The organism is Undibacterium sp. Ji50W (genome assembly GCF_049340445.1).
Taxonomy (GTDB): Bacteria; Pseudomonadota; Gammaproteobacteria; order Burkholderiales; family Burkholderiaceae_D; genus Undibacterium.
Map to the genome: position 1 here is coordinate 229,982 of NZ_JBMPOX010000002.1, position 57,671 is coordinate 287,652.

Annotated in this window: 48 protein-coding genes (1 of these 48 cut by a window edge); 32 read left to right on the forward strand and 16 right to left on the reverse strand. The window is 52.1% G+C overall.

The window, feature by feature from the left end; translation table 11 throughout:
• The 3 genes in view from ACO0K9_RS06285 to ACO0K9_RS06295 are tightly spaced (at most 27 nt apart) and all read left to right on the forward strand, a layout consistent with a single transcriptional unit that may run on beyond the window.
• On the forward strand, positions 1-352 hold the end of the coding sequence (locus ACO0K9_RS06285) for a D-amino acid dehydrogenase (RefSeq protein ID WP_422982920.1). Its footprint begins 941 nt before the window's first position; only the last 352 of its 1,293 coding nucleotides appear in the window; its start codon lies off the left edge, out of view; the stop codon is at positions 350-352.
• Positions 349-951: a hypothetical protein gene (locus tag ACO0K9_RS06290; protein WP_422982922.1), complete on the forward strand. Its 603-nt coding sequence runs from the start codon at positions 349-351 to the stop codon at positions 949-951. The genes ACO0K9_RS06285 and ACO0K9_RS06290 overlap by 4 nt, the downstream gene beginning before the upstream one ends.
• 27 nt (positions 952-978) lie before the next feature.
• Positions 979-2,538 (forward strand): sigma-54-dependent transcriptional regulator, encoded by a 1,560-nt coding sequence (locus ACO0K9_RS06295; RefSeq protein ID WP_422982924.1) that lies wholly within the window; start codon positions 979-981, stop codon positions 2,536-2,538.
• Positions 2,539-2,540: 2 nt separating this feature from the next.
• On the opposite strand, the gene ACO0K9_RS06300 is transcribed toward ACO0K9_RS06295, so the two are convergent.
• The 7 genes from ACO0K9_RS06300 to ispB form a co-directional block, all read right to left on the reverse strand.
• Positions 2,541-2,717, reverse strand: a complete 177-nt coding sequence (locus tag ACO0K9_RS06300; protein WP_422982926.1) for a DNA gyrase inhibitor YacG — start codon at positions 2,715-2,717, stop codon at positions 2,541-2,543.
• A 2-nt stretch (positions 2,718-2,719) separates the two neighbouring features.
• Entirely contained in the window at positions 2,720-3,475 is a 756-nt protein-coding gene (gene zapD, locus ACO0K9_RS06305) for a cell division protein ZapD (RefSeq protein ID WP_422982928.1), read from the reverse strand.
• A gap of 138 nt (positions 3,476-3,613) precedes the next feature.
• Positions 3,614-4,228, reverse strand: coding sequence for a dephospho-CoA kinase (coaE, locus tag ACO0K9_RS06310; RefSeq protein WP_422982930.1), 615 nt, complete (start codon positions 4,226-4,228; stop codon positions 3,614-3,616).
• Positions 4,228-5,091 carry a prepilin peptidase gene (locus ACO0K9_RS06315; protein WP_422982932.1) on the reverse strand — a complete coding sequence of 288 codons (864 nt, stop codon included), beginning with the start codon at positions 5,089-5,091 and terminating at the stop codon, positions 4,228-4,230. Before ACO0K9_RS06315 ends, coaE begins: the two co-directional genes overlap by 1 nt.
• A complete protein-coding gene (locus tag ACO0K9_RS06320) occupies positions 5,091-6,323 on the reverse strand; it encodes a type II secretion system F family protein (protein WP_422982934.1) in 1,233 nt (410 codons plus the stop codon). Before ACO0K9_RS06320 ends, ACO0K9_RS06315 begins: the two co-directional genes overlap by 1 nt.
• A 15-nt stretch (positions 6,324-6,338) precedes the next feature.
• Positions 6,339-8,066 (reverse strand): type IV-A pilus assembly ATPase PilB, encoded by a 1,728-nt coding sequence (gene pilB / locus ACO0K9_RS06325; RefSeq protein ID WP_422982936.1) that lies wholly within the window; start codon positions 8,064-8,066, stop codon positions 6,339-6,341.
• Positions 8,067-8,401: 335 nt separating this feature from the next.
• Positions 8,402-9,454 (reverse strand): octaprenyl diphosphate synthase, encoded by a 1,053-nt coding sequence (gene ispB / locus ACO0K9_RS06330; RefSeq protein ID WP_422982938.1) that lies wholly within the window; start codon positions 9,452-9,454, stop codon positions 8,402-8,404.
• Positions 9,455-9,657: 203 nt separating this feature from the next.
• Between ispB and rplU the strand changes: the two genes are divergently transcribed.
• The 4 genes from rplU to proB all read left to right on the forward strand — a co-directional run bounded on the left by rplU (position 9,658) and on the right by proB (position 12,885).
• Positions 9,658-9,969 carry a 50S ribosomal protein L21 gene (rplU, locus tag ACO0K9_RS06335; RefSeq protein WP_186946995.1) on the forward strand — a complete coding sequence of 104 codons (312 nt, stop codon included), beginning with the start codon at positions 9,658-9,660 and terminating at the stop codon, positions 9,967-9,969.
• Between the two features lie 43 nt (positions 9,970-10,012).
• A complete protein-coding gene (gene rpmA, locus ACO0K9_RS06340; RefSeq protein ID WP_186946996.1) occupies positions 10,013-10,270 on the forward strand; it encodes a 50S ribosomal protein L27 in 258 nt (85 codons plus the stop codon).
• A gap of 149 nt (positions 10,271-10,419) precedes the next feature.
• Positions 10,420-11,532, forward strand: a complete 1,113-nt coding sequence (gene obgE, locus ACO0K9_RS06345; protein WP_422982940.1) for a GTPase ObgE — start codon at positions 10,420-10,422, stop codon at positions 11,530-11,532.
• A gap of 234 nt (positions 11,533-11,766) precedes the next feature.
• On the forward strand, positions 11,767-12,885 hold the full coding sequence (proB, locus tag ACO0K9_RS06350; protein ID WP_422982942.1) for a glutamate 5-kinase: 1,119 nt from the start codon (positions 11,767-11,769) through the stop codon (positions 12,883-12,885).
• Positions 12,886-12,933: 48 nt separating this feature from the next.
• Here the strand turns inward: proB and ACO0K9_RS06355 are convergent, their stop codons facing one another.
• Both ACO0K9_RS06355 and ACO0K9_RS06360 read right to left on the reverse strand, forming a co-directional pair.
• Positions 12,934-13,446, reverse strand: coding sequence for a CNP1-like family protein (locus ACO0K9_RS06355; protein WP_422982944.1), 513 nt, complete (start codon positions 13,444-13,446; stop codon positions 12,934-12,936).
• 3 nt (positions 13,447-13,449) lie between these two features.
• Positions 13,450-14,022: an RNA pyrophosphohydrolase gene (locus ACO0K9_RS06360; RefSeq protein ID WP_422982946.1), complete on the reverse strand. Its 573-nt coding sequence runs from the start codon at positions 14,020-14,022 to the stop codon at positions 13,450-13,452.
• Between the two features lie 224 nt (positions 14,023-14,246).
• Between ACO0K9_RS06360 and ACO0K9_RS06365 the strand changes: the two genes are divergently transcribed.
• The 4 genes from ACO0K9_RS06365 (at position 14,247) to ACO0K9_RS06380 (ending at position 18,475) form a co-directional block, all read left to right on the forward strand.
• On the forward strand, positions 14,247-15,983 hold the full coding sequence (locus tag ACO0K9_RS06365) for a proline--tRNA ligase (protein ID WP_422982948.1): 1,737 nt from the start codon (positions 14,247-14,249) through the stop codon (positions 15,981-15,983).
• Positions 15,984-16,084: 101 nt separating this feature from the next.
• Positions 16,085-16,711, forward strand: coding sequence for a lytic transglycosylase domain-containing protein (locus tag ACO0K9_RS06370; RefSeq protein ID WP_422982950.1), 627 nt, complete (start codon positions 16,085-16,087; stop codon positions 16,709-16,711).
• A 193-nt stretch (positions 16,712-16,904) separates the two neighbouring features.
• Entirely contained in the window at positions 16,905-17,594 is a 690-nt protein-coding gene (locus ACO0K9_RS06375) for a hypothetical protein (RefSeq protein ID WP_422982952.1), read from the forward strand.
• A gap of 230 nt (positions 17,595-17,824) precedes the next feature.
• Complete coding sequence (locus ACO0K9_RS06380) at positions 17,825-18,475, forward strand: hypothetical protein (RefSeq protein WP_422982954.1); 651 nt, start codon at positions 17,825-17,827, stop codon at positions 18,473-18,475.
• Positions 18,476-18,667: 192 nt separating this feature from the next.
• Here the strand turns inward: ACO0K9_RS06380 and ACO0K9_RS06385 are convergent, their stop codons facing one another.
• Positions 18,668-19,072: an SWIB/MDM2 domain-containing protein gene (locus ACO0K9_RS06385; RefSeq protein WP_422982956.1), complete on the reverse strand. Its 405-nt coding sequence runs from the start codon at positions 19,070-19,072 to the stop codon at positions 18,668-18,670.
• 260 nt (positions 19,073-19,332) lie between these two features.
• Positions 19,333-20,700 carry a signal recognition particle protein gene (gene ffh / locus ACO0K9_RS06390; RefSeq protein ID WP_422982958.1) on the reverse strand — a complete coding sequence of 456 codons (1,368 nt, stop codon included), beginning with the start codon at positions 20,698-20,700 and terminating at the stop codon, positions 19,333-19,335.
• 616 nt (positions 20,701-21,316) lie between these two features.
• Here ffh and ACO0K9_RS06395 point away from each other — a divergent pair.
• From ACO0K9_RS06395 to ACO0K9_RS06460, 14 genes are all read left to right on the forward strand, one after another.
• Positions 21,317-22,477 (forward strand): ABC transporter substrate-binding protein, encoded by a 1,161-nt coding sequence (locus ACO0K9_RS06395; protein WP_422982960.1) that lies wholly within the window; start codon positions 21,317-21,319, stop codon positions 22,475-22,477.
• Positions 22,478-22,709: 232 nt separating this feature from the next.
• Positions 22,710-23,681, forward strand: coding sequence for an ABC transporter substrate-binding protein (locus ACO0K9_RS06400; RefSeq protein ID WP_422982962.1), 972 nt, complete (start codon positions 22,710-22,712; stop codon positions 23,679-23,681).
• A gap of 79 nt (positions 23,682-23,760) precedes the next feature.
• Entirely contained in the window at positions 23,761-24,579 is an 819-nt protein-coding gene (locus ACO0K9_RS06405; RefSeq protein WP_422982964.1) for an ABC transporter permease, read from the forward strand.
• 1 nt (position 24,580) lies between these two features.
• Complete coding sequence (locus tag ACO0K9_RS06410) at positions 24,581-25,378, forward strand: ABC transporter ATP-binding protein (protein ID WP_422982966.1); 798 nt, start codon at positions 24,581-24,583, stop codon at positions 25,376-25,378.
• Positions 25,379-25,472: 94 nt separating this feature from the next.
• Positions 25,473-27,275 carry an ATP-binding protein gene (locus tag ACO0K9_RS06415; RefSeq protein WP_422982968.1) on the forward strand — a complete coding sequence of 601 codons (1,803 nt, stop codon included), beginning with the start codon at positions 25,473-25,475 and terminating at the stop codon, positions 27,273-27,275.
• Between the two features lie 71 nt (positions 27,276-27,346).
• Positions 27,347-28,690 carry a sigma-54-dependent transcriptional regulator gene (locus ACO0K9_RS06420; protein ID WP_422982970.1) on the forward strand — a complete coding sequence of 448 codons (1,344 nt, stop codon included), beginning with the start codon at positions 27,347-27,349 and terminating at the stop codon, positions 28,688-28,690.
• A gap of 210 nt (positions 28,691-28,900) precedes the next feature.
• The gene (locus ACO0K9_RS06425; protein WP_422982972.1) at positions 28,901-29,710 is read left to right on the forward strand and encodes a cytochrome C assembly family protein; all 810 of its coding nucleotides are present in this window, start codon (positions 28,901-28,903) and stop codon (positions 29,708-29,710) included.
• Positions 29,707-29,964: a PP0621 family protein gene (locus ACO0K9_RS06430; RefSeq protein WP_422982974.1), complete on the forward strand. Its 258-nt coding sequence runs from the start codon at positions 29,707-29,709 to the stop codon at positions 29,962-29,964. The genes ACO0K9_RS06425 and ACO0K9_RS06430 overlap by 4 nt, the downstream gene beginning before the upstream one ends.
• Positions 29,965-29,984: 20 nt before the next feature.
• On the forward strand, positions 29,985-31,742 hold the full coding sequence (locus ACO0K9_RS06435; protein ID WP_422982976.1) for a sensor histidine kinase: 1,758 nt from the start codon (positions 29,985-29,987) through the stop codon (positions 31,740-31,742).
• Entirely contained in the window at positions 31,739-33,184 is a 1,446-nt protein-coding gene (locus ACO0K9_RS06440; protein ID WP_422982978.1) for a sigma-54-dependent transcriptional regulator, read from the forward strand. Before ACO0K9_RS06435 ends, ACO0K9_RS06440 begins: the two co-directional genes overlap by 4 nt.
• A gap of 513 nt (positions 33,185-33,697) precedes the next feature.
• Positions 33,698-36,613 carry a ribonucleoside-diphosphate reductase subunit alpha gene (locus ACO0K9_RS06445; RefSeq protein WP_422982980.1) on the forward strand — a complete coding sequence of 972 codons (2,916 nt, stop codon included), beginning with the start codon at positions 33,698-33,700 and terminating at the stop codon, positions 36,611-36,613.
• A gap of 136 nt (positions 36,614-36,749) precedes the next feature.
• Positions 36,750-37,919: a ribonucleotide-diphosphate reductase subunit beta gene (locus ACO0K9_RS06450; protein WP_422982982.1), complete on the forward strand. Its 1,170-nt coding sequence runs from the start codon at positions 36,750-36,752 to the stop codon at positions 37,917-37,919.
• A 643-nt stretch (positions 37,920-38,562) separates the two neighbouring features.
• Complete coding sequence (locus ACO0K9_RS06455) at positions 38,563-39,420, forward strand: hypothetical protein (protein ID WP_422982984.1); 858 nt, start codon at positions 38,563-38,565, stop codon at positions 39,418-39,420.
• An 89-nt stretch (positions 39,421-39,509) separates the two neighbouring features.
• Entirely contained in the window at positions 39,510-40,061 is a 552-nt protein-coding gene (locus ACO0K9_RS06460) for a YggT family protein (protein WP_422982986.1), read from the forward strand.
• A gap of 43 nt (positions 40,062-40,104) precedes the next feature.
• Here the strand turns inward: ACO0K9_RS06460 and ACO0K9_RS06465 are convergent, their stop codons facing one another.
• Positions 40,105-41,109 carry a LacI family DNA-binding transcriptional regulator gene (locus ACO0K9_RS06465; RefSeq protein ID WP_422982988.1) on the reverse strand — a complete coding sequence of 335 codons (1,005 nt, stop codon included), beginning with the start codon at positions 41,107-41,109 and terminating at the stop codon, positions 40,105-40,107.
• 103 nt (positions 41,110-41,212) lie between these two features.
• On the opposite strand from ACO0K9_RS06465, the gene ACO0K9_RS06470 reads away from it, so the two are divergent.
• Entirely contained in the window at positions 41,213-42,490 is a 1,278-nt protein-coding gene (locus ACO0K9_RS06470) for an amidohydrolase family protein (RefSeq protein ID WP_422982990.1), read from the forward strand.
• Between the two features lie 88 nt (positions 42,491-42,578).
• Here ACO0K9_RS06470 and hemL read toward each other — a convergent pair whose 3' ends face one another.
• Both hemL and thiD read right to left on the reverse strand, forming a co-directional pair.
• Complete coding sequence (gene hemL, locus ACO0K9_RS06475; protein WP_422982992.1) at positions 42,579-43,859, reverse strand: glutamate-1-semialdehyde 2,1-aminomutase; 1,281 nt, start codon at positions 43,857-43,859, stop codon at positions 42,579-42,581.
• 67 nt (positions 43,860-43,926) lie between these two features.
• Positions 43,927-44,742 (reverse strand): bifunctional hydroxymethylpyrimidine kinase/phosphomethylpyrimidine kinase, encoded by an 816-nt coding sequence (gene thiD, locus ACO0K9_RS06480; protein ID WP_422982994.1) that lies wholly within the window; start codon positions 44,740-44,742, stop codon positions 43,927-43,929.
• 169 nt (positions 44,743-44,911) lie between these two features.
• Between thiD and ACO0K9_RS06485 the strand changes: the two genes are divergently transcribed.
• The 6 genes from ACO0K9_RS06485 to ACO0K9_RS06510 all read left to right on the forward strand — a co-directional run bounded on the left by ACO0K9_RS06485 (position 44,912) and on the right by ACO0K9_RS06510 (position 55,657).
• Positions 44,912-45,064 carry a rubredoxin gene (locus tag ACO0K9_RS06485; RefSeq protein WP_422983175.1) on the forward strand — a complete coding sequence of 51 codons (153 nt, stop codon included), beginning with the start codon at positions 44,912-44,914 and terminating at the stop codon, positions 45,062-45,064.
• A 127-nt stretch (positions 45,065-45,191) separates the two neighbouring features.
• Positions 45,192-45,584 (forward strand): response regulator, encoded by a 393-nt coding sequence (locus ACO0K9_RS06490; RefSeq protein WP_422982996.1) that lies wholly within the window; start codon positions 45,192-45,194, stop codon positions 45,582-45,584.
• A 37-nt stretch (positions 45,585-45,621) separates the two neighbouring features.
• Positions 45,622-45,987 (forward strand): response regulator transcription factor, encoded by a 366-nt coding sequence (locus ACO0K9_RS06495; RefSeq protein ID WP_186947024.1) that lies wholly within the window; start codon positions 45,622-45,624, stop codon positions 45,985-45,987.
• A gap of 58 nt (positions 45,988-46,045) precedes the next feature.
• A complete protein-coding gene (locus tag ACO0K9_RS06500; RefSeq protein WP_422982999.1) occupies positions 46,046-46,630 on the forward strand; it encodes a chemotaxis protein CheW in 585 nt (194 codons plus the stop codon).
• A 60-nt stretch (positions 46,631-46,690) separates the two neighbouring features.
• Positions 46,691-49,018 carry a methyl-accepting chemotaxis protein gene (locus ACO0K9_RS06505; protein WP_422983001.1) on the forward strand — a complete coding sequence of 776 codons (2,328 nt, stop codon included), beginning with the start codon at positions 46,691-46,693 and terminating at the stop codon, positions 49,016-49,018.
• 90 nt (positions 49,019-49,108) lie between these two features.
• On the forward strand, positions 49,109-55,657 hold the full coding sequence (locus tag ACO0K9_RS06510) for an Hpt domain-containing protein (RefSeq protein WP_422983003.1): 6,549 nt from the start codon (positions 49,109-49,111) through the stop codon (positions 55,655-55,657).
• Positions 55,658-55,712: 55 nt separating this feature from the next.
• Here the strand turns inward: ACO0K9_RS06510 and ACO0K9_RS06515 are convergent, their stop codons facing one another.
• Entirely contained in the window at positions 55,713-56,012 is a 300-nt protein-coding gene (locus ACO0K9_RS06515; protein ID WP_422983005.1) for a hypothetical protein, read from the reverse strand.
• A 147-nt stretch (positions 56,013-56,159) separates the two neighbouring features.
• Positions 56,160-57,650: a cryptochrome/photolyase family protein gene (locus tag ACO0K9_RS06520; protein ID WP_422983007.1), complete on the reverse strand. Its 1,491-nt coding sequence runs from the start codon at positions 57,648-57,650 to the stop codon at positions 56,160-56,162.
• Positions 57,651-57,671 lie beyond the last annotated feature (21 nt).

Below are 57,671 nucleotides of genomic sequence, written 5' to 3' on the forward strand. Positions count from 1 at the left end.
CGCAGAAATCACAGGCTATAACCTCGATCTGCGTGCTGAGCGTCGCGCCACGCTGGAGCATTCCGTGACTGACCTGTTCCCCGGTGGCGGTGATGTTGCCAAGGCAGAATTCTGGACTGGCCTGCGCCCCATGACACCGGACGGTACCCCGGTGATAGGGCCGACACCGTATCGCAATCTGTATCTGAACACCGGACACGGCACTTTGGGCTGGACCATGGCCTGCGGTTCCGGGCAGTTTATTGCAGACCTCGTTTCCGGCAAACGACCTGCCATTTCGACCGAAGGCTTGTTCATGGATCGTTATGGCAGCGCGAATCGCCCTATTGTTGTTACCAAGGAGTTGGCATGAATCAATTTGAAGAATTACTTTCATCGACCCAGGTTTTTTCTGATGCCAACCTGAATGCGCGTTTTTATACGGCGATAGAATTGCTGGCGCAAATCATGATGGTGATGCCGCGTACCGCGAATATCACCACACTGGCCCAGGCTACCGGCAAAACCCCGCGCCTGATACGTTCCATCCTGGCGACATTGAGCAAGGATGACCTGGTCAGCCGCGATGCCAAGGAAAAAGATGCCTGGCATTGTCGGGATTGCAATGGCATCATTACCCTGGCCGATGTGTACCGCTGTTTTGTCATGGCAGAAGAAAAGGCGGCTGCCAAGGCAGTAGAAAAACAGGCGCAGGACCAGAATCAGGGGCAGGAGCAGGGGCGGGCACAACAGTTCCAGGATGCGGAAATGCAGCAGGAAAGACGCACTACCCGTACTTCCAGCCAGCAAAGTGTGGATCTGCTGATGATGCAAGTTAAAATGACACTCAACCGTGCAGTCTTGCAGCAACTGGAACAATTTGACCTGGGACGCCTGCGCGGCCTGGCATCAAACAGCGCATTCCGTCGCCAGCATGCGCGTCCACGTGGATATATTCCAGAACCCTTTTAAACCGGTACCGAGCCCCATTCATCCAGCATGCGCATCAATATCCAGTTCAAGGACCGTGTCGGTATTGCCCATGAAATCCTGGCGGTGCTGGCGCGCCGTGGCCTGAATGTGGTGGCGGTGGAAGTGGACCCGCCGCATATTTATATCGACAGTCCGGAATTGCTGGATTTCATGCTGCCGTCCCTGCAGGCTGATTGCCAGCAGGTACGTGGTGTCGGTGACATCAAGGTGCTGGATGTCTTGCCCGGCATACGGCGTCGCCTGAATCTCGATACCATGATGGCTGTCATGGAAGACCCGGTACTGGCCATCGATGCCAGTGGTCACATCGTGATTGCGAATGGTGCCGCTGCCACGGCAGTCCGCATGACAGAAACCGAGCTGTGCCAGCGCAAACTGGATCAAGTGCTGGACGAGGCAGGTATCCTGGAAGAACTGCTGACCAGCGGTTTTCGCCTGCCCAGCCGTGAAGTCATACTCACCGGTGAACCTTATTTCATGGATGTCACACCGGTATCCGAACCCCAGGGCTTAGATATGGCCCAGCATGGCCGCTCAGTCGGTGCCGTGCTGACTTTTCATGCACCGACCCGCATTGGTGGTCGCCTGCATGCCTTGCAACATTCTGAAGGCAGCGGCTTTCATTTCATTATCGGTGAATCCGAGCAGATACGTGCCTTGAAGACCCGTGCCGCCAGGGTAGCGGTAGTTGATGCCCCCTTGCTGATCACTGGCGAGACCGGCACCGGCAAGGAATTGCTGGCGCAGGCCTGCCATGGTGTCAGTGGCCGTAGTAATGCCCCTTTCCTGGAACTGAATTGTGCTGCCTTGCCAGAAAGTCTGGCAGAAAGTGAATTGTTTGGGTATACCTCGGGCGCCTTTACCGGTGCCCAGCGTGGTGGTAAACCCGGCCTGTTTGAAATGGCGGATGGCGGCACCGTGTTCCTGGATGAAATTGGCGAAATGTCGTTATATTTGCAAGCCAAATTGCTGCGTTTTCTTAATGATGGCAAATTCCGTCGCATAGGCAGTGACAAGGAAGTCCGCGTGAATGTGCGCATCATCAGCGCGACCCACCGTAACTTGCGCAAGATGGTGCAGGAAGCTAGTTTCCGTGAAGACCTGTTTTACCGCCTGAATGTATTGCATCTGGAAATGCCAGCCCTGCGCGAGCGGCCTGACGATATTTTGCCCCTGGCCAGGCATTTTATCGAACGTGCCTGTACCCAGGCACAAAAGCCCGTTTGCCGGCTCAACTCGGCTGCCTGTGCCGCCCTGGTGTCTAACCACTGGCCAGGTAATGTCAGGCAATTGCAGAATGTCGTGTTCAGGGCGATTACCATGTCGGATCAGCGTGTGCTGGATGCGGCCGACCTCGATTGGGCAGAAGGCAGCATTACTGCCGATGTGGTGAAAACCGATGTGACCGAGAGTTGGGAAGATTCGGTGAATGCATTTGAGCGCAATTTGCTGGAGTCGATGTATCCGCAATACCCATCCAGCCGTAAGCTGGCTATGCGCCTGGCAACCTCGCATTCCATGATCGCCACCAAGTTACGCAAATACGGTATCCCGCAAAAGCGCTGACCTTATTCGGCCAGCTCAGGGTCTTCGGGCAGATTGACGGCAGGTATCGTATATTTCTCTTCCGCCCAGGCACCCAGATCGATTTGTTTGCAGCGTTCAGAACAAAATGGACGCCAGCGGTTCGCTTCTATCCATTCCACCTTGTTTTTGCAGGTGGGACAGTCAACAAAAGTGGCCATAGTTACAAATTACAGAGAGTCAGGTCAAATGGAATATCGTTTTCAAAAGCCTTGGGCTTCATGTCGCCATCTTGCGACATATAACGTATCCACAGCATATATTTATTGGCAGAAATTTCAGGGATAGCCCCCAGTTCCTGAGCGACGCTGACGCGCAACAACTGGTACACCTTGCCCTGTAACATTTGCTGGTAACTGCCGGCCTGGGCAATCACTTTTGCAGTGGAGCCAGATTCGCGCAACAGACGCAGGACCACATTGATGGCAGCAAACAAGGGTGCAATCGGGGCAAACCAGGCACTGATGTCGGCATAGCGTTTTTCGGCGGAATTTTTTTGCCATGCATGGTAGCTGGGCAAATCGAACTCGCAGGCACCACCCGGGATAATAGTGCGCCCACGTATGCTCATCAGCCATTCATTGTCGCGCACGTTCTGGCCCGTCTTGCCAGTGCTGCCCGCCAGGGCGGTGCTGGCACGGTCGACATCATCCAGTATCTGGTCGAGCATGTCGGCCTGTACATTCGGATTGGATCTGAAACTGATGAGTGTGTGTTTCTGTCTGTCGAGTTCTTGCAAGAGATCGGATTTCAGGTCAGCGCGACCGGCGACTTCCAGCATTTCGAAAATGGTGGCTAGGGCGACGTGATGCTGCATGGGATCAGACTGATGTAGGAAAAATGTAAATTTTTCATATAAGTCTTCCAGCCGCAATAACGTGCGAATACGCTCGTTAAAAGGGTATTCGTAAACAATCAAAATAGTTTCCCTGTCAAAATTAGTGCGAATCCAAGCTGCACATGATTTTGAACCATACTGTGTGAAATTACAAACATCGTGTGCAGATTCTTTCAAAAAAATTTTATGCATCAACGTGTATTACTTCACACAGTACACCTATTTTTTCATCTCTGCATACGCCATGTATTGTTGATGCAGTTGTACTACCTGCGTACGGATAATTTCCAGCGGCCCCTGGTTAGTGATGACATCGTCCGCCGCCGCCAGTCTTTGCTGCCGGCTGGCTTGATTATGCATGATGGCCAGCACCTGTTCCCGGTTCAGGCTGTTGCGTGACATGACGCGCTGGATTTGTGTTTCTTCGTCACAATCAACTACCAGGACGCGATCCACCCGGTTTTTCCAGTTACCCGATTCCACCAGCAGGGGTACGACAAAAATCAGGTAACTGCCGGTGGCAGTACTGGCAGCTTTCTCGGTTTCCTGGCGGATGAGTGGATGCAGTATGTTTTCCAGCTTGTGTTTCTGCGCCGGGTCAGAAAATACCAATTCGCGCATCGCCGACCTGTCCATGGCACCATCCGCAGTCAGCAGGTCATAGCCAAATTGCTTCAGAATGGCCGGTATGGCGAGCCCGCCAGGTACGGTGAGCTGATGGGCTATGACATCGGTATCAATCAGGGCCGCACCCAGTTCACCGAGGATATTGGCAATGGTGGTTTTTCCACTGCCTATGCCACCGGTCAGACCAAGCGCAAAGCGGGCAGGCATTACATGATGCCTAGATAATAGTCGATGATCTGATGTCCCCAGACCAGGGCAATCAGGCCTGCTCCAGCGAGGTAAGGGCCAAACGGGATTTGTGATTCCCAACCCAGCTTGCTCAGTATCATCTGGGTAATACCGATAAAGGCACCCACAAATGAAGAAAATAATATGATGACCGGCAACATGCTCCAGCCCATCCAGGCCCCAAAGGCTGCCAGCAGTTTGAAGTCACCGCCGCCAAAGCCATCACGCTTTCTCAGCAGTTTATAGATTTCATTGACTATCCACAGGGCCAGATAGCCGGCAGCAGCGCCAATCACGGCATCTTTGAGTGAAGCGAAATAGCCATTGATATTCAGTAGCAAACCTATCCACATCAAGCTCAGGGTCAGGTCGTCTGGCAGCAACTGGGTGTCAATATCGATGAAGGTCAGGGCGACCAGTATCCAGACGAAAACCACCGCCGCCATGCCATTCACACCACTGCCAAAATGCCAGACCATTCCTGCCGACAACAGGGCGGTGAATAGTTCTATTAGCGGGTAGCGTGGTGAAATGCGGGCCTTGCATCCCTTGCATTTGCCACCCAGCACCAGATAGCTGACCACCGGGATGTTTTCCAGGGCGCTGATCTTGTGTCCGCAGTGTGGGCAGGCCGAACGTGGCACGACCAGATTGTAGCTATCGGTATGGGGTTTGGGCTGATCGCGGGTTTCGGCGAAATAATTGTCTTCAAACCTTTGCATCATCTTCGGCAAGCGATGGATGACGACGTTCAGGAAACTCCCGATCAGCAGGCCGAGCAGGCCAAAAAACAGCGTGCTCAGCCAAAACCCAGGGGCGGCAAACAAAAGCAATTCCAGCATCAGACCACCGAACCCAGTTTGAAAATAGGCAAGTACATCGCGACCACCAGGCCGCCAATGACCACGCCCAGAATGGCCATGATCATCGGTTCCATCAGACTGGACAGGGAGGCAACGGCTTCATCCACTTCATCTTCATAAAAATCGGCAACCTTGCTCAGCATGGAATCCAGCGCACCCGATTCTTCACCAATCGCCACCATTTGCGTGACCATATTCGGGAAAACATTCGAGTTTTGCATGGCGACGGTCAGGCTGACACCCGTACTGACTTCAGTCTGGATTTTGATGGTAGCATCCAGGTAAACGGCATTACCGGCGGCACCGCCAACAGAATCCAGCGATTCAACCAGCGGCACACCGGCGGCAAACATGGTGGCCAGCGTACGTGTCCAGCGCGCAATCGTGGCTTTGCGAATCACATCGCCAAAGATAGGGGCCTGCAACAGCAACCTGTCCATGGTCTGCTGCATTTTCAAAGAGCGTTTCCAGGATTGCATAAAGAAGTACACGCTACCAAATAAACCACCAAAGATCAGATACCAGTATTTGACAAAGAAATCGGAAATCGCCATGACAAACAGGGTAGGTGCCGGCAAATCCGCACCAAAGCTTTTGAATACCTCTTTAAATGCCGGTACCACCCAGATCATGATGATGGCGGTCACAATGAAGGCAATCCCCAGAATGGCGATAGGGTAAGTCAGGGCAGATTTGATTTTGGCCTTGATGGCCAGGGTTTTTTCCTTGTAGATGGCAAGGCGATTCAGCAACTCTTCCAGAATACCGGCCTGTTCACCGGCACCGACCAGGTTACAGAACAGCGGGTCAAAATACAGGGGAAACTTACGGAAAGCCTGGTTCAGGCTGGTACCGGTCTCGACGTCGCCACGGATATCCTGCAACAACTTGGAGACTGAGGGATTGGAGTGGCCTTTGGATACGATATCAAAAGACTGCAGCAAAGGCACACCAGCTTTCATCATGGTTGCCAACTGTCGTGTGAACAGGGAGATGTCTTTTTCAGTGATTTTTTTGCCGGTACTATAGCTTTTCTTTTTCAGCTTGGTAACCAGGATACCCTGGCGGCGCAAGGTGGCGTTGACGATGGCTTCGCCGCCGGCGCGTAATTCACCCCGTACGGTTTTACCAAACTTGTCTTTTCCTTCCCACGCATACAAATGTTCTTTGACTTGTGATGATCTGACGGACTTTGCCGGATTAGTTGCCATATGACTGTTCTCTTATTATTCGTTGGTACATCCGAGCACTTCTTCTAGACTGGTCAGACCCTGCCTTACTTTCAACAGTCCTGACTGACGCAAATTCCTGATGCCTTCGCGTTGGGCTTGTTCTTCAATTTCCATTGCACTGCCACTGGCCAAAATGATGCGTTCTATCGATTCGGAGATAGGCATCAACTGGTAAATACCGACGCGACCCTTGTAACCACCACCACTGCAGCGATCACAGCCAACCGGGCCATAGGGTTTCCAGGTGCCGTCCAGATCGTCATCCTTGAAACCGGCCTGCAGCAAGACTTCATCCAGTACATCGACTGGTTTTTTGCAGGTGCAGAGGCGGCGCGCCAGCCTTTGCGCGGTGATCAGGATGACCGAAGACGCGATATTGAACGGGGCTACGCCCATATTCATCAGACGTGTCAGGGTAGCTGGCGCATCATTGGTATGCAGGGTGGAAAATACCATGTGACCGGTTTGCGCCGCCTTGATGGCAATATCGGCAGTTTCCAGATCACGAATCTCACCCACCATGATGACGTCAGGATCCTGACGCAGGAAAGACTTCAGCGCAACCGCAAAGGTAAGGCCAGCTTTGTCATTGACGTTGACCTGATTAACCCCTGGCAAGTTGATCTCGGCCGGATCTTCGGCGGTCGAGATGTTGATGCCGGGTTTATTGATGACATTAAGGCAGGTATACAACGACACCGTTTTACCAGAACCAGTTGGGCCAGTGACCAGCACCATGCCATAGGGACGCTGAATCGCATCCATCAGGATGGCTTTGTGATCCGGATCGTAGCCCAGGGCGTCAATACCCATCTGCGCCTGGGAACCATCCAGAATACGCATAACGATCTTTTCGCCAAACAGGGTGGGCAGTGTGCTCACACGAAAATCGATGGACTTGATGGCGGACAACTGCAGTTTCATGCGGCCATCTTGCGGGATCCGTTTTTCAGAAATATCCAGCTTGGAGATAACCTTGATACGTGAAGCCAGTTTTTCCTTGATGGCCAGCGGCGGTTGGGCAATTTCCTTCAGTTCGCCATCAACGCGGAAGCGGATGCGATAGAATTTTTCAAAGGGTTCAAAATGCAAATCGGAAGCGCCCATGTTGATCGCATCAATCAGCATCTTTTGCAGGAATTTAACGACCGGGGCATCATCAATTTCTATTGCCTGGTTGTCAGCGGCAGCCTGAGTAAGGTCGTCTTCCTTGAATTCGAGTTCAAAGTCATCGCCGGCGATGTCAATCAGGGTTTGTTCTGAGGTTTTACCCAGTCTTTCCAGCAGTTTGACCAAGGCATCATGCTGCACAATGATGATGTCAACGCCCAGTCCGGTCTGAAACTTGACCTGATCCAGTGCCGAGTTATTGGTCGGGTCAGAAAGCGCGAGCGATACCTTGTTGCCTTTTTTTGCGATCGCAATCATGCGCTGTGCCTGCATGAGCTTGGGGTCTACCAGCTTTTCTGGTATCAGTGACTCATTGACCAGCGATAAATCCAGCAATGGATAACCAAACACATCCGAGCAAAATGTCGCCAGGTTGCGTGCATTGATAAACCCACTTTGCAGCAAGCCATCAATGAAGGTAGTTTTGTCGAGCTGGGCCTTTTTGCTGACGACGTCAACCTGGGCCGCAGTCAATAAATTGGCCTGCGTCAGTGCGCGCGCCAAACCTGAGGTCGGGGGGAGAGTGGCTGAATTTGGTTGGACTGCGGACATAGGGTCTTTTGAGTAAAATTTACCAATACAATCAGTTGCCTTAGGATAATGCAACTAAGCCCGTTATTTGTAAAGGCGTTCAGGGGAAAACCCGGTATCTAAGCAGCAAATACGCGGCAAAACGATCTAGATTGTAACTTTCGTAGCATGTTGCCTGCTGTTCGTTACACTCGTGTTACAAATTCTGCTCAGTTGTCAACTGCGGTATCAACTGCGTTGTCAGCTACCTTATCAGCCCAGTCCTTGGTTCTACTGCACACCTCACATCTTTTCCAAGTCATCCCCCGAATTCACGGTATTTTGCAGAATTGCGTATGACGAAGGTGCCTGCAAAATTAATGGTTGCGACCCACAGCAAAAGCGCACAACTGCACCATGGCCTGTTTGTACTTGCTTTCTGGCAGGGTGGCGATGGCAGTGGCAGCGCGATCGGCTGCTTTTACCGCTTCATTCTGAGTATAGGCCAAGGCACCGGAACTGGTAATGGCACTCAGGATGGCATCAAATTGAGATTCGTCGCCATGTTCTATGCAGGCCCGCACCAGTTCTTGTTCGGCAGCATTGCCATTCTTCATCAGGTAAATCAGGGGCAGGGTAGGCTTGCCTTCGCGCAAATCATCGCCCACATTCTTGCCTATGTCCTCAGCATTGCCGGAATAATCCAGTACGTCATCTATCAATTGAAATGCAGTACCCAGTGAACGTCCGTATTCGCCGGCGGCTTCAATTTCCTGCTCACCGGCACCAGCAATCAGGGCACCGATCTGGGCGGCGGCTTCGAACAGCTTGGCTGTTTTGGAGCGTATTACCTGCAAGTAGCGTTCTTCCGTCACGTCTGGGTCATGCATATTCAACAACTGCAAGACTTCGCCTTCGGCAATCACATTGGTGGCATCTGCCAATATTTGCATGATTTGCATGTTATTGATCGATACCATCATCTGGAAGGCGCGTGAGTACAGAAAGTCGCCGACCAGCACCGATGCGGCATTACCAAACAAGGCATTCGCTGTCTTGCGCCCGCGCCGCAGCGAGGATTCATCCACCACGTCATCATGCAGCAGGGTGGCGGTGTGGATAAATTCGACTATCGCCGCCAGCTCGTGATGATGCTTGCCCTGATACTGGTAGGCATTTGCCACCAGCAAGACCAGTACCGGTCGTATCCTTTTTCCGCCTGCGCTGATGATGTATTCGGCAATCTGATTCACCAGAGGTACTTCAGAATGCAGTTTGTTGCGTATGACCTGGTTGACTTCCGACATGTCAGAAGCAATAAGGTCGGTGATGGGATTGGGGTTGTTTGTGGCAGACAAGGGGGAACCTGCAAAAAATCCAGAATGGCCAAGATTATACGACGCCATGCCATTGTTTTGCTTGAATTGCACCAGAGCTTCCGGCTTTATTATACTTTCTGGTCATTAACGCCCCGGCTTTTTGCTGCGGCGAGGCCTGCGCTGCTGAAAAAATATGCAAATAGTCTTTGACGCTTATTCGGGAATTATGTACAATTTGTGGTTTTCCCGATTTCCCAGATGGTTTCTCAGTCCGGCGGGAGAAAATTCCTAATTTTTATTCGATGAGGTTTCACATGTACGCGGTCATAAAAACCGGAGGCAAGCAATACAAAGTTGTCGCTGGTGAAAAACTTAAAGTAGAACAGATACCTGCAGACATTGGCTCCGAAATCACCATAGATCAAGTGCTCGCATTGGGCGCTGGCGAGACCATTAAATTTGGTGCTCCACTGGTCACAGGTGCTACGGTGCTGGCTAAGGTTATAGATCACGGTCGTCACGACAAAGTGCGCATTTTCAAAATGCGTCGTCGTAAGCATTATCAGAAACGTCAAGGCCATCGCCAAAACTACACTGAATTGCAAATCGTATCTATCAACGGCTAATCCGTAGATAAGTTAATTTACCTGAACTTAAGGAGCTAATTAAATGGCACACAAAAAAGGCGGCGGCACCACGCGCAACGGCCGTGACTCAGAATCGAAACGCCTGGGCGTTAAAGTTTACGGCGGCCAAGCTATCAATGCTGGCGGTATCATCATTCGTCAACGCGGTACACGTGTACACGCTGGTGAAAATGTTGGTATGGGCAAAGATCACACTTTGTTCGCTCTGGTTAATGGCAAAGTACAATTCGCGATCAAAGGTGCAGCACGTCACCAGTTCGCCATTGTCGTTCCAGCGTAATGCATTGAAGTAATTCAAAGCAGGGCGCAAGCCGGTATGTAGAAAAGGCTCTGCCATTGGTGGAGCCTTTTTAGTTTCAAGAAATCCTGTATAAATCGGTTGCTACAAGTGGTAGCAAAGATTTATACAAGCTTTTTTAGGTGGTAAAAATGAAATTTATTGATGAAGCCAGGATAGAAGTGATCGCCGGCGATGGTGGCAATGGCGTTGCATCCTTCTGTCGTGAAAAATTCCGTCCTTTTGGTGGCCCGGATGGTGGCGATGGTGGTCGTGGTGGCAGTATCTGGGCAGTGGCAGATCGTAATATCAACACCCTGGTTGATTATCGTTATTCCAAATTGCATAAAGCCAAAGACGGTGAAAATGGTCGTGGTGCAGACTGTTATGGCAAAGGTGCGGATGATATCTTCCTGCGCATGCCGGTTGGTACCCAGATTTGCGACAGGAATACCGATGAAGTCATTGCCGATCTGACTGAACATGGCCAGCAAGTTGAACTGGTTAAAGGTGGCGAGGGCGGCTGGGGTAATATCCACTTCAAGACTTCCACCAACCGTGCGCCGCGTCAGCGCTCTGATGGTAAAGAAGGTGAGCGCCGCGAATTACGCCTGGAATTGAAAGTCCTGGCCGACGTAGGTCTGCTGGGTTTGCCAAATGCCGGTAAATCCACTTTCATTACTGCGGTATCGAATGCACGCCCCAAAATCGCTGATTATCCTTTCACGACCCTGCACCCGAACCTGGGTATGGTGCGTGTCAGTCATGAAAAAAGCTTCGTCATCGCCGACATTCCTGGCCTGATCGAAGGTGCTGCTGATGGTGCCGGTCTGGGCATACAATTCTTGAAACATTTGCAACGCACAGGCTTGCTCTTGCATATTGTTGATCTGGCACCGTTTGATGAGGCTGTTGACCCCGTCAAGGAAGCCAAGGCCCTGATCAAGGAATTGCGCAAATACGACGAAAGCCTGTATGAAAAGCCGCGCTGGCTGGTGCTCAACAAGCTGGATGTCCTGACTGCAGATGAACGCAAGAAAAAGGTCAAAGACTTCGTCAAGCGTTTTGCCTGGAAAGGCCCGGTCTTTGAAATTTCCGCCTTGAATCGTGAAGGCTGCGAAGAACTGGTGACTGAGATTTACAAGTACCTGGAAGAAAAGCGTACCCATGAACAGCGTTCGCAAGAAACCACGATGAAAGAAGAAGCGCAGGGCATCCTGTCCATCGATCCAGACGATCCGCGTTTCAAAGTACTGGAAGACTAATAAAAAACCTGGTTTTTACCAGGTTTTTTTACGTTGGCACGCAAGAGTTTTAATATATGTTTTGATATATGGTAAATTTCTTTTTGATAATGAAAATCCCATAAAAAATAGAATATCCTCTCATAATCTGAATTAAATTTAGATTGCAACGACACTATCCATATAAAGTATAATTTTGATTTACTGCGAGCTGGTAGCGCAGTGACATTACCACATTCACATTCGTATTCATTTATGCAATCTGTCATTCAGCAAGCAAAACGTCTGATTATCAAAGTAGGTTCATCACTGGTGACCAATGATGGCAAGGGTCTGGACAAGCAGGCCATTGCCAGGTGGGCTGCCCAAATTGCCGGTCTGCGCGCCATGGGCAAGGAAGTGGTGCTGGTTAGTTCTGGTGCGATAGCCGAAGGGCGGCAACGCCTGGGTTTTGAAAAACGACCGACTGCCATCCATGAACTGCAGGCTTGTGCTGCTGTCGGCCAAATGGGGTTGGCACAGATTTATGAAAGCAGCTTTCGTGAACACCAGATAGGGACCGCACAGATTTTATTGACGCATGCGGACCTGGCTGACCGCGAGCGCTACCTGAATGCACGTTCTACCCTGTTTACTTTGCTGCGCTTTGGCATTGTCCCCATCATTAATGAAAATGATACGGTGGTTACCGATGAAATCAAGTTTGGTGATAACGACACCCTGGGTGCGCTGGTGGCGAACCTGATTGAAGGCGATGCGCTGATCATCCTCACCGATCAAAAAGGCTTGTACACAGCCGACCCGCGCAAGGATCCGAATGCCACTTTTGTGCATGAAGCCAGGGCTGGTGACCCTGCGCTGGAAGCCATGGCAGGTGGTGCCGGCTCCAGCCTGGGCAGCGGTGGCATGCTGACCAAGATACTGGCAGCCAAACGCGGTGCCAGCTCGGGTACCCATACCGTCATTGCCTGGGGCCGTGAAGACAATGTCTTGCTGCGCCTGGCGCAGGGCGAGAACATAGGCACCCAGCTGATTTCGCAAATGGCACCTCTGGCAGCACGCAAGCAATGGATGCTGGACCATTTGCAAACCCTGGGTCAAATTGTGCTGGATGCCGGGGCAGTGCAAAAATTGACACGCGAGGGTAAATCCCTGCTGCCCATCGGTGTGTTGGATGTGCGTGGCGAATTCAGTCGCGGTGCGGTGGTGACTTGTTGTGATGAGGCGGGCAAAGCAATTGCCAGAGGGCTGAGCAATTATTCAAGCGCCGACGCCCGCCGCATCAAACGCCATGCCTCAGCAGAAATTGCATCCATACTTGGTTTTGTGGAAGAGCCAGAGTTGATACACCGCGACAATCTGGTTTTGTTATGAAAAATGGGCGCTGAATTCAGCGCCCATGTTCATCCCGGTTATATCATTTTAATAATATGACATTTTCTTGCCGCGCAATTTATCCAGCAAGACATTGACCTTGCCCGCTACTGTCCGGCCTTCGCAAAAATATTCCGAAAACAGGGTGCTGTGCTGCTTGTTGGCACCGGTGCTGGAGATGGTGTCCCATTGGTTGCGGCGCGAGCGTGACCAAGTGCCGTCCGGGCGTCCAAAGGCATACAGTTTGACTTCATATGACTGGCAACGCAGACCTTCATAGCTAACGTTTTTTGCACCGCCGGTGCTAGTAGCTACCAGGGTATAGCGGATGGTGCCATCGCTGGCCACCAGCAGGGATTTGGTATCAATCGCAAAAGACTGGCTGCCGCTTTTGTAAAAATTCAGCAGGTTTTCAGCTTTTGGTGCTTCTGGCAATTGCAGGGCAACTTCGCGCCATTCCTTGTCATCTTCATCAGGTTCTTGCGCGTGGGCCAGAGAGGATGACAACAGCAAGGTGCAAAACAGGCTGCTTGCCAGGTGGCGTAATGATAGTGTTGGCATAAATTATTTAGATTCTTCCGGCTCGGTTTTCTTGGTGTCGCGATTCGGTTGCGCTTGTTGCTGATTACGCAAATACCTGTTGCGGTTGGAATTCGGGTGCTCGGCCCGGTGCACGTAGCGTGATAATTCTTGCAAGGCCAGTTGATACACGCCTCGCTTGAATTCGATCACCACGTCCAGCGGTACCCAGTAGTCATGCCAGCGCCAGGCATCAAATTCCGGGTGCGTGCTGGCGCGCAGATTGACATCGCAATCACGGCCTATCATACGCAACAGGAACCAGATCTGCTTTTGTCCACGGTAATGCCCGCGGATTTCACGCTTGATAAAATGGTCTGGCACCTCATAGCGCAGCCAGTCGCGGGTGCGACCGATGACTTTGACGTGCTCTGGAAGTAGTCCGGTTTCCTCTTCCAGTTCCCGGTACATGGCCTGTTCCGGCGATTCACCATATTTGATACCACCTTGGGGGAATTGCCAGGAATGCTCGCGCACCCGCTTTCCCCACCAGACTTCATTGTTGGCGTTAAGCAAAATTATGCCAACGTTTGGGCGGAAGCCTTCACGATCCAGCATGTTCAACCTCAAAACTTTCTGTGGCTAAACGGCTTGCTCCTGCAATAGACAGCGTAGAGAGCGTTTGTTTCGTCGAAAAACACCGCATTTTTCAGCGGGCAACGTCAAGCGAGGCGAACAAATCGCAGTTTCCTTCATCAAATGTGCAAAGAGTGGGCGCATTAGCCAGCTAATCCTTTAAAATTGAGTTGATTATAACCCTCCATTTAAAAAGAATCACTGTCATGCGTGCTACACGATTTTTTATTTCCACACTGAAAGAAGCGCCTGCCGATGCCGAGATCGTCAGCCATAAACTGATGATGCGTGCAGGCATGATCAAACGCCTGGGTTCTGGCATTTATAACTACATGCCCATGGGCCTGCGTATTATTCGTAAAGTTGAAAACATTGTTCGTGAGGAAATGAATCGCGCTGGTGCGGTTGAAATGCTGATGCCGGTGATACAGCCCGCTGAATACTGGCAGGAAACCGGTCGCTGGGACAAATTTGGCCCGCTGATGATGCGCGTGAAAGACCGCCATGGCCGTGACTATGTGATACAGCCTACATCGGAAGAAGTCATGACCGATGTCGCACGTACTGAAATTCGCTCCTACCGTCAGTTGCCGGTGAATTTTTATCATATCCAGACCAAGTTCCGTGATGAACGTCGTCCGCGCTTTGGCCTGATGCGCAGTCGTGAATTCACCATGAAGGATGCGTATTCCTTTGATCGGGATCCGGCCGGCATGCAGCAGTCCTATCAATTGATGTATGACGCCTACACCCGTATTTTCCAGCGTCTGGGCCTGCAGTTCCGTGCCGTGGCGGCAGACAATGGCGATATCGGTGGTTCTGGCTCGCATGAATTCCACGTGATTGCCGAAACCGGTGAAGATGCGCTGGTGTATTGCCCAAGCTCTGATTACGCCGCCAATATGGAAGCCGCTGAAGGCGTGCCACTGACAACTGAACGTGCAGCAGCCAAGGCTGAACTGAGCAAAACCGCCACACCCGGCAAGGCCAAATGCGAAGATGTGGCTGCCTTGCTCAATATCCCTTTGCAGCACACCGTGAAATCCATCGTCCTGACCGTTGAAGATGAAGAAAAAGGCGAGGCTGGCAAACAACTGTGGCTGCTGCTGCTGCGTGGCGATCATGAATTGAATGAAGTCAAAACCGGCAAGATACCTGGCCTGGCGAATTATCGCTTTGCCAGTGAATCGGAAATCCTTGAATGGTTTGGTACGCCACCAGGTTATCTGGGCCCGATCAACACCAAAAAACCGGTCAAGATCGTGGCGGATCGTACGGTTGCCAATATGGCTGACTTTGTCTGCGGCGCGAATGAGGCTGACTTCCATTTTACCGGTGCCAACTGGGGTCGTGACATTCCTGAGCCGCTGGTTGCCGACATCCGCAATGTGGTGGCTGGCGATCCTTCACCAGATGGCAAGGGTGTGCTGGCGATACAGCGTGGCATTGAAGTTGGCCATGTATTCCAGCTTGGCACCAGTTATTCGCAAGCGATGAAGGCGACGTTCCTGGATGAAAACGGCAAGCCGCAATTGCTGCAAATGGGTTGCTATGGCATAGGCGTCACCCGCATCCTGGGGGCGGCAATAGAACAGAATTTCGACGACAAGGGCATAGTCTGGCCTACTTCGATTGCACCATTTGAAGTGGTCATCTGTCCTATGGGGATGGACCGCAGCGAAGCCGTCAAAACTGAAACAGTAACCCTGTACCAGGCTTTGCTGGCGGCAGGCGTGGATGTCATTTTGGATGACCGTGGTGAACGTCCAGGTGCCATGTTTGCAGACTGGGAGCTGATAGGTGTGCCGCATCGCGTGGTTATCGGTGACCGCGGCCTGAAAGAAGGCAAGCTCGAATATTTGGGACGTCGTGATACCGAAGCCAGCAATGTAGCGGTAACTGAAATGCTGACCTTCATCCAGTCAAAATTGGCGGGAAATTAAGTCACAGGATGAAGTATTTTTTCTTGCGCTTTTGCGTGTGGCGCAAAGGAGGTTCTGGCGATAGCCATCAGCCTGAACTGCAAGGCCAGCGGGGGCGAAGGATGCCATTCTTCGTTTGCCTGGCGGCCTGCCTGTTCGCCTTTTCTGGATTGCCGGCCCAAGCTGGTAATCAAAAAGAAGAAGCGATGGCAGATGCCGTGCGGCTGGCGCTGGCCAAAGCCATTTCTGATTCGACGCCACCCAAACCCACCTTCAGCAATATCGAAGAACGTATCAAATACATCAACTGGCTGGGCGAAATGTCTTCGCGCCTGAAGCGGCGCATTCCCGACATGCAGACCCGCCGTGAGTTACTCGAAGCGATCTGGTATGAATCCAAACGGGCCGGTCTTGATACTGCCATGGTCATGGGCCTGATACAGGTGGAGTCTGCCTTCCGCAAATATGCCACCTCGGTGGTCGGCGCTCGTGGCTATATGCAGGTCATGCCTTTCTGGTCGCGTGTGATTGGCGATGGTGATGCAAAAAAGCTGTTTCAGATGCAAGCCAACCTGCGTTATGGCTGTTCCATCCTGCGCATGTATATAGACATGGAAAAGGGCGACCTGTACCTGGCCCTGGGGCGCTACAATGGTAGCCGTGGTCGTCCTGAATATCCTAAAGCCGTGTTGGCCAACTGGAAAAACTGGGAATTCAGCGGTGACAGCGCATCGCAACTTCGCAAGTAGCGTGTTGCGCGACGTCGGGGCCAGTTAAACAATCCCTTGAAAAATTGGCGGGCCAAACATGGCCTGCCATTTCAAAATACTGAGTCAGGGCAAATCGCCTCTAGATTTGCCCTGTCGCTGGCTGCTCCGGTTACCGGCATTTGCTGGTGCCTGCGCAGTGCAGGTTGTTTATTCAGATGAACCAGGGACCCGCATGCCGGCACTTTACTACCGCGAAGAAATTGGCAGTGCAGACTGGTTGAAAATCCTGCAATCACGCTGGCAAATGCTGGCAGTGGTAACGCTTGCCCATCTCTTGTTATTCGCGTTGTGGCCCACGACCCGCCTGCATAAAAGCGACAGTTTCCTGTCCCGGGCTTTGTGGATGAGAATGCTGGAAATGCCCGCGCCACCCAAGCCCGAACAGGCCGCGCTTGTCAAACAATCGCTGCCGGTCAGGCAGCCGACGGTGCTGAAGACCCCTGCTACTACCGCTACCACCGTCACTACCGCTGCGGTTGCAGGCAGCACAGAAGTCAGCCCGACTACCTCTCACACTACGGAGCCGGTCAGCCAAACCATCACACCTGACATGGCTATAGAGAATCCCGTCACCCTGCAGCGCGATATCCGCAGCATCATCAAAGGGGTGGAGCGTGAAATGCCGAACCGCATACTGACCGATATCCGGCCAGAAAAATCCTCCATGCTTGCATTTGCCATCAATGTCGAAGCCGCAGCCCGCCCGCGTGGCACCAGCTATAAAAATATAGTCATGTCAGACGGCACAGCGATGACCAAGGTCACGACATCTGCCGGCTCATATTGCGTGATAGGGGCCAAACCAGGAGCCGATATCACCAGGGCACCTGGTATACGAACAGTCAGTTGCGGCAGCTATTGATTATTGGGACTTACGCAAAACCGCCCCAACTGCGTTGCAGCTCCTAGCCGTACTAAAGTACTGTCTTCGTCACTGCGCCTTGTTGGGACAATTTTGCGTAAGTCCTAATTATTATTGATTATTTCACGATCGGGGGGGGCGGATGCGCAAATACCCGGTCTGGCAAAGGCCAGTGTTTGTCATGTCGCTGCAATCTGGATAGACTGTTCACTGTAAATCGGAGAATAAGAATGCTGGTACTCGACTACCGCAGCAATGCAAAGCGCACTGACTGGCAGATATTGGCGGCAGTGCTCTTGTTTCATGCCAGCCTATACGGCTTGTGGCCAGTATTGAAGGCAGGCTTGAATGAAGAGAAAATCAGGACGGGAAGCCTGATTTTCCTGGATTTGCCAGCACCGGCCAAACCATCAATGCAACAGCCAGATAAAAAAGAAGCAGAAAAGCCGATCACATCCCAGTCTTCATCCCCACCATTGCCAGTCAATGCACACCCCAGGTCTGCCACAGCAAGCACACCTGCGCCTGTAACACCAGACATCAGTATAGAAATGGAAGCCCAATCCAGTCCCCAGCCCAATGCGGGCATCAATCGGGATGTAGGGGAAATTGTTAAAGGACTGAAAAAGGATTTCCAAGAGCGTGAGCGCTTCGCCAGTAAAGCAAGTGTCGATCCCATTGCCAAGATGGGAGAGCGCATAGGCTTGTCAGGCACGGTCAATCGCGTGGGCGTCAAGCATGAAGTGCATATACTGGGCGATGGTCGCCCGGTATCAAAAGTCATCACCCCTTTTGGCACCTATTGCATACTGCACCGCAAGCCGGGTGAGATCATCGGCAACGAACTGGCGACTGTGCCAGTCACCTGCGGGAATTTGTGATTACCACAAAGAAGACCGGGAGCCGATCCAGGGAAGACAGCAAGAAGCAAGCAAGTAAGACGCAAGCAAGAAACAATCAAGAAGCAAGCAAGAAACAAAAATGCCCGCGCGATGCGGGCATTTTCGTTTGGGACAGGACTGGATGCTTCCCTTTAAGTCTCCCAAAGCAACTTCGGAATCTGCTACTAAAAATCAGGACAGATGACCGGAAATGAGTTTAGTCATTTCAAACATGGACACTTGTTTCTTGCCACCGAAGACGGCTTTCAACTTGTCATCCGCGTTGATGTTGCGTTTGTTTGCTTCATCTTGCAGTTTGTGTTTCTTGATGTATTCCCATACTTTTTTAGTGACTTCAGTACGAGGAATTGCTGCTGCACCGATGACTGCTGCCAGAACTGGAGAGATCGTCATTGGTTTCATGAACGCTGCATTTGGCTTGCGTGCTGCTGCTGGCTTGGCGGCTGCGACCTTTTTAGGAGCGGCTGCTTTCGCTGCTGGTTTAGCGGCTGCTTTTGGAGCGGCTGCTTTCGCTGCTGGTTTAGCCGCTGGTTTGGCTGCCGGTTTTGCTGCTGGTTTCTTTGGTGCTGTTGCCATAAATAGCCTCCTTCACAAATTTCGTGGACGGAGCTTTGATCGTTTTGAAAAGCTCCTGCATTGCGTCACTTCACGCATCGCTAATAGTGGTGCGGTTTTTACAGGGATGCAAGTGTTTTTTGCTGGTTTTTGTCGAAAAAGTGCAGGAATTTGCCTGTCGTTGGATTTACGCCTAAAAAAAAGCCGGATAAGCGGCCATTCTGGCGGCTATCCGGCTTCTTTCCTCAGAGTGAAACGCAGAGGGAAATCGGCGCTTTCCTTCAGCGCTTTCCTGGCATCATTCCCTTCATGCCGCGCAACATTTTCATCATGCCGCCGCCACGCAATTTCTTCATCATGGATTGCATCTGGTCAAACTGGGTCAGCATGCGATTGACTTCCTGTATCTGTACACCAGCACCGGCAGCGATACGGCGCTTGCGCGAAGCCTTGATCAATTCCGGCTTTGACCGCTCCTGTGGGGTCATGGAATTGATCATGCCTTCCATGCGGCGCACCTGTTTTTCGGCCTGGTCCATATTCGCGCCACTGGCGGCTTGCTGCATCTGCGCCGGCAGTTTGTCCATCAGATTGGACAATCCGCCCATATTCTTCATCTGCGAAATTTGCAGTTTGAAGTCGTTCATGTCGAATTTACCGCCATCCTTGAGCTTGTGCGCCAGGTTCTGGGCGGCGGCCACATCCATGCCTTTTTGGGCAGATTCGACCAGCGCCAGGATATCGCCCATGCCCAGGATGCGATTTGCCATACGGGTGGCATCGAAAGATTCCAGACCGTCGAGTTTTTCAGCCACGCCGACAAACTTGATCGGCTTGCCGGTGATATGGCGTACCGACAGCGCCGCACCACCACGTGCATCACCATCCAGCTTGGTCAATACCACGCCCGTCAAAGGCAGGGCATCGTTAAAGGCCTTGGCGGTATTGACGGCGTCCTGACCCAGCATGGCATCGACCACAAACAGGGTTTCTATAGGATTGACGGCGGCGTGAACGGCAGCAATCTCTTGCATCATCGCTTCGTCTATACCCAGGCGACCAGCGGTATCGATGATCAGTACATCGTGGTAATGCTTTTTGGCGTAGTCGAGGGCGGCCAGAGCTATATCAACCGGTTTATCCGTTGGCAGGGATGGGAAGAAATCGGCACCGACCTGTTGAGTGACTGTTTGCAACTGACCTATCGCCGCCGGGCGGTAGACGTCGGCGGAAACAGTTAATACCTTTTTCTTTTTTTGCTCTTTCAGATATTTGGCCAGTTTACCGACGGTCGTGGTTTTACCGGCACCCTGCAAACCGGCCATCAGGATAATCGCTGGTGGCTGGCAGGCAAAACTCAGTTGCGAAGCATCTTCACCCAGATCCGCACCCATCAGTGTCGCCAGTTCTTTCTGGACGACGCCAACCAGGGCCTGGCCCGGGGTCAGGGAAGAAATCACTTCTTCGCCCATGGCTTTTTCTTTGACGCGGGCGATCAGTTCACGTACGGCGGGCAGGGCAACGTCGGCTTCCAGTAAGGCCATGCGTACTTCACGCAGCATGTCGGCGGTATTGGATTCGGTCAGGCGGGCTTCGCCGCGCATGGTCTTGACGACCTTGGCAAGGCGCTGGGTAAGGTTATCGAGCATGTTTGTTTAAGAAATCTTGAGTAAAAATCAATAGAATGCAATGTCCTGTTTTAGCTTGCTTATATTTTTATTAATATAAGCAGCTGGCTATCACCACATCAAGGAAGCTTTTGTCAGCACAAAGTGCTGCAGCAGCTATGTCGTTCAGTGATAGTCTGCAAGACAGGTAAGAATAAACCGGCATTTTACCTGATCATCAAGACCCACTCAGGCATTTCGCTTTTTGGCAGGGGCGGCAGAATCTTGAATTCTGGATTTTCAGAATATATCTATGTGATTTGTGTGGTTTTCCGCACGCATGCGGGAAACTACGGATGCATTTCCATGTAGACGGGAGTTAAATCCCGTAGGCAGCCTTCATTTCTATACGTGGTATGAAGTCTGCTAAGAACCTGCTTACGATCTTAAGCGCGAGCGCAATCGGAGTCCACGCGGGGCTCATGCGCTGCTCAAAATGCGCATGGTCTTAAGACCATTCCGTTTTTTGCGCTGCGTTTTTGTTACCCTTACCCCGCTGATGCACAAACGCTAGCTCGCTACAGATCGTAAACAGGTTCTAATATAAGAGCATAGACAGCATACAAAAAAATAGCTGCTCATCAATCAGGAGACAAACATGAAACGACTTCAACGCGCGTGGCGTTTGCCACGTGCTCTCGGCATTTGCGCCCTTGTTCTCATCCCCGGTTTGTTCCCTGCCGTGTCCCAGGCGGAGGAGGGGGTGACTGATACTACTATATTGATAGGGCAGACCGTCGGCCTGACTGGCCAGATCGCTGGCCCCGTCAAGGAAATGAATGCCGGAGCCGCCGCCTATATTTCACAGGTGAATAAAGCGGGCGGTGTCAATGGCCGCAAAATTGAGTTACGCATCCTGGATGACAAGTTTGACCCCGCCATTGCTGCAGCCAATGCCGAAACCCTGGTCAAGAAAGAGCATGTCTTTGTCCTGTTTCAAAGTCGCGGCACGCCGCATACCCAGGCTATCCTGCCGGTACTTGCCGCCAATAAAATCCCGCTGATCGCGCCAAGCACTGGTGCCGCCGTGTTTCACACCCCGGTGAATCACTACCTGTTCAATGTGCGGGCAAAATACCAGGATGAGGTCAAAAAAGCGGTGGAACAGTTTTCTACCATAGGCTTGAAAGACATCGGCATCGTCCATGTGGATGACACGTTTGGCGGTGATGGTCTGGCTGGTTTCACCGCCGCCATGAGCATTTTCAAATTGCAGCCCTCGATCATCGCCAAGTATGACAGGGCCAAGCCGGATGTCGCCAAGGCCGTGGATGAGGCAATGAAATCACCAGCCAGGGCGCTGGTCATTGTCGGTTCTGCCACCACCGTGTCGGAAATCATACGCGGCCTGCGCGCCAAAGGCAGTGCCATACAAATCATGACCCTGTCGAACAATGCCTCGCAATCATTTATTGATTCACTGGGCCCGGCGGCCATCGGTGTCATGGTGTCGCAGATCATGCCGGCACCACACCTGGTGTCGAGCATACTGGGGCAGGAATTCAAAGCCATCGCCAAAGAGCATGGCGTGACGGCCTCTTATGCGGCGATGGAGGGTTTTGTCTCAGCCAAAGTACTGGTGGAGGGCTTACGTCGTAGTGGCAAGACGCTGACGCGAGAAGGGCTGGTGCGTGCGCTGGAATCCATGCACAAGGTAGACCTGGGTGGTGTGACGGTCACTTATAGTGAGCGCGACCATAGCGGCAGCGAATTTGTTGAATTGACGATGATAGGCCGGGATGGCAAGTTTGTGCGCTAGGCAAGTCGTTGGTGCTTGCACCAGCTTGCATCCTTTTGCGGTGGCAGAAAGTGCGAAAACACCGACAAGCGCCGTCTGGCTATCTGGAACTTCGCGCTGGCGTCAGGCATGGGGCAGCGAAAAGTGAATAAAATCAATGATTTATCAGATGATATAAGCTGGCACAATATCTGCTATTCATCCTGAGTAAGTAAAAATCAAATCAGAAATTCACCATTTCAAGGAGACAAAGATGTTCAAAAAGATTTTACTCGCCAGTGTTGTTGCTTCCAGTCTGTTGGCCGCTACTAGCCAGGCCCAGGAAGTCGTCAGGCTGGGTAACCTGAAATTCGCCCATTACGGTGCCGTGTCCTACATCAAGGAAATCGCACCCAAATGCGGTATCAAGGTTGAAGAACGGGTGTTCGCCAAGGGCCTCGATGCCATGCAGGCGGTGATCGCGGGCGAGCTGGATGTCGGTGCGGTTTCATCTGAAGCGACTATTTCTGCGCGTGCCAGTGGTGCGCCAATATACCTGGTTGCCGGTTTTGCCAAGGGTGGTGCGCGCCTTGTGGGTCGTACTGATCTGGGCCTGAAAACCGTGAAAGACCTGAAGGGCAAAAAAGTTGGCGTAACACGCGGCGGTATCCAGGATATTTTGCTGGCAGCCGAACTGTCGCAAAATGGCCTGACGTATTCTGATCAACCTGGCAAAGATGTGCAAATCATCTACCTTGGTTTTCCTGACCTGAACCAGGCTTTGCTGGGCAAAAACATTGATGCCATCATGCAGTCCGAGCCATACTCTTCACAAGCCATAGGCAAGGGTTATGGGAGTGAAATCATCAAGCCGTATGATACACCGATAGGTGAGCCGGTACGTACCATGGTCATGACCGAGAAGTTCTATAAAGAACGTCGCCCGGTAGCAGAAAAATTCATGCGTTGCTTTGTCGAAGCCACCAAAACCTTTATCGACAACAAGGAACTGGCTGAGAAATATGTGCGTGAAACCATGTTCAAAGGCCAGGTCAGCCATGAAGATTTTGTGAATGCCATAGAAAACTCGCCTTACTCTTATGACATTACGGCAGAGCATATACAGATCACCACTGATCTGATGCAAAAATACGGTGTAGGTAGAATGGCCAAACCACCGGTCGCCAAGGATTGGGTAAAAACAGATCTTCTGGATCAAGCTAAAAAGTCTTTGAATATCAAGTAAGTTCTTTTTGCGACATCCGTGCAGTGGTAATGTTTATCAACATTACCACTGCACAATCAAATATTTCTAAGGAATGACAATGAAAAAGAATTGGCGCGTGTTTGGCGCGGGGCTAATTGTGCCCATTGTATTGATACTTGTTTGGCATACTTTCTCGACCCAAGGTTGGGTCAATCCACAAATGTTGCCGGCACCACTGGATGTACTAAAGAAATGGATAGAGTACGGAGCGCCGAGAGAGGCATTTAATCCTGCTGTGGAGAACTGGCTATCCTGGATAGTCTCAGGGGAGATGGTGCGTGATACCTTAGGTAGTATGTATCGTGTTTTTGCCGGATTTTTTATAGGCACAAGTCTCGCCTTGCCTTTGGGCTTGATTATGGGAACTAATCAACGAGTTTATACCTTGCTGAATCCCCTGATTCAATTGCATAGACCCATTCCACCGATTGCTTTCACTCCGCTTGCTATTTTGTGGTTTGGATTAGGCGACTCTCCGGCGATATTCCTCATTTCTATCGGTGCATTTTTCCCTGTCCTTATGAATACCATCGCAGGCGTACACCACGTTGATAGTATTTATATACGCGCTGCACGTAATCTCGGTGCAAGTCAGTTCACCATGTTTTCACGGGTCATCTTGCCCGCTGCTGTGCCCTACATTTTATCTGGCGTGAGAATCGGTATAGGCAGTGCCTTCATTTGCGTGATTATTGCTGAAATGCTAGCCGTCAATAATGGCTTGGGCTTCCGAATTCAAGAGGCACGGGAATATTTCTGGACCGATAAAATTATTGCAGGTATGTACACCATTGGTTTCCTTGGATTGGCAATAGATATCGCAATGAACAAATTGAATAATTACTTGCTGCGTTGGCATCGTGGATTGGAGAGTTGAGATGAATAAGACACATATAAAAATCCAGGGCGTGAATAAAATCTTCAAGACCGTCGACAAGGAAGTTGTTGCGCTCAAGAATATTGAGCTTGAGATACCGGAGGGACAATTTGTTTGCTTGCTTGGGCCATCAGGTTGTGGGAAATCGACATTGCTCAACGCAGTTGCCGGTTTTTCCTTGCCAACTTCTGGAACGATTACTGCAAATAACGTTGTCGTCAAAGCCCCCGGCCCTGATCGCGGCATGGTGTTCCAGGAATATGCCTTGTTCCCCTGGATGACGGTGGAACAGAATATTGCTTTTGGCCTCGAAATCAAAGGCATGGGCAAGGCAGAAATCCAGCAGCGTGTCGCCAGTTTATTGGGCATGCTGGGTTTGAGTGATTTCAGGGCGCGCTTCCCCAAGGACTTGTCCGGTGGCATGCGGCAAAGAGTGGCAATCGCCCGTGTGCTGGCGCTGGATTCACCCATCATGCTGATGGATGAACCTTTCGGCGCACTGGATGCGCTGACGCGTCGCAATCTGCAGGATGAGTTGTTGCGGATCTGGTCAGAACTGAAAAAGACCATCATCTTCGTGACCCACAGTATAGAAGAAGCCATTTACCTGGCCGACCGGATTGTCGTCATGACGTACCGGCCAGGCACGGTGAAAAAGGATTTATTGATAGACTTGCCCCGTCTGCGTGATCCTTCTGACCCCGCCTTCAATGCGCTCAAGCGGGAACTGGGGCAACTGGTCATGGAAGAACAGCAAAGACATCACAATGATGAATTGAAGATGGCTGCGGTAGATTAGGCGAGCAGGGCTGGCACAAGGTGAGATTGCCTGGTGCCAGCTCTTATAATAAGAGGATGAATAAGTGCACCTGACATCCAGCTATCCAAATCGTATGAGCACCCGCCAGCGCCGCCTGGTGATGCTTGGTATTGCGCTGCTGGCGGTCTTGCTGGTGGTGGTCAGTTATCTGCTTGCTGCCAGGGCTGCCAAGGAAAACATACAACTCGCCGGTGACCGCCAGTTGCAGATCATCGCGCTGGATATCGAATCGGTGCTCGAACGTTACGAAACCCTGCCTTTCGCTATCTCTTATCTGCCGCTGACTACCCAGGCTTTGCTGAATAGCAAGGATGCTACCCTTATCCAGACCCTGAACCAGAACTTGCAAGAGTTGGCAGAGCAGGCCAAGGTGGCAGCCATCTACCTGATGGACGTGAAGGGAAATACGATAGCTGCCAGCAACTGGACCACCAGCCAAAGTTATATGGGCCAGAATTTTGGCTTCCGGCCTTATTTTTCCGAGGCGATACGTGCTGCCCGGCCTGGACATTTTTATGCGATAGGCAATACTACGAATATACCTGGTTATTTTATTTCCCAGCCCGTCTATCCGCCTGGCAGCAAGCGCGGCAGCTTGCCACCTCTGGGCGTGATCGCTGTCAAGATTAGCCTGGATGAATTTGAACAAGCCTGGCACAGTAGCGAAGAGCCGATTGCGCTGAGCGACAACCAGGGGGTGGTGTTCCTGAGCAACCGGCAAGCATGGAAATACCATAGCCTCAAAGCCCTGACGACGACGGTACAGCAGAACCTGAAAGATACCCTGCAATATGGGGGCAAAAGCATAGCGCCGATAGCGCAGTTGCCGCTTGCAGAGCAAAAAGGTTTTGATGATTATCTGCTGCGTCCCATAGGACGACTTCAATGGCAGTTGATGCTGTTTCCGGATCAGGGCAAGGTATTGCGTGCTGGCTTGCAGACGGCATTGCTGGTAACCCTGATACTGGTCATCGCACTGGCTTTTGCTGCTTTTTATGACCAGCGTCAGCGCCGTCTGGAAGAAGGACGCCTGGCACAGCGGGCGCTGAAACAGGCCGCCGATGAACTGGAATTGAATATCGCCCAGCGCACCCGGCAACTGACACAGGCCAATGAAGAGCTGGAAGCCAAATACCGCAAGCTGAAACAGACCGAGAATTTGTTGCGATCTACACAAAATGAAATGGTGCAAGCTGGCAAACTGGCGATGCTGGGGCAAATGGCGACCGGCATCACCCATGAACTGAACCAGCCATTGACCGCGATACGGGCTTTTGCCGACAATGCCATTACCTTCATGAACCGTGGCCGGCATGAACAGGCGCTGGCCAATCTTGGTCACATCAGCCACGCCAGTGAGCGTATGGGCAGTATCATTGCCCAGTTAAAAGGCTTTGCCAGGAAAAGCCCGAATGCGATTGCCGTGGTCGATGTGCCGCTGGCCATCAAGTCAGCTGTGTCCTTGCTGCAGAGTGAAATTGAGCGGCGCGGTGTTCATTTGCAGATACAGGCTGAACAGCCAGCCACGGTGCTGGGTGATACTGTCAGGATAGAGCAGGTCTTGATCAACCTGATACGCAATGCCCTGGACGCAGTGGATGCCAGCCCGCTCAGGGAAGTATATGTGCGACTGGAAATTGACCAGCATATGGTGAGGATTATCATCAGCGACAGCGGCACGGGCATTCCGCAGCATGTGGCAGAACATTTATTTGAACCTTTTTTTACCACCAAGGAAGTGGGGCAGGGCCTGGGGTTGGGCTTGGCTATTTCTTCCTCCATCGTGCAGGCGATGAATGGCAGCCTGAGCGCCGGTAACCGCGAACAGGGTGGGGCAGAGTTTGTTGTCTGTATTCCTGTCTATCTGTCATCCTGACCGGTGTTAACTTTCAACACTAAACGTTAAACGTTTTTCAACCCACTTCATTTGCCCAAGGAAAAATCGCCATGACAGGTTTGCTGGCTATATTAATAGAGGATGAACAGGCGGTGCGCCTGGCAACCACGCAGACGCTGGAGCTTGGTGGTTTCGAAGTGACTGCCTGTGCCAGTGCCGAATTGGCCGATACCCATCTGAAGGCGGACTTCGCCGGCATCATCGTCACCGATGTGCGCCTGCCCGGAAAATCCGGTCTGGATGTGCTGGAAAAAGTCAGGGCCATCGATCATGAATTGCCTGTCATTATTATTACCGGCCATGGCGATGTCAGCATGGCGGTGGACGCGATGCGGCATGGTGCCTATGATTTCCTGGAAAAACCTTTTGCTGCCGAACGTCTGCTGGATGCCTGCCTGCGTGCCCAGGAAAAACGCCGTCTGGTCAAGGAAAACCGCAAGCTGAAATCGTCCTGGCTCAGCCACGCAAGCACACCCGACCTGATAGGCAAGAGTGCCCAGATGGAACGGGTGCGCAGGTTCATCCACAGCATAGGGCCAGCCCAGGTGGATGTCTTGATCAACGGGGCCACCGGTTCTGGCAAAGAAGTGGTGGCTAGACAATTGCATCTGGCCAGTGGTCGCAAGGGAGAATTTGTCGCCATCAATTGTGGTGCCTTGCCAGAGGCTGTATTCGAAAGTGAAATCTTTGGTCATGAAGCTGGCGCTTTTACCAGCGCCCAGAAACGTCGCATAGGTAAGCTGGAATATGCGCATGGAGGCACGGTATTTCTTGATGAAATTGAAAGTATGCCGCTGAACCTGCAAATCAAATTGCTGCGTGTTTTGCAAGAGCGCAGCCTGGAAAGGCTGGGTGGCAATCAATCGGTGGCACTGGATTGCCGTGTGATTGCGGCCAGCAAGACAGATTTGCTGAAGCTCAGTGCGCAGGGGCAATTCCGCGAAGACTTGTATTTTCGCCTGAGTGTCATCAGCATCAATCTGCCCAGGCTGAATGAAAGACGCGAAGATATTCCCTCGTTGCTGTCGTATTTTGTACAAAGGGCGGCACAGCGTTATCAAAAACCGGTACCTGGCTGGTCACCGGCCCAGATGCAACACTGGATGCAGGCCGACTGGCAGGGCAATGTGCGTGAATTGCGCAATTTTGCCGACCAGTTAGTGCTGGGTGTGGCCGAATTTGCCGACCAGCGCTTTCATCTGGAAAGCAGCCCGGATAGTGCTGCCACCAGCCTGCCGGAAAAAATCGATGCCTATGAAGCCAGCCTGATACAGGCGGCGCTGGAAAGCAGCGGCAATAATGTGGCAAGTGCCGCCGAGGCATTGGGCATACCCAAAAAGACCTTGTATGACAAGATGAAAAAATATCAAAAATCCCTGTCTAATCTAGTGTAGTGCTTTGCAAATTCTTGAGCCATCAAGAATCGACTGTTAATGAGTTGTTCGATGAAGGCTGTAGATCGGACATTTCGCAAGCACCACACTAGCTTCTGCGGAATAGGCAATTGGACGGATTTGCTTGCCGGGTTTGCTCTTGCGCAGGAAATAATCATGCTTTACTGTGCTTAATCCGACTTTTGGCAAGACATAGTGTAAACTTGTTCCATGCAAATCTATCTATCCTTTCTTGCTGCTGCCTTATATATACTGAGCATTTTGCTGCCCGGACGCTTGCGTTTGCTGATCAGTACCGCCACGACCCTGGGCTGGCTGGTGCATGGCGCGGCATTGTGGCTGACCATTTTTTCCGACCATGCGCTGCGGGTGGGGTTTGCCGTCATGCTGTCAGCGGCATTGTGGGTATCGGTATTTGTCTGCTGGCTGGAAAACCGCAATTTCGCTTTGGAAGGGCTGCGCTTCCTGTTGATGCCGAACGCTGCCCTGATGGCAATCTTGCCGGGATTTTTCCCTGGCAGCCTGATCGCGCTGACTGGTAAAACCACCATGTTCCCCTGGCATGTGATTGTGGCCATGCTGGCCTATAGCACGCTGACCATCGCCGCCTTTCACGCTGTAGTCATGACGGTGCAGGATAAACATTTACATAAATTGCGCGGTATCAGGCAGCGCCAGTGGTTGCAGACACTGATAGAGCGTCTGCCGGCCTTGATGACCATGGAAAAAATCCTGTTCCGTTTCATCATCTTTGGCTTTGTGTTGCTGACCCTGACGGTGTTGTCGGGCGTGATTTTTTCTGAGCAGGTACTGGGCGTGGCATTCAAATGGGATCATAAGACCCTGTTGTCGTTGTTGTCCTGGCTGCTGTTTGCCATTTTGCTGGCGGGCCGTTACTGGAAAGGCTGGCGTGGCAAAACCGTTCTCAGTTTCACCCTGTCAGGCTTCGTCACTTTGCTGCTGGCTTATGTAGGCAGCCGTTTTGTGCTGGAAGTCTTGTTGCACAGGAGCCTGACATGAATCTCCTGATGTGGCTGGTGCTGGTGATCCTGGTTGTGCTGGCCCTGAAGAAAAAAGCCCGTTCGACGCTGGACCAGGCACAGACCAGGCAAAATCCGCCACCGGAACAAACAGGCAGCAGGCCTGCCGCGAAAGCAGAAACCATGGTGTGCTGTGCCCATTGCCAGATTTATCTGCCTGCATCCGAGGCAGTCTATGGTGGTGAGCGTGGTGAGCAGGTGTATTGCTCGCAGGCGCATGCCGACCATGCATGAACGGTACCATAGGCTGAGTCATGCCTGACACCTATATCCCGGAAGTCGAAGCCAGCTATTCATTCTGGCGCTCATTGCAGACCCTGAACGGGTCGCGCATCGTGGTGGCCGCCAGTCTGCTGGTATTGCTCAGCCTGCGCAGTGGCAGGGATATCTGGGTGGCCGAGCACTTGCTGGTGCGTGATGTTTGCCTGCTGTATTTCGGGGCTTCGGTCGCGTTTGTCATTTTGAAACTCTTGTACCGGCATCGCTTCATGTGGCAACTGACGCTACAGATGCTGGTCGATATTACCGTTATTTCCATTCTCTATTTTGCCAGCGGCGGCAGTAAAAGCGGCCTCGGCATCCTGTATTTGTTCCCGCTGGCAGCTGCCGCTATCCTCAGTCCGCTGGTGTGGGCCTTCTTTTTTACCTCTATCGCTGTGCTGTTCTTGTTGTCGGAAAGTGTATACCACCTCTTGCAACTGGAAGAAGGAACCGCCCTGTCGCAGGCAGGTTTATATGGTGCCGCCTATTTTGCCGTGGTGTACGTGGTCAGCCGCCTGGCGAATAACCTGATACGCCAGGAACACCTGGCGACACAGCGCGGGAATGCCCTGGCCATACAGCAGGCCATCAACCAGTTAGTGATTGCCGATATGGGTGACGGCATTCTGGTGTTGAATCAATCCGGCTGCATGTTTGAAATCAACCCGGCGGCGGTGCGCATGCTGGGCGGTAACCTGACCAAGGAAATGGTGGGTGCAGAACTGGCCCATATTTCAGCCTTGCGTCCCATCGTCGAGATTTTAAATTCCATGCAGAACCGCAATGTGCTGCAAGACCGCAAGAAGGATGAAGAAATTTCCTTTGTGTCTATCCGCTGCTATCTCGATGACGTGCGACTCGAAGTCAAGGCTGCTGCGACAGAACTCGAATTGCACGAACGTAGTGAGAGCCCGCATTTCATTACTCACCTGAAGCTGCGCTTTGTGGCGGTGAAGGGCGTCAATGTGGGCGGCATGTCAGGGCAGGCCGGGACTTATACGATCATTTTCATGCAAGATGTATCGGATATCGAAAACCAGGCGCAGCAATTGAAACTGGCTTCCATGGGCCGCCTGACCGCCAGTATTGCCCATGAGGTGCGCAATCCGCTGTCGTCCATCTCGTATGCGGCATCGCTGCTGAATGAAGACCTGGATAATCTGGGCGGCGACAAACCGCAGGCTGCACGCCTGCTGAAAATCGTTGATGACAATGTGTCACGCCTGAATCAGCTGATCGAAGACATCTTGAAGCTGTCACGCAAGGCCCAGCCTGACGTTGAACCTTATTCCCTGATCAATACACTACGCGTGATGGTGCAGGATTTTGCCGAAACCAAGGGCTTGGCCGCGGATTTGATCGCGGTTGAGGACGAAAGAAATTTCCAGGTCAGCTTTGATCCCAGTCATTTGCGTGAAGTTGTTTTGAATTTATTATCGAATGCGATACGCTATGCCAGCGGGCAACCGGGTAGCATACGTTTATATGCGCATGTGAATCCCACCGGCAGGCAGGAACTGCATATACAGGATGATGGCCCGGCCATTCCCTATGATGTCAGGGCCCATTTGTTTGAACCTTTTTACACGACCTCACGCATGGGTACCGGGCTGGGCTTATATATGGCAAGGGAATTGTGCCTGAACAACCATGCCCTGCTGGATTATGAATACCGCGTTGAAGAAACGGGTGATGGCAAGAACGAGCCCAGCGGGCGCTTTGTGATTAATTTCTCTGGATATAGTGCATGAGTATGAACGACGCTGCGAGTTGCCCCCGCATCCTGGTGGTGGATGATGAGGCGCATCTGCGTGAACTGCTGGAAATTACGCTCATCAAGATGGGTCTGGATGTGGACAGTGCCGAAAACCTCGCCGTCGCCCGGCAGCAACTGCTCAAACACAGTTATGCCCTGGTTCTGACCGACATGCGCCTGCCTGATGGATCGGGTATGGAACTGGTGCAGGAAGTCAGTACACTATATAAGAACACACCGATTGCCGTGATTACCGCTTTTGGCAGTGCCGACAACGCCGTGGTTGCCCTCAAAGCTGGCGCTTTTGACTATGTGTCGAAGCCGGTGGCGCTTGATCAGTTGCGCAAACTGGTCAGGTCCGCCTTGCAAACCAATGAAGTGCAGAAAGAACAGCAGGCGGCACCGGCCAAGCTTGCCAGCACTTTCAATTCTTTCCTGATCGGCCAGTCACAGAGCATGCGGGAAGTCCGCTTGCAGATCAGTCGTCTGGCGCGCAGCATGGCCCCGGTCATCATTACCGGCGAATCCGGCAGCGGCAAGGAACTGGCAGCCAGGGAAATCCATACCATCAGCGCACGCGCGGGCAAGCCCTTTGTTGCCGTGAACTGCGGTGCAATACCAGAAAATCTGATGGAGGCCGAATTTTTCGGTTATCGCAAGGGTGCTTTCACCGGCGCTGCTGATGATCGCGACGGTTTCTTCCAGGCCGCCAGTGGCGGCACCCTGATGCTGGATGAAGTGGCCGACCTGCCTTTACCCATGCAAGTCAAGTTGTTAAGGGCCATACAGGAACGTCGCGTGCGCAAGGTGGGCGCTACCGTGGAAGAAGCGGTAGACGTGCGCATCATCAGTGCCACCCACCAGAATCTGGCGATATGTGTAGAAGAAGGGCGCTTCCGTCAGGATCTGTATTACCGCCTGAATGTCATTGAGCTGCATTTGCCACCTTTGCGTGAGCGCCTTGAAGATATTGTTGAACTGTCATCCAGCATTTTGAAGAAGCTCACTGGCGCAGACATCAATATGTCGTCACTGGCGATTGATGCCCTGATCAGCTATGACTTTCCTGGTAACGTACGCGAGCTGGAAAACATACTCGAACGCGCCATTGCCTTTGCCAATGATGGCTGCATCGAGGTGGCCGACCTGGCGCTGCGTGGTACCAGAAAACTGGCCGAGCCATTTTTGCTGCCTGCCGTCGATGCCGATGTAGTGGTGCCGAGCCGCCCCATCATGGAGTCCGGTTTTCCGGCGGATGTATTTACTGCGCCGGATTTACCCTGCTCGCTCCCCGAGTATCTGGAAAACGTGGAACGCGAAATGATCAAGCGCGCCTTGAACCAGACCAAAAACAACCGCACCCAGGCCGCTGAATTGCTGGGTGTCAGTTTTAGGCAACTACGTTATCAGATACAAAAATTGAAAATCCAGGAATAACAAATCCCTGCATTGACCTGAATACCTCTGCCTCTGCCCGCCAGCTTTTATGCTGACGGGCCCGTTCTCCGTTCCCCCTTGCTCATACCACTTGATCATGCCACTTGCATGAGCATCCCACGTTAGTACCCACTTGCATATCAGCCGCCAATTCTGCGGGCTTTTCGCCTGTGTCAATCACTTATCCCGCAATTGCGCAAAAAAATAATTCAATTATTTACATGTAAAGCGGTTGCATATGCTGGGATGCGGCACTAGAATTAGGGCAAATAAAAATTTGTACACTATATGTAGTGGTTTCCGTGATTTTGTTTGTTTTCTTGCTCTGGTTCAATTTTCCTTCTTGATTTGCAATTGATTTGGTAAATGATATGAACAAAATGGTCGGATAAGACAAGTCGACTGTCCGCCATGAACTGTAATGTGCAATACCTGTTTTAACCCATAAACCATCAGCAAACCTGTCAAGCAGCGTCGCTGATGGAAAAAAATAACACTGCATCCGGAGGATCAATGCACTCTTCTATTGAAATATCCACTTTGTCCAAGCCAGATCTGGGATCGGTTTTGAATGCGACGACAGCACCTGCTGCTGCCAGTCTGAACAGTTACAGCGAATATCGCATCATCCGTCGTAATGGTTCCGTGGTCGGTTTCGAGCCATCCAAAATCGCTATCGCCATGACCAAGGCTTTTCTGGCGGTCAACGGTGGACACGGTGCCGAGTCCGCCAGGGTTCGTGAACTGGTGGAGCAGATGACGGCCAGTGTGGTCGCTGCGCTGTTGCGCAGACAGCCTGCCGGCGGTACCTTTCATATAGAAGATGTGCAAGACCAGGTTGAACTGGCCCTGATGCGTTCCGGCGAACATGATGTTGCCCGCTCTTATGTGTTGTACCGTGCCAAGCGCATGGAAGAACGCCGTCGCGTGCATGATGTTCCTGGCCAGGCTGGGTCTGCCGCGCCACAATTGAATGTCATCGTTGATGGCCAGGCGCGTCCACTGGATGTGGCAGAAGTGCGCAAGATGATTGCTGCTGCCTGCCTGGGTCTGGACAAGCTGGCAGATCCGGATGCGATTCTGGCCGAGACACTGAAAAACCTGTACGACGGCGTGCCGGTAGAAGAATTGTATAAATCCGCCATCCTGGCTGCCCGTGCCCTGATGGAAAAAGAACCTGCGTATAGTCAGGTGACAGCACGTTTGCTGTTGCATACAGTCCGCAAAGAAGTGTTCGGCAAGGAAGTGGCGCAACAGGATGCGGCGGAAGAGTACATAGAGTACTTCCCGAAATTCATCAAGAAAGGTATCGAAGCCGATCTGCTGGATGCCAAACTTGCCCAGTTTGATTTGAAGAAACTGGCGAATGCCCTGGTCGCCGACCGCGATCTGCAATTTGGTTATATCGGTCTGCAAACTTTGTATGACCGCTACTTCCTGCATATCCGTGGTACCCGTGTTGAAATGCCACAAGCTTTTTATATGCGTGTGGCGATGGGCCTGTCCTTGAATGAAATTGATCGCGAAGCCCGCGCAATAGAATTTTACAATCTGCTGTCCAGTTTCGATTTCATGAGCTCGACACCGACCCTGTTCAATTCCGGTACCCAGCGTTCACAACTATCGTCTTGCTACCTGACGACCGTGGCGGATGATCTGGATGGCATCTATGAAGCCATCAAGGAAAACGCCTTGCTGGCAAAATATGCCGGCGGTCTGGGGAATGACTGGACACCGGTACGCTCACTTGGTGCGCATATCAAAGGCACCAATGGCAAATCCCAGGGCGTCGTACCTTTCCTGAAAGTGGTCAACGACACGGCCGTGGCGGTGAACCAGGGCGGTAAACGTAAAGGGGCAGTCTGCGCCTATCTGGAAACCTGGCACATGGATATCGAGGAATTCCTCGACCTGCGCAAGAACACTGGCGATGACCGCCGTCGTACGCATGACATGAATACCGCGAACTGGATTCCTGATCTGTTCATGAAACGTGTCATGGAAAAAGGTGACTGGACACTGTTCTCGCCTTCCGATGTCCCTGACCTGCATGATAAATATGGCAAGGCGTTTGAACTGGCGTATACCGCGTATGAGGCAAAAGCAGCCAGCGGTGAACTGAGTCTGTCGAAAAAAATCCCGGCACTGGACCTGTGGCGCAAGATGCTGTCCATGCTGTTTGAAACTGGCCATCCATGGATCACTTTCAAAGACCCATGCAATATCCGTTCACCACAACAGCATGTCGGCGTCGTTCATAGCTCTAACTTGTGTACAGAAATTACCCTGAACACCAACGACAGCGAGATCGCCGTATGTAATCTGGGTTCGGTCAACATGCCTGCCCACATGAAAGATGGCAAGCTGGATCACGTTAAATTGAAAAAAACTGTAAGCACAGCCATGCGCATGCTGGATAACGTGATCGACATCAACTATTATGCAGTCAAGAAGGCACGTGACTCCAACCTGCGTCACCGTCCTGTCGGTCTGGGTATCATGGGTTTCCAGGATTGCCTGCACATGATGCGCATTCCTTATGCATCGCTGGACGCTGTACAGTTTGCTGACACGTCCATGGAAGCCGTCTGCTATTACGCTTACCTGGCATCCACCGAATTGGCAGAAGAGCGTGGCCGTTACAGTTCTTATCGTGGTTCGCTGTGGGACCGTGGCATCTTGCCGCAAGATTCCCTGAAACTGCTGGCTGAAGAACGTGGCGGTTACCTGGAAGCCGATTTCTCGGAAAGCATGGACTGGACAGTGGTACGTGATCGCATCAAGCAATTTGGCATGCGTAATTCGAATTGCGTGGCCATTGCACCGACAGCGACCATTTCCAACATCATTGGTGTGTCCGCCTGTATCGAGCCGACTTACCAGAACCTGTATGTGAAGTCGAATCTGTCTGGCGAATTTACAGAAATCAACGAGCATCTGGTGCGTGATCTGAAAGACCGTGGCCTGTGGGATGAAGTCATGATTGCCGATCTTAAATACTTTGACGGCAGTCTGGCACGTATAGACCGTATCCCGGAAGACCTGCGCGCCCTGTATGCAACCGCATTTGAAGTCAGCCCATCCTGGTTAGTGGAAGCGGCTTCACGTCGTCAAAAATGGATAGATCAGGCGCAGTCCCTGAACATCTATATGGCTGGCGCATCCGGTAAGAAACTGGACGAAACCTACAAGCTGGCTTGGTTGCGTGGTTTGAAAACCACGTATTACCTGCGTACGATTGGTGCAACGCACACTGAAAAATCCACCAGCAAGACGGGTGCATTGAATGCGGTGTCGGTGGATGGCAATAGCGGTGGCTATGCTGCCGCAGCAGCCGGTGCAACAGCGGGCGCGCAAGAGACAGATGGTCCGGCCTGCATGTTGCGTCCTGGTGACGCTGGCTTTGAAGAGTGCGAGGCTTGCCAGTAAGCCGCAAATACGCTGCTGCCAATAAGTTGGCAATAAGCTGCGGGCAAATGGCAAGACCAGAAGGTTGCGGGAAGAAGTGCGGGCCAGGCTTCTTCCCATAAAAATACAAGCTGTTACAAAAGTAAGGAAATAAATAATGTTATCTTGGGATGATGAAGTCACGCCGGCAGCGCCAGGCCCGCGTCATGTGGGCGGTATGGATTTGCAGCAGCGTTTGCAAACGCAGGATATTGCCCTGAATCCGGCGCTGGTCAGCAAACCGGTCGTGGTTTCCCCCGAAGTTGTGGCACGCCGGGTCAATGCTGCCGACAAGCGCATCATCAATGGCACCACCGACGTCAACCAACTGGTTCCCTTCAAATATAAATGGGCCTGGGACAAATACCTGGCAGGTTGCGCTAACCACTGGATGCCGCAAGAGATCAATATGCAGCGTGATATTGAACTCTGGAAAAACCCGAATGGCCTGACGGAAGATGAACGCCGTCTGGTGAAACGCAATCTGGGCTTCTTTGTGACGGCTGATTCCCTGGCTGCCAACAATATCGTGCTGGGTACCTACCGTCACATCACGGCACCAGAATGCCGTCAGTATCTGCTGCGCCAGGCATTTGAAGAGGCCATCCACACCCACGCCTATCAATACATCGTTGAATCGCTGGGCCTGGATGAGGCAGAAATCTTCAATGCCTACAACGAAGTCGACTCTATCCGCGACAAGGATCAGTTCCTGATTCCTTTCATCGATGTGCTGACCAACCCTGAATTCAAGACCGGCACCACAGAGGCAGATCAGACCTTGCTCAAGTCCCTGATCGTATTTGCCTGCCTGATGGAAGGTCTGTTTTTCTATGTCGGCTTCACACAGATTCTGGCGCTTGGCCGTCAAAATAAAATGATGGGCGCGGCTGAACAATACCAATACATCTTGCGCGACGAATCGATGCACTGCAATTTTGGGATCGATTTGATCAATACAATTAAGATGGAAAATCCACATTTGTGGACTCCGGCATTTCGCGATGAAATTAAATCGTTGTTTTTGCGTGCTGTGGAGTTGGAATATCGTTACGCAGAGGATACAATGCCGCGTGGAGTGCTCGGTTTGAATGCGCCTATGTTCAAAGGTTATTTACGCTTCATTGCAAATCGCCGCGCACAACAAATTGGTCTCGAAGCGCTGTTCCCTCAGGAAGAAAATCCTTTCCCTTGGATGAGTGAAATGATAGACCTGAAAAAAGAGCGCAACTTTTTTGAGACACGTGTAATTGAGTACCAAACTGGAGGAGCCCTTAACTGGGAGTAGGTGGAGAAAGCGCTGTTGAACAGCGACCACCGGAAACCGGTGCAGGTAAGTTCTGATGTGATGTAAAGCCAGTCTTGATTAAATGAAGTATTGCTTCATATGCGCAGTACGAAGGTAGTGCGACATTTCTGGCAGCCGGACAAAAAACCGGGCAGGACCGAGTTAATCAGTCAATGATTATCTAAGTTGATCAGAACAAACCTGTGGGATGACTCATAAGTTTGCACAAGATGTAAAACGCGAGAGGCCTCACCAAACTGAATGGACAGTCATAGATTAAATTGCTTTGAACTGTTAGTGCCGCAATACCTGGCGAATCTGGGTATTGTGGCTATTGGTCTTTGTATTTCGCAAAAGGATACCGACGTCGGCAGTTAATCAAGCAAATAAGCAAGCAATTAAGCAGGCTTATCGCTGAATGCCGACGGTTTTTAGGTTTGCGCCATGACGGGAGCGTCTGGCATTTGGCAAACCATGATGGCTGAAGTGCTACATCAATAGAGGGGATGCAGCAGTTCGGCCGGTGCAGAATTCATTAGCGCAAACAGCGATCTTGTTTGTGCCGATGAATAATCCGCTTGAATGGATCGAGCGGATTTAATTTTTATCTGATTTTTTCCATCTCTACCGAAGGAGAAACAAAATGGCAACAGCACCACAACCGTCACCAGACGAACCAGTAGCAGCCAAGAAGCCGGCCGCGAAAAAAGCTGCAGCAAAAAAACCTGCTGCAAAGAAAGCCGCCGCTAAGCCAGCAGCAAAAGCCGCAGCTAAACCAGCAGCTAAAAAAGCAGCAGCTAAGCCAGCAGCTAAAAAAGCAGCCGCCAAGCCAGCAGCAAAAGCCGCAGCTAAACCAGCAGCTAAAAAAGCCGTCGCTAAACCAGCAGCTAAAAAAGCAGCCGCCAAGCCAGCAGCTAAACCTGCAGCCAAAGCAGCTAAGCCAGTAGCTAAAAAAGCCGCAGCTAAACCAGCAGCCAAAAAAGCCGCCGCCAAGCCAGTAGCTAAAAAAGCCGCAGCTAAGCCAGCAGCCAAAAAAGCCGCCGCCAAGCCAGCAGCAAAAGCTGCAGCTAAACCAGCAGCCAAGGCAGCTAAGCCAGTAGCTAAAAAAGCCGCAGCCAAACCTGCAGCCAAAAAGGCCGCAGCTAAGCCAGCAGCTAAAAAAGCCGCAGCCAAGCCAGCAGCAAAAGCTGCAGCTAAGCCAGCAGCCAAAAAAGCCGCAGCTAAACCAGCAGCTAAAAAAGCCGCAGCTAAACCAGCAGCCAAAAAAGCTGCCGCCAAGCCAGCAGCAAAAGCTGCAGCTAAACCGGCCGCAAAAGCAGCAGCTAAACCTGCCGCCAAACCGGCTGTAAAAAAAGCAGCAGCAAAGCCAGCCGCAAAAAAAGCCGCGGCTAAGCCAGCCGCAAAAAAGGCCGCTCCAGCAAAACCAGCGACACCTGATGCAAAAACCGTTGTTAGTCCAAACGCAGCTTGGCCTTTCCCAACTGGTAATCGCCCGGCATAATCTTTGATATGCTTGGTTGCCTGGTCTTATTCAGGCACAATACCCACTGTCTGATTCGTCATACAGTGGGTTTTTTTTGAGGATGCATCGTGTTATATGAAATTTTCACTTTTGTCATTGATACGGTGACAGGCTTGTTTGCAGGGTTTTTGCTGTTGCGTTTCTGGATGCAGGTGCAGCGGGTTCGCCCACCAATGGGGCTGGCCCAGGCTATTTTCCAGTTGACGGACTGGCTGGTGCACCCCATACGGCGGGTGGTGCCTGGGTTTCGGGGCTATGACTGGGCGACACTGATAGCGGCATTTCTGGTGTCGCTACTGGCCATGGTGCTGGATGTCTGGCTGATGGCGCATTTTTCTTTGAATACCATCCTGCTGCTGGCGGTTTTCCGCATGGTGCAGTGGATATTGTATGGCTTGATGGCCTTGCTGGTGCTGGAAGCAATTTTTAGCTGGGTCAACCCACAGGCACCATTTGCGCCATTTATCCGGGCCCTGAATGAGCCCTTGCTGTCGCCTTTGCGCAAATTGATCCCGCCTTTGGGTGGTCTGGATTTCTCGCCGCTGGTTGCCCTGATCATCTTGCAAATATTAAACAAGGTCTTGAGCGAAGGTTTTCCCAAGCTGCTGGCGCTGCTGTAAATAGTTTCCGTGTGGTGGGTTGCTGTGGCTGGCGCCAGCCTGCTTATTGATCCGGCTTCGAGGTAGACTGGCGAATGACCAGTTGCGGCATCAGCATTTCACGCCTTAACGGTGCTTCCGGATCCACGATGCGGTTCACCAGAATCTGCGCCGTCAGGTTACCGATATCCTTTTTCGGCTGGGCAATGGTAGTCAGTGGCGGCGTGCTGAACGAAGCCAGGGCGATATCATCATAGCCAATGACGGACAGGGAGCCGGGTATCCTGACACCGGCTTCGTTGGCGGCACAGATGCCGCCTATCGCCATCAAGTCATTGCTGGCAAAGATGGCTGTTGGCCGCTGCGGCAAGCTCAGCAATTGCTGAAAGGCGTTGAACCCGCCCTGGCTGGTAAAGTCGGCATGCACCAGGTATTCCGGTTTGAAGGCCAGCCCCGCTTCGCTGAGGGCGCGCCGGTAACCGGTCACGCGGTCACCACTGGGTAGCAAAATATCCGGTCCGGCAACGCAGGCAATCTGCGTGTGACCAAGGCCGATGAGATAACGGGTTGCCTCATAGCCGCCCTGTTCATGGTCAGCTTCGATAAAATCTGCCACCACGCCTGATACTTCGCGATCCACCAACACCTTGGGAATACCTTCGTCGGCCAGCAATTGCGTCAGTTCTTCATCTGAGCCCGACGACACCAGGATCAGGCCATCGATACGTTTTTCCATCAATACGCGGATATAGGCCGCCTGTTTTTTGGGATCATCGTAGGAATTGCACAGGATGATGTTATAGCCCAGCTTGAATGACGCATCTTCTATACCCTGTATGATTTCTGCAAAATAGGGATTGGAATTATTCGGTATCATCATACCCAGAGTGTGGGTGCGGTCATTTTTCAGGCTGCGGGCGACGGCGCTGGGGATGTAGCGCAATTCCTGAATGACAGCCAGCACACGCTCGCGTGCATCTTCACTGACGACACGGGTATTATTGATGACGTGAGAAACCGTGGTGGTGGAAACCCGGGCTTTCTCTGCGACTTGCTTCATTGTTGCCATAAGATTCCTGCCTTTCTGTGTCAAGATTATGACGCAGGATGCGGTTCGCGGCGTAAATTTTATGTAATAACTATTGTGTAATAATTGTATAGAGAGATTTCTGATGAACGATCTTGTTATTCGTAACGCCAGTTTGCCGGATGGTCGCAAGGGACTGGATATTGCCATCCAGGATGGTCGTATCAGTGCAGTGGCAGTGGCGCTAGCGGTCAAGGGGGCAGAAGAGATTGATGCACGTGGCAACCTGGTTACGCCCCCCTTTGTGGATGCCCATTTTCATATGGATGCGGTACTCAGCTATGGCTTGCCGCGGGTTAACCAGTCTGGCACTTTGCTGGAAGGTATCGCCCTGTGGGGAGAATTGAAACCCATGCTGACGCAAGAGGCATTGGTGGAAAGAGCCATGCGCTATTGCGACTGGGCAGTTGGCCGTGGCTTGCTGGCAATCCGTTCACATGTGGATATTTGCGATGACCGTTTGCTGGCTGTCGAAGCCTTGCTGGAAGTGAAGCGTCGGGTCGCGCCTTATCTGGATTTGCAACTGGTGGCATTTCCACAGGATGGTATTTTGCGCAGCGCCACTGCCATGGATAATCTGAAACGCGCGATTGCCATGGGTGTGGATGTGGTCGGCGGCATCCCGCATTTCGAGCGCACCATGGCCGATGGCGCAGAATCCGTGCGCCTGCTGTGCGAGTTCGCCGCTGAAAAAGGCTTGCGGGTGGATATGCATTGCGATGAATCGGATGACCCGCTGTCGCGCCATATTGAAACCCTGGCCTACCATACGCACAGACTGGGCATGCAGGGCCGGGTCGCTGGCTCGCATCTGACTTCCATGCATTCCATGGACAATTACTATGTCAGCAAGTTGCTGCCACTGATACGCGAAGCCGGAGTGGCTGCCATTGCCAATCCGCTTATTAATATTACCTTGCAGGGCCGGCATGACACTTATCCCAAACGTCGTGGCATGACCCGGGTGCCAGAAATGCTGGCGGCCGGGATAGAAGTGGCCTTTGGTCACGATTGCGTGATGGACCCCTGGTATAGCCTGGGCTCTGGCGATATGCTGGATGTGGCGCAGATGGGTTTGCATGTTGCCCAGATGACGGGGCAGGATGCCATGCGTCAGTGTTTCCAGGCAGTGACTGCGACACCGGCGCGCATCCTGGGTTTGCAAGACTATGGACTGGAAGTGGGCTGTAATGCAGATCTGGTGATATTGGATGCCAGTGACCCGGTTGAGGCGATACGCTTGCGTGCTACCAGGACCCATGTGCTGCGTCGTGGTAAAGTCATCAGCCAGACACCCGTGCCGCATGCGAATTTGAATTTGCCGGGACGGCCTGGGCAGGTAGATTTCAGGACGAAAAACTGAATATACTAATATAGAGAGCTAGAGCAGAGACATAAGCAGAAACAGAGATACAGGCAGCGTGCCACGGCACGCTGCTTTACTATATAGATCAGAGTTGTGCGAAGGCTTTTTCTGCAGCAGCGATGGTGGCGGCAATGATGGCGTCATCATGTTGCGCAGAGACAAAGCCTGCTTCGAATGCGGAGGGTGCCAGGTAGACACCCTGGTCCAGCATCAGGTGGAAGAAGCGGTTGAACCGGTCTTTGTCACTGGCCATCATGGCAGTATAAGAGCCCGGTACTTCATTGGCAAAATACAGGCCAAACATGCCACCCACGGCATCGGCACAGAAGGCGACATGGGCTGCTTTGGCGGCGGCACTTAAGCCGTCCACCAGCTTGCGGGTTTGCGCAGTCAGGTTTTCATAAAAGCCGGCTTGCTGGATAATTTTCAGGGTTGTCATGCCCGCTGCCACGGCGACTGGGTTGCCCGACAAGGTGCCGGCCTGATACACGCCACCCAAGGGAGCCATGTGTCCCATCAGATCGGCGCGACCACCAAAGGCTGCCACCGGCAAACCACCGCCGATGACCTTGCCCAGGCAAGTCAGATCAGCCGGTACACTATATAAAGCTTGCGCACCATGCAGGCCCACGCGGAAACCACACATCACTTCATCAAAAATCAGGACGCTGCCATGTTGGGTACACAGCTTGCGCATGGTATCGATGAATTCTTGCGTGGCGCGGATCAGGTTCATGTTGCCGGCCACTGGTTCGACGATGACGCAGGCGATCTGAGCACCGATGGAAGCGAACACTTCTTCCAGCTGCTGGCTATTATTATAGTCAAGCACCAGCGTGTGTTTGCTGAAGTCTTCCGGCACCCCGGCAGAGGTCGGGTTGCCAAAGGTTAGCAGGCCACTGCCTGCCTTGACTAATAAAGAGTCGGCATGGCCGTGGTAGCAGCCTTCAAACTTGATGATCTTGTCGCGTTTGGTGGCACCACGGGCCAGACGCAGGGCGCTCATGGTGGCTTCGGTGCCGCTGGAGACCAGTCGCACCTGTTCGATGCTGGGCACGAGTTTGCAGATTTCTTCTGCCATCTCGATTTCGCCTTCGGTCGGCGCACCAAAACTCAGGCCGCGGGCAGCAGCAGCCTGTACTGCACTGATGACTTCCGGGTGGGCGTGACCGACGATGGCCGGGCCCCAGGAGCCAATGTAATCAATATAGCGCCGGTCTTCTGCATCCCAGAAGTAAGGGCCCTGTGCCCGGGTGATGAAACGGGGCGTGCCACCTACGGAGCGAAATGCACGCACAGGGGAATTCACGCCGCCGGGAGTGGTTTTCTGGGCGCGTGCAAACAGGATATCGTTTTTATCGGTCATGATGGAGCTTCAATGTGGTGTGGCAATTCAGGTTCAAAAGGGGCGCTATGTATAAGCAGAAAAGGGCTTAGCCGGGTTCCCTGGCCCAGAAGTAACGGTCTGGTATCAGTCTGCCCATGCCCAGCCTTTGCGCGTGGCTGAGGGCGGCATGGGTAAATTCTTGCGCTTCCAGTACCGCATCAGGAATGTCCAGGCCATTCGCCACCAGGGCGGCAATGGCGGCTGACAAGGTGGAGCCGGCACCGGCATGCGAGCCGGGCAGTCTTTGCCACAGGTCATGCCTGACCACGCCAGATTCATCATATAAAGTATTGGCGAATTCATTACTGTCGCTGGCAGTGCCGGTCACTAATATATATTCGCAACCGGATTCTATGAGTGTCATGGCATCGGCTGCCAGGTCTTCGCTTTCGCCGCCTTCTTTCCAGGTTTCCGCCAGGCGCGACAGTTCGACCGCAGAAATCATCAGCAGGCTGGCCTGGGGTATCAATAATTCGCGTATGGCCAGTACCAGATCCTCGGCTTCCGGTCCCTGTTCAATGATGACGGCATTGAATGGGTCCAGTATCATGGGCAGCTCAGGGTAGTCGGAAACGATTTCGGCAATGACGGTCACATTTTCCACGCTGCCAACCTGACCGACCTTGAAGGCCAGTACCGGCATGTCTTCAAGCACGCTGCGGGCTTGTTCATCGACCAGATCGGCTTCCAGTGGATGTAAATCATCGATTTGTGCCGTGTCACCAGTTAAAATGGCAGTCATCACGGGTAGTCCGTAACAACCCATCGCCGCAAATGAGGCGAGATCGGCCTGGATGCCGGTTGCTGCCACCGGATCGGAGGCGCCAAAGCTAAGTATTAGTGGAGAAATTTGGTTTTGCACGTTGGGTAGATTAATATAGCTGACTTCGTGGGGACTTAAATTACTCGCGCAAATGCCATTAATAACACAATGCAAACAGAATATTTGCAGCAGTTTCAATATTTTACTTGATTGAAGGGTTTTAGTCGTGACTGATACGGTAACGGAAAAGGGTGGTTTCAAGGCGTGGATGTGTTTGATTTGTGGTTGGGTGTATGACGAAGAGCAAGGCTCGCCCGAAGATGGTATACCGGCCGGCACCCGTTGGGACGAGGTACCGATGAATTGGACCTGTCCGGAGTGCGGCGCACGCAAAGAAGATTTCGAAATGGTCGCAATTTGATAATAATCTGAACTATTTGACGATTTTGATGTTGCTTAGTATGTTTATTCAAGGAAAAAAAGCGCAAAACTACTATTTTTTGTTACAGTGATATGTGACCTTAATACTGCAGAGAAGAGATGATTTTATGTCAACGTTGACAGGCAACGAAAACTTGAAAATCATGGTGATCGACGATAGCAGCACCATCCGCCGTTCTGCCGAGATTTTTCTTGGTCAGGCTGGGTACAAGATAGTTTTGGCCGAAGATGGATTTGATGCGCTGGCCAAGATAAATGATTCTCGTCCAGACCTGATTTTTTGCGATATCCTCATGCCTAGACTGGATGGATATCAAACTTGTGCTTTAATTAAAAAAAGCGCGAAATTCCGGGATACACCGGTAATTATGTTGTCTTCCAAAGACGGTTTATTTGACCGTGCTCGTGGTGCCATGGTCGGATCAGATGAGTATCTGACCAAGCCATTTACAAAAGATAGCCTGCTGAAAACGGTGAGAAATTACACGACAGCGACCTAGTTATATATGAAGTTAGTTAATGTGAGGTAAAAACAAGATGGCCATTCAAAAAATTCTGGTAGTAGACGATTCTCCGACAGAACGCTATTTCCTGACCGATGTACTGGTGAAAAATGGTTTTTCAGTGTCCACTGCTGAAAACGGTGAAGAAGCCCTGACAAAAATCAAGGCGGACAAGCCGCAACTGATTTTGATGGATGTAGTCATGCCAGGTCAAAATGGTTTCCAGATTACGCGTGCGATTGCCAAAGACCCGGACACACAAGACGTGCCGGTCATCATTTGCACTAGTAAAAATCAGGAAACCGACCGTATCTGGGGCTTGCGTCAGGGCGCGCGTGATTACCTGGTCAAGCCGATTGATCCTGTTGAGCTGCTGGCAAAGATTTCTGCCCTCGGCTAATCGGGATCTCGAATTCCATTTCTAGTACTTACAATAAAAGATATCTTCGGATTGCCTCATGAATCAGACTGTGCGTGACCCTGCTGCAGCAAATCTGGAAATTGTCAAAACTGATAAGGGCGTGCGTCGTACCCGCTTGCGTGAATTTCAGGCGCAGTTGTTGGAACGGATGCAGGCCGCGCAGCGTGGCGGCTATACCAAACTCAGTCAATTGGGCATTATGATTGGGCAGGGCCGCTATCTTCTGGATTTGCGTGAGGCCGGAGAGATCGTCACCGCGGGGGCCCTGACCAGAGTGCCGCTGACGCGTGACTGGTATATAGGATTGTCAAATATTCGCGGTAATTTGACTGGTGTCGTTGATCTGCCACGTTTTCAGGGCAAGGATGCAACCAAGCTGGATAGTTCATGCCGGATTGTGGCGTTTGCACCAGGCATGGCATTCAATAGCGGTTTGTTGGTATCCCAGGTTCTCGGTTTGCGTGCCGTTTCCGAAATGGAAGAACTACCGCTGGAAACAGAGCATCTTGAAAACAAAGTCTGGCTGAAGAAAAAGTATCGTGACCGTGACGGCAATATATGGTTCGAACTCAGCCTGGCGATGTTGGTACAGGATCAGGATTTTTTGCAAATAGGCTTATAGTCAGCATGCATCATTTAGCAGCAAGGCTGATTGCTTTTCAATCGTTTAGGAGACTTAGTAATGGCATTTAATCTACCGTTCTCTTCCAAGGGAAAAGAAGATCCGGAAATTGACGGAGCAGAAGGCACGGCAAGGTCGTTCGGAAATGCTGATTCGATTGAAATTGAAGAAGCAAGCAACGTCAAAATGCTGTCACCTGAAGCACCGCATGCAGCGCCGGCAGAGTCCGTGGCACTGAAGCAGGACGCGCCTGCGGATGCGACCTTCATTGGTGATGCGCTTGAAAAAGGCGGCGATATTCGCCTGCCTATCATCGGCCGCATGTCCCTGCAGCAGCAGATGCGTATCCTGTCTATCATCATGGCGCTGGCCTTGCTGATGGGTGCGATATTCGTTTGGATGAATGCCAATCAGTCTGCCCTGATTTCCACTCAGGCACAGATCGCTGGTGAGGCGCTGATGCACTCGCAGCGTATCGGTAAAGCGGCACCGAATGCGATTCAGGGTAACGTCGAAGCCTTTAAACAGCTGAAAGACAGCCGTAGTGAGATGAACACCGATTTGACGATACTGTTGAACGGCGGTAATTATCAGGGCCGTATCGTTGACCGTGCCGATTCCAACCTTGAGCCAGTAGTCAAGGAAGCACAAAAAGCCTGGGGTAATTCCAACAAGGCAGCCGAAACGATTTTGAATCGTCAGAAAGAACTGACCGGTTTCGGTCAGACGCTGCAAAAAATGAATGCCCTGTCACCGTTGCTGCTGGAGTTGACAGAACAGATTTCCACCCTGAAAGTACAGGGCGGTGGTTCTGCGCGTGAAATCAATGCCGCCGGTCAGTTGGTCATGTTGACCCAGCGTCTGGGTCGTAGTGCGAATGAATTCCTGACTTCCGAGGGTGTTAATCCTGAAACGGCGTTCTTGCTGGGTAAGGATACCAATACCTTCCGTGATCTGGTGGATGGCTTCCTGAAAGGCAGTGATGTCTTGCGCCTGACAGCAACCAAAGATGCCGATACGCGCGACAAGCTCACCGAATTGCAAAAAACTTTCGGCGAATACCAGATCTTTGTATCCAGTATTCTGGGTAACCTGCAAAACTTTATTGCTGCCAAACAGTCGGAACAATTGCTGTTTAATGAAAATGAAGATTTGAAAAACAAACTCAATAAACTGCAAAAGAACTATACCGCCCAACAGGATTCCACCAACATCTCTTTCTGGCTGATGCTGGTTAGCGCTGTCGTTGCCTTGCTGGCTGCGGTTGGTGTTGCCCTGGTACTGTTGCAGGATAGCCGTAACCGTGCGAAAGAGGCGAATGAACGCCGTCTGGAAGCCGGTGCGCAGATGATGCAGGCGCAAAAGCAAGAGGAAGAAGCGAAAGCTGCCAACGATCAGAACCAGGCTGCGATTTTGCGACTGATGAATGAATTGCAAGAGGTTGCGGATGGTGACTTGACGGTGCAGGCGACGGTTTCCGAAGATATCACGGGCGCGATTGCCGACTCGGTTAACTATACGGTGGAAGAGTTGCGCGGCCTGGTAGGCCGGGTAACGACCACAGCGGAACAGGTTACTTCAGCGTCCAATCAGGCGCAGAATATTTCTACCGATTTGTTGAACGCTTCTGAACAACAATCACGTGAGATCAGTGATGCTGGTCAGGTGGTGTTGACGATGGCGGCAGATATTACCGACGTTTCCCGCTCTGCGAATGAATCTGCTCTGGTGGCGCGTCAATCGGTTGCGGCGGCGGAACAAGGTGCCCATGCGGTGGAAAACGCCATCAAGGGTATGAACGAGATTCGCGAACAGATCCAGGAAACTTCCAAACGTATTAAACGACTGGGTGAATCTTCCCAGGAGATTGGTGAGATCACTGAACTGATTTCCGACATTACTGAACAAACCAACGTTCTGGCGCTGAATGCGGCGATTCAGGCAGCGTCAGCGGGTGAAGCGGGTCGAGGCTTCTCGGTGGTTGCGGAAGAGGTTCAGCGTCTGGCGGAACGTTCGGCTGAAGCGACCAAGCAGATTGGTGCGCTGGTGCGTACGATTCAAACGGATACCCATGACGCGGTTGCCGCGATGGAAAAATCCACTCAGGGTGTGGTTGAGGGAGCGAAACTGTCAGATGCGGCGGGTACCGCCTTGTCTGAAATCCGTAGCGTTTCCAACCGTCTGGCGGAACTGATTCAAGGTATCTCGCTGGCGACGGAACAACAGGCGACATCAGCGAACGGCGTGGCACAAAATATTCAGCACATTTTGACCATCACCGAGCAAACCCAGCATGGTACGCAGCAAACTGCGGTTTCCATTAAGGAATTGTCCATGTTGGCTGAAGAACTCAAGAACTCAGTGTCACGGTTCCGGGTTGCTGCCTGATTTTCACGCCCCGGTTGTACTAGCTGCAACCTTATCATATTTGCACGGCAATGAACTGCGGTTCATTGCCCTTGAGTTTGCGGAGTACGCATGACATCCGATTTATCAAAATCGCCAGATCTTCCACAGGAACAGTTCGACATCGGACCGCTTTCCTGGGTGATGGGAGAAGTGCGGGAAGCCATCACGAACGCTGGGAAGATGCTCAAAGATGCGCTTGCCCATGATGCTGAAACCCGCCCAACCACCATTTTGCATGCGAAAAGTTATCTGCATCAGGCCCATGGTGCCTTGCAGATTGTTGATATCGATGGTGTATCCGTCGTTACAGAAACCATAGAGGAATTACTCGGACGTTTGCAAAGCGGTCAGCTGGAAATGACGCCAGCGCATGTTGACGTAATCGTCGATGCTTTTCATGCAGTCTTGCGTTATCTGGAAGATTTGTTGTCTGGCTCGCCACATCAGCCGGTACGCTTGTTCCCTTACTATCGCGGTTTGCTGGAATTAAAGGGCGCTGAAAGAATACATCCGGCCGATTTGTTTTTCCCTTCTTTGTATGCGAAAGAACAGATACCCGAACTGGCTGTCAGCAGCAAACCCTCTGCCATCAATGTTGCGACCTTGCGTCAACGCTTTGAAAAATTGTTGTTGACCGTATTGACCAGTAAAGACAAGACACAACAGAGCATTGCTGCACAATCCATGCATGATCTGTTGGTTGAAATTGAACAGGGCCAAAGCAACTCCCAGGCGAAAGCATTCTGGGTGGTCATGCGGGCTTTTGTTGACTCAGTCAGCCATGGCGGTTTTGAAAGCAATCAGCAATATGCGAAGCAGATCTTTGGCCGCATCAATCTGCAGATTCGTCGCCTGGTGGAAGGCGCTACTGCCATTCCTGAACGTTTATTGTGCGATACCCTGTTTTTCCTGGCGCAGGTCGACACCCCATCGCCCTTTGTAGCCCGTATACGCAAGGCCTACCAGCTGGATAATACGGTGCCTGCTGATTACGATCAAAAGAACTTTGGTCAGATCACAGCCGGTGCGCAAACAACCGCAAAAGAACAACTGTCTGCTGCCAAGAATCTTTGGGGCAGAATTGCCAATGGCGAAAATGGCCTGGCAGATAAATTCTCCCACAAAATGAGTGACCTGGCAGAGACAGGCACCGGTTTGAATGCGCCAGCTTTGTCGAAATTATTGCGTGAACTGAATGGAATTGCCCGCAGTGTGGCACATTCGCCAGATGGCAGCAAAATGGGCCTGGAACTGGCAACCAGCCTGTTGTTTGTTGAACATGCGCTGGATAATGTGACGCGTTTGCCGACCCATTTTGCCGAGCGTGCTGAAGAGATCACCAAGCGCCTGCTGGCGGTGGTATCTGGCCAGGTGCCACAAACCCAGTCCAGCTGGATGGGTGAAATTTCACGCGAGGCACAGCAACGCCAGACCATGGGCGTGCTGGTGGGAGAGATGCAATCGAGCCTGCGTCACATAGAAAAAATTCTGGACGAATATTTCCGTACGCCTGCTAATAAAGATACCCTGAAACCGATTGATGGCGTCTTGCATCAGGTTGGCGGCGCACTTGCCATCCTGGATCAGGATGATGCCATGGCCGCAGTAGAACATACGCGTCAACTGATTGCACAGTTTGTCAATCAGGATGAAGGCGCTGCGACTGCCCAGGGTGATGCACAGGTTGCCGCCCATCAGAACGTGGCGCAAAACATCGGTGCCCTGTCATTCTTCATCGAAACCTTGCAGTCGCAGCCGGATACCGTCAAGAAAAAATTCAGCTTCGACCACGAAGCCGGTGTGTTCCGCTCCAATTTGCTGGAAGCGCAGGCAGCCAAAGAATTGCTGCCTAGTACTGACATCCATCTGCCTGAAGAAGAGCATGTGTTCGAGGCGCAAGCTGCAGCGCATGCTGCAGAACTGGAACTGGCGCATGCACAAGAAGTTGCGAATCTGGCAGCGGCCACAGAAGTCAGCGCGGCAGAAGCCTTGCCAGACCTGGTCGCTACCACCATCCAGGTGGCACCGGCAGCAGTAGTTGAGGCACCGGTAGAAGACACCGCAGCAGCAGATCAGGCAATCGATGCCGAATTGCTGGAAATCTTCCTGATGGAAGCAGATGAAGTGCTGGCCTTTGTCCAGGACACTTTACCGTTGTCCAGAAAAGATCCGGACAATCAGGAATACCTGACCAGCCTGCGTCGCTCTTTCCATACACTCAAGGGCAGTGGCCGCATGGTCGGCCTGAATGTATTTGGCGAAGCTGCGTGGAACATAGAACAAGTCATGAACCTCTGGTTGTCAGAGTCACGTGACGGTGAAGAAAGTTTGTATTCCCTGCTGGAGCATACTTCCAGCGAGATGCTGGTATGGGTCGATGAGCTGAAACAGAACGGTACATCACCACGTACTGGTGCCCGTATTATTGCTGCGGCTGAACGCATCAAGGCTGGCCTGGATTATGTCGATGAGCCAGAAGTACAGCAAGTGGTGGCAGTGGCTCCGGCGGAACCCGTGGCAGTGGCGGAACCGGTTGCCGAATTGCCAGTGGCAGAAGTGTCTGTGCCAGAATTGTCACTCACTCCGGAAGAGCCGATTGTCATCGAAGCACTGGCTCTGCCGGTTGTGGAAGAAACCATCAGCGCTACACCACTGGAACTGGCTGCATTCGACGAATTGCCGGTCGCAGATCTGGGTACGACGGTCAGCGAGACAGTTAGCGCAGCAATTCCGGCACTGCTTGAGCCTGTCGATGCCGGCCAGATACCTGATCTGCATGTGGAAGCGACATTGCCTGAAACAGCTTTTGTTGAAGCGTTGCCTGCAGATGTGCCAGTAAAGGCAGAAGAATTGCTGGCCTTGCCGGTCGCAGAAGCACTGACGCTGGATGTATTGCCGGTCGAAGAGGAACTGCCAGCGTTGGCGGATACGGTCGTGGCCGAATCGCTGGTGGCAGAAGATATTCTCAGCACGCCCGACACCCTGGTTCCGGAAGAAATTACTGCCCTGGCTGATGTCGCACCTGCCGACGTCGTCGAGGTCACCGAGCTGGCTGAAGTGCCTGTCGTTGAAACACCTGTCGTGGTCGAGGCCGAACCAGTTATCCTGCAGACACCGGTTGAAGTCGCTACTGCACAAATCATAGAATTCCCTGATTTGTCTGCACCGATATCCGATGTGGATGACAACGTCAAGCGCATCGGTGATATCGAAATCAGCTTGCCGCTGTACTCTATCTACATGGCAGAAACCGATGAAATCGTGCGCTTCCTGGTGCAGGATTTTGCTGAATGGCGGCATGAGCCACATCGTCACGTTTCCACCCATGCGATCCACGCCAGCCACTCGCTGGCAGGCAGTTCTGCGACGGTAGGATTGAAGCCGTTGCAAGAATTGGCACATAGCCTGGAATTCGTTCTGCAACGCCTGGAACGTCATCCGGTCGTCCTGTTCGACAATGAATATGACGTGCTTGATCACTCCCTGGAATCGGCCAAACGCATGCTGCAGAAGTTTGCCTTGTCCGAAATGGCAGCGTCTGCACCTGCTGATATTCGTGAGCTTGACCGCCTGTTGCAGGCTGTCATCGAGCGTTCGAATGTCGGTGCGGATGAAGAATACCTGACCTCGGCCAATGATAGATTGGACCTGGATAGCCTGTCTCATGCGGAAGAAGTAGCACCACTGGAAGAAGCAACTGAAGAATTGCTTGCCGCGGCACTGCCAGAAGAAGCAGAGCTGGTAGAAACATTGCCTGTTCTGGATGAACCTGCGCTGGCCTTACCTGAAGAACTGGTTCTGGCCACACCGGTCATTGAACCGGAAATCCTGGTGCCGGACCTGGTATTTACTGACGTAACCGAAGCCTTACCAGAAGAAATTCTTGTTGAAGCGCTGGCATTGCCTGAAGTAACTGAAGCGTTTGACATTCCTGTCTTGCACGACGCGCCAGAATTGCCTGTGCTTGTGGAAGTTGAGCATGCTGCGCTTATCGAAGAAGTCTTGCCAGAACCTGAAGTTGTTGCTGTCGCCGCCGCCGCTGTTGCAGAACCAGAACCAGAACCAGAACCAGAACCCGTTGCAGAACAACATGCACCGGCAACGCCTGTTGCTCCGGTGATACCGGCGATAGTCCACCCAGTCGTGCCAGAGCCTGTTGCGGTCAATGACTACGTACCTGCAGTGGCAGATCAGGGCACCCAGATCAAGGATGATCTGGATATGGATCTGTTACCGGTCTTCATAGAAGAAGGTAATGATCTCTTGCCTATGGTGGGGCAATTGCTGCGCTCGTGGCAACAACAGCCGGAAGACAGTGCCATTCCACAGTCGATAGCCCGTCTGATGCATACCATTAAAGGCAGTGCACGGATGGCTGGTGCGATGGGCCTGGGGCAGCATATCCATGACATGGAATCGCGTATCGAAAGTCTGATGCATGGTGGCAGTGCCGTACGCGCTTCCTTGCTGGAAGACCTGATGGCTCGTCACGATTACAGCATGCACATGTTTGATCGCCTGATACATCCGGGCACCTATGCTGCACCGGCAGCGTTTGATGCTGCCATGACTACCGCGCAGGAACTCGATCAGTTCCAGGAGCAACTGGCGGCAAACACCGTAGAACAGCCTGTTGTTAAAAATGAGCTGGTTAATCTGACACCAGCCGTGCCGACGATGACGCGTTCTTCGCCGGCAGCAGTAGCACCAGCAGCGAATACACCGGCGGCGGCAGTCACGCTGGTGCGTGTCCGTGCCGATATCCTGGATCGCCTGGTCAACCAGGCCGGTGAGGTGTCGATCTCGCGTTCACGCCTGGAAAATGAAGTCAGCACCCTGCGCTCGTCCCTCAGTGAATTGACGGAAAACGTCGCTCGTCTGCGCGATCAGTTGCGTGAAGTCGAGATTCAGGCAGAAACCCAGATCACCTCACGCATGGCACACTCTGCCGACCGTGAGTTTGATCCGCTGGAATTTGACCGCTTCACGCGTCTGCAAGAGTTGACACGCATGATGGCCGAAAGCGTCAGCGACGTGGCCACCGTACAGACCAATCTGACCCGCACCATTGATGGCGCATCGAATGACTTGTTGGTGCAGGCACGTTTGACACGTGATCTGCAACAAGATCTGATGCGTGTGCGTATGATCCCATTCGCCAGTATTTCCGAACGTCTGTATCGGGTGACGCGCCAGACTTCGAAAGAAATCGATAAACGCGTGAACCTGGATATTCGCGGTGCGACGGTGGAAATGGATAGGGGTGTTCTGGAAAAAATGGCTGGTCCATTTGAGCACTTGTTGCGTAACGCCATTGTCCATGGTATTGAAACCCGTGAGCAACGACGCAACAGCGGCAAGGAAGAAACCGGTGAATTGCTGATCGAAATCCGCCAGGAAGGTAATGAAGTCGTGATCCGCTTCAGCGATGACGGCCAGGGCCTGAACCTGAAACGCATACGTGAAAAAGCGCTGTCGGTTGGCCTGATCACGAATGACGACAATCCAGGTGAACTGGAAACAGCCAACATGATTTTCGAACCCGGCTTCTCGACGGCGGCGGAAATTACTGAACTTGCCGGTCGCGGCGTCGGTATGGACGTGGTCCGTTCCGAAGCAGCCTCGCTGGGTGGCCGTGTAGAAGTCACCACCAATGAAGGCAAGGGTGCAGAATTCACCATCCGCCTGCCTTTGACGCTGGCCGTAACCCAGGTTGTACTGCTGAGCTCCGGTGGCCGTACTTTTGCCGTACCGTCGGTACTGGTTGAGCAGGTACAGCAATTGAAATCGAATGCACTTGCCAATGCCTACAACGAAGGTGCTGTCATGTGGCAGGGCCAACGTGTGACCCTGTATTACCTGTCTTCCATGCTTGGTCAGGATGACGCAACACCGATCACACAGCAATACACACCTTTGCTGATCATGAAGAGTGGTGGTGAACGGGTTGCTATCCATGTCGATGATATCGTTGGTAACCGCGAGGTGGTGGTTAAAAACATTGGCCCGCAACTGGCACGTATGACCGGAATTGCCGGTGCCACGGTGCTGGGTTCCGGTGAAATCGTGTTGATTCTGAATCCGGTCCCGCTGGCACACAGGATGGAACACGAGCACGCCCGTCTGCAACACCTGGGTGCAGAAGCCGCACCTGAAATGGGTGCCGTCGCCACCCTGCATACGGCAACTGAAGTGGCGCCGACCAAGTCCGAACCGGTACAGGGCCTGCGTACCCAGCACACTGTCATGGTGGTCGATGATTCGCTGACAGTGCGTCGCGTGACCCAGCGTTTGCTGACACGTGAGGGTTACCAGGTCATCCTGGCGAAAGATGGTATTGATGCGCTGGAACAACTGCAATCGGTCACGCCTGACGTCATGCTGGTGGATATTGAAATGCCGCGCATGGATGGTTTCGATCTGACACGCAACGTACGCAGCGATTCGCGTACCAGCCATATCCCTATCATCATGATTACCTCGCGTACAGCGGATAAGCATCGCAATTATGCAAAAGAGCTCGGTGTGAATGAGTACTTTGGTAAGCCGTATCAAGAGGATGATCTGTTGGGGGCGATCATGGGGTTTGTGGGTAAGGATGCGTCGGTGATCGTGTAATTGCACTGTAGCTGATGTACTAAAAAAGCAGAGAGCGATCTCTGCTTTTTTGTTTTCATTGCAGCTTGTGATGTACTTCGTCGAGTGTTGCCGTGCCGGAATTTGTAGGGTGCGCCGTGCGCACCATGGCAATTCCCAGATGGACTAAGCGATTATTTTTGCAGTCTTCATCCGTTGTATTTAGATCGCAGGCCGGTGGTAGACCGGCGGCTACATACCTTTTTGCTTCGCCAAAAAGGTATGCCAAAAAGGCGACCCAGGCGTCGTCGCCCCTTCGGGGTTCCCGTTTGTCCAGCACCAAAAATGGGAAGATCCGAAACTCGCTTCGCTCAAACATCGGCTCTTCTTTTTCCATTTTTGGTGCTGGACAAACGGCGTCGACACATGGGAACTGCTGACGTCAAAATCAACGTCAACGTTAACGTCAACGTCAAAACCAATCCAAGATCAAAACCAACATCAGCGCATTGCTATCGGTATTAACCAGGCTAGCCTTCAACGCTTACTCATCTCCCTCATGCGTAGCCACCTTCTTCACAACAGCATACCGCGTCAAAGTCTGCTTGCGCGCCACATCATGTTCAACAATTGGAAATGGATAATCCTTGCCTATCTTGATACCAGCCTGTTCCAGCAATAGCGGTGCGGCTTTCCATGGTGCGTGGATGCTGCGTTTGTCCAGCTTGGCCAGTTGTGGCAGATAGCGCTTGATGAACTTGCCTTCGGCATCGAATTTTTCTGATTGCGTGATGGGGTTGAAAATGCGGAAGTAGGGTTGGGCGTCGCAACCGGAAGAGGATGCCCATTGCCAGCCGCCGTTGTTGGCGGACAGGTCAAAGTCGTTCAGCTGTTCGGCAAAATAGGCTTCGCCGCGACGCCAGTCTATACCCAGGTCCTTGATCAGGAAGCAGGCGGTGACCATGCGCAGGCGGTTGTGCATGTAGCCGGTCTGGTTCAGTTGCAGCATGGCGGCATCGACTAGCGGGTAGCCGGTGCGGCCTTCGCACCAGGCGGTGAAATGGGCGTCGGCCTGGGGCCCGGTTTCCCAGCGTATGGCATCGTAATCGGGTTTGAAGGAACGGCTGGCTACATGGGGGTGGTGATGCAAAATCATGAAATAAAAATCACGCCATATCAGTTCGGATAGCCAGACTTCAGCTCCGCGATTGGCGGCAATGCGCATTTGCTGTATGGCTTGCTGCACCAGGTGGCGGATCGATACGGTACCAAAGCGCAAATGTACTGACAGGTAAGACGGGCCTTTGACGGCAGGAAAATCGCGCGACTGGTCATACAGTTTCATGCGTCCCAGAAAGTCATCCAGCAATTGGCTGGCACCTGCCATACCGGCGGCAACCGGCATGCGCCTTTCTGCGGCGGCAGGAAAGCCCAGTTCTGCCAGGCTGGGTATGCCGCTTGCGGTGGGCCGGACCAGCTTATGGGCATACTTGTCTATGGGGTAGGCACGTGAATAGAAATCGCTGGTATCTGCGTGAAATTTTTTCAGCCAGGCATTTTTATACGGCGTGAAGACCGAGAATGGCGTGCCCGCCAGGGACAAGACTTCTTCTTTTTCAAAGATGATCTGGTCCTTGTAACTGAAGAAGGCGCAGTTGCTTGCCGATAAACTTTGCTGGACGGCAGCATCACGCAGTTTTGCCTGTGGTTCATAGTCATGATTGACAAACACGGCGTCAATACCCAGTTCACGCGCCAGTCGCGGTATTTCTTCCTCTGCCAGGGCATGGCGCACAATCAGGCCGCCACCCATCTGTTCCAGTGCCTTTGCCAGTTCGATCAGGCTTTCATGGATGAAGGCGACGCGTCTGTCATTGTCTGGTAAATCATTTAATATTTTTTCATCGAAAATGAAGGCGCAGAAGACGCTCTCGCTTTGGCGCAGGGCATGATGCAGTGCTGCATGGTCAATATTGCGCAAATCCCGTCTGAACCAGACCAGGGAACGTTGAAAACGAAGTTTATTTTCTTGCATGAAAGAAATCAGCTGAACTAA

Excerpts from the sequence above, each read along its gene's own strand:
- ACO0K9_RS06290 (WP_422982922.1), top strand. The coding sequence starts at position 349 with ATGAATCAATTTGAAGAATTACTTTCATCGACCCAGGTTTTTTCTGAT.
- ACO0K9_RS06295 (WP_422982924.1), top strand. The coding sequence starts at position 979 with ATGCGCATCAATATCCAGTTCAAGGACCGTGTCGGTATTGCCCATGAA.
- ACO0K9_RS06300 (WP_422982926.1), bottom strand. The coding sequence starts at position 2,717 with ATGGCCACTTTTGTTGACTGTCCCACCTGCAAAAACAAGGTGGAATGG.
- coaE (WP_422982930.1), bottom strand. The coding sequence starts at position 4,228 with ATGCCTGCCCGCTTTGCGCTTGGTCTGACCGGTGGCATAGGCAGTGGA.
- ACO0K9_RS06315 (WP_422982932.1), bottom strand. The coding sequence starts at position 5,091 with ATGCTGGAATTGCTTTTGTTTGCCGCCCCTGGGTTTTGGCTGAGCACG.
- ACO0K9_RS06320 (WP_422982934.1), bottom strand. The coding sequence starts at position 6,323 with ATGGCAACTAATCCGGCAAAGTCCGTCAGATCATCACAAGTCAAAGAA.
- pilB (WP_422982936.1), bottom strand. The coding sequence starts at position 8,066 with ATGTCCGCAGTCCAACCAAATTCAGCCACTCTCCCCCCGACCTCAGGT.
- rplU (WP_186946995.1), top strand. The coding sequence starts at position 9,658 with ATGTACGCGGTCATAAAAACCGGAGGCAAGCAATACAAAGTTGTCGCT.
- rpmA (WP_186946996.1), top strand. The coding sequence starts at position 10,013 with ATGGCACACAAAAAAGGCGGCGGCACCACGCGCAACGGCCGTGACTCA.
- obgE (WP_422982940.1), top strand. The coding sequence starts at position 10,420 with ATGAAATTTATTGATGAAGCCAGGATAGAAGTGATCGCCGGCGATGGT.
- proB (WP_422982942.1), top strand. The coding sequence starts at position 11,767 with ATGCAATCTGTCATTCAGCAAGCAAAACGTCTGATTATCAAAGTAGGT.
- ACO0K9_RS06355 (WP_422982944.1), bottom strand. The coding sequence starts at position 13,446 with ATGCCAACACTATCATTACGCCACCTGGCAAGCAGCCTGTTTTGCACC.
- ACO0K9_RS06360 (WP_422982946.1), bottom strand. The coding sequence starts at position 14,022 with ATGCTGGATCGTGAAGGCTTCCGCCCAAACGTTGGCATAATTTTGCTT.
- ACO0K9_RS06365 (WP_422982948.1), top strand. The coding sequence starts at position 14,247 with ATGCGTGCTACACGATTTTTTATTTCCACACTGAAAGAAGCGCCTGCC.
- ACO0K9_RS06370 (WP_422982950.1), top strand. The coding sequence starts at position 16,085 with ATGCCATTCTTCGTTTGCCTGGCGGCCTGCCTGTTCGCCTTTTCTGGA.
- ACO0K9_RS06375 (WP_422982952.1), top strand. The coding sequence starts at position 16,905 with ATGCCGGCACTTTACTACCGCGAAGAAATTGGCAGTGCAGACTGGTTG.
- ACO0K9_RS06380 (WP_422982954.1), top strand. The coding sequence starts at position 17,825 with ATGCTGGTACTCGACTACCGCAGCAATGCAAAGCGCACTGACTGGCAG.
- ACO0K9_RS06385 (WP_422982956.1), bottom strand. The coding sequence starts at position 19,072 with ATGGCAACAGCACCAAAGAAACCAGCAGCAAAACCGGCAGCCAAACCA.
- ffh (WP_422982958.1), bottom strand. The coding sequence starts at position 20,700 with ATGCTCGATAACCTTACCCAGCGCCTTGCCAAGGTCGTCAAGACCATG.
- ACO0K9_RS06395 (WP_422982960.1), top strand. The coding sequence starts at position 21,317 with ATGAAACGACTTCAACGCGCGTGGCGTTTGCCACGTGCTCTCGGCATT.
- ACO0K9_RS06400 (WP_422982962.1), top strand. The coding sequence starts at position 22,710 with ATGTTCAAAAAGATTTTACTCGCCAGTGTTGTTGCTTCCAGTCTGTTG.
- ACO0K9_RS06405 (WP_422982964.1), top strand. The coding sequence starts at position 23,761 with ATGAAAAAGAATTGGCGCGTGTTTGGCGCGGGGCTAATTGTGCCCATT.
- ACO0K9_RS06410 (WP_422982966.1), top strand. The coding sequence starts at position 24,581 with ATGAATAAGACACATATAAAAATCCAGGGCGTGAATAAAATCTTCAAG.
- ACO0K9_RS06415 (WP_422982968.1), top strand. The coding sequence starts at position 25,473 with ATGAGCACCCGCCAGCGCCGCCTGGTGATGCTTGGTATTGCGCTGCTG.
- ACO0K9_RS06420 (WP_422982970.1), top strand. The coding sequence starts at position 27,347 with ATGACAGGTTTGCTGGCTATATTAATAGAGGATGAACAGGCGGTGCGC.
- ACO0K9_RS06425 (WP_422982972.1), top strand. The coding sequence starts at position 28,901 with ATGCAAATCTATCTATCCTTTCTTGCTGCTGCCTTATATATACTGAGC.
- ACO0K9_RS06430 (WP_422982974.1), top strand. The coding sequence starts at position 29,707 with ATGAATCTCCTGATGTGGCTGGTGCTGGTGATCCTGGTTGTGCTGGCC.
- ACO0K9_RS06435 (WP_422982976.1), top strand. The coding sequence starts at position 29,985 with ATGCCTGACACCTATATCCCGGAAGTCGAAGCCAGCTATTCATTCTGG.
- ACO0K9_RS06440 (WP_422982978.1), top strand. The coding sequence starts at position 31,739 with ATGAGTATGAACGACGCTGCGAGTTGCCCCCGCATCCTGGTGGTGGAT.
- ACO0K9_RS06445 (WP_422982980.1), top strand. The coding sequence starts at position 33,698 with ATGCACTCTTCTATTGAAATATCCACTTTGTCCAAGCCAGATCTGGGA.
- ACO0K9_RS06450 (WP_422982982.1), top strand. The coding sequence starts at position 36,750 with ATGTTATCTTGGGATGATGAAGTCACGCCGGCAGCGCCAGGCCCGCGT.
- ACO0K9_RS06455 (WP_422982984.1), top strand. The coding sequence starts at position 38,563 with ATGGCAACAGCACCACAACCGTCACCAGACGAACCAGTAGCAGCCAAG.
- ACO0K9_RS06465 (WP_422982988.1), bottom strand. The coding sequence starts at position 41,109 with ATGGCAACAATGAAGCAAGTCGCAGAGAAAGCCCGGGTTTCCACCACC.
- ACO0K9_RS06470 (WP_422982990.1), top strand. The coding sequence starts at position 41,213 with ATGAACGATCTTGTTATTCGTAACGCCAGTTTGCCGGATGGTCGCAAG.
- hemL (WP_422982992.1), bottom strand. The coding sequence starts at position 43,859 with ATGACCGATAAAAACGATATCCTGTTTGCACGCGCCCAGAAAACCACT.
- ACO0K9_RS06485 (WP_422983175.1), top strand. The coding sequence starts at position 44,912 with ATGTGTTTGATTTGTGGTTGGGTGTATGACGAAGAGCAAGGCTCGCCC.
- ACO0K9_RS06490 (WP_422982996.1), top strand. The coding sequence starts at position 45,192 with ATGTCAACGTTGACAGGCAACGAAAACTTGAAAATCATGGTGATCGAC.
- ACO0K9_RS06495 (WP_186947024.1), top strand. The coding sequence starts at position 45,622 with ATGGCCATTCAAAAAATTCTGGTAGTAGACGATTCTCCGACAGAACGC.
- ACO0K9_RS06500 (WP_422982999.1), top strand. The coding sequence starts at position 46,046 with ATGAATCAGACTGTGCGTGACCCTGCTGCAGCAAATCTGGAAATTGTC.
- ACO0K9_RS06505 (WP_422983001.1), top strand. The coding sequence starts at position 46,691 with ATGGCATTTAATCTACCGTTCTCTTCCAAGGGAAAAGAAGATCCGGAA.
- ACO0K9_RS06510 (WP_422983003.1), top strand. The coding sequence starts at position 49,109 with ATGACATCCGATTTATCAAAATCGCCAGATCTTCCACAGGAACAGTTC.
- ACO0K9_RS06515 (WP_422983005.1), bottom strand. The coding sequence starts at position 56,012 with ATGGAAAAAGAAGAGCCGATGTTTGAGCGAAGCGAGTTTCGGATCTTC.
- ACO0K9_RS06520 (WP_422983007.1), bottom strand. The coding sequence starts at position 57,650 with ATGCAAGAAAATAAACTTCGTTTTCAACGTTCCCTGGTCTGGTTCAGA.